49 protein-coding genes, 1 rRNA gene and 1 pseudogene (1 of these 51 only partly in view) are annotated in these 56961 nt (G+C 74.4%); 35 read left to right on the forward strand and 16 right to left on the reverse strand.

The features are described 5' to 3' along the window. Positions 1 to 150 precede the first annotated feature (150 nt). Positions 151 to 267 (forward strand): 5S ribosomal RNA (gene rrf / locus ACA511_RS27440). Positions 268 to 362: 95 nt separating this feature from the next. Here the strand turns inward: rrf and ACA511_RS27445 are convergent. Next, positions 363 to 1865 carry a hypothetical protein gene (locus tag ACA511_RS27445; RefSeq protein WP_375027505.1) on the reverse strand — a complete coding sequence of 501 codons (1503 nt, stop codon included), beginning with the start codon at positions 1863 to 1865 and terminating at the stop codon, positions 363 to 365. Positions 1866 to 1871: 6 nt separating this feature from the next. Here ACA511_RS27445 and ACA511_RS27450 point away from each other — a divergent pair, with 6 nt between their 5' ends. Both ACA511_RS27450 and ACA511_RS27455 read left to right on the forward strand, forming a co-directional pair. Continuing rightward, positions 1872 to 2882: a hypothetical protein gene (locus ACA511_RS27450; protein ID WP_375027506.1), complete on the forward strand. Its 1011-nt coding sequence runs from the start codon at positions 1872 to 1874 to the stop codon at positions 2880 to 2882. A gap of 106 nt (positions 2883 to 2988) precedes the next feature. Continuing rightward, a complete protein-coding gene (locus tag ACA511_RS27455; RefSeq protein ID WP_375027507.1) occupies positions 2989 to 4155 on the forward strand; it encodes an alkaline phosphatase PhoX in 1167 nt (388 codons plus the stop codon). Positions 4156 to 4177: 22 nt separating this feature from the next. Here the strand turns inward: ACA511_RS27455 and ACA511_RS27460 are convergent, their stop codons facing one another. Then, positions 4178 to 5116 carry an MBL fold metallo-hydrolase gene (locus ACA511_RS27460; RefSeq protein ID WP_375027508.1) on the reverse strand — a complete coding sequence of 313 codons (939 nt, stop codon included), beginning with the start codon at positions 5114 to 5116 and terminating at the stop codon, positions 4178 to 4180. 7 nt (positions 5117 to 5123) lie between these two features. Further along, positions 5124 to 6473, reverse strand: coding sequence for a DUF1015 family protein (locus ACA511_RS27465; protein ID WP_375027509.1), 1350 nt, complete (start codon positions 6471 to 6473; stop codon positions 5124 to 5126). A 66-nt stretch (positions 6474 to 6539) separates the two neighbouring features. Here ACA511_RS27465 and ACA511_RS27470 point away from each other — a divergent pair, with 66 nt between their 5' ends. Continuing rightward, positions 6540 to 6983: a tetratricopeptide repeat protein gene (locus ACA511_RS27470; protein ID WP_375027510.1), complete on the forward strand. Its 444-nt coding sequence runs from the start codon at positions 6540 to 6542 to the stop codon at positions 6981 to 6983. Positions 6984 to 7040: 57 nt separating this feature from the next. Then, positions 7041 to 8042, forward strand: a complete 1002-nt coding sequence (locus ACA511_RS27475) for an HAD-IIA family hydrolase (RefSeq protein ID WP_375028072.1) — start codon at positions 7041 to 7043, stop codon at positions 8040 to 8042. On the opposite strand, the gene ACA511_RS27480 is transcribed toward ACA511_RS27475, so the two are convergent. Further along, entirely contained in the window at positions 8039 to 8380 is a 342-nt protein-coding gene (locus ACA511_RS27480) for an SCP2 sterol-binding domain-containing protein (protein WP_375027511.1), read from the reverse strand. The genes ACA511_RS27475 and ACA511_RS27480 overlap by 4 nt on opposite strands. Before the next feature lie 114 nt (positions 8381 to 8494). Here ACA511_RS27480 and ACA511_RS27485 point away from each other — a divergent pair, with 114 nt between their 5' ends. The 11 genes and pseudogenes from ACA511_RS27485 (at position 8495) to ACA511_RS27535 (ending at position 22298) form a co-directional block, all read left to right on the forward strand. Then, positions 8495 to 8833, forward strand: a complete 339-nt coding sequence (locus ACA511_RS27485) for a hypothetical protein (protein ID WP_375027512.1) — start codon at positions 8495 to 8497, stop codon at positions 8831 to 8833. Further along, on the forward strand, positions 8830 to 9633 hold the full coding sequence (locus ACA511_RS27490; protein WP_375027513.1) for a TlyA family RNA methyltransferase: 804 nt from the start codon (positions 8830 to 8832) through the stop codon (positions 9631 to 9633). The genes ACA511_RS27485 and ACA511_RS27490 overlap by 4 nt, the downstream gene beginning before the upstream one ends. Positions 9634 to 9760: 127 nt before the next feature. Continuing rightward, positions 9761 to 10651, forward strand: a pseudogene (locus tag ACA511_RS27495) (NAD kinase); the annotation flags it as partial. Between the two features lie 208 nt (positions 10652 to 10859). Then, complete coding sequence (gene recN / locus ACA511_RS27500; RefSeq protein WP_375027514.1) at positions 10860 to 12566, forward strand: DNA repair protein RecN; 1707 nt, start codon at positions 10860 to 10862, stop codon at positions 12564 to 12566. A 94-nt stretch (positions 12567 to 12660) separates the two neighbouring features. Continuing rightward, on the forward strand, positions 12661 to 13911 hold the full coding sequence (gene steA, locus ACA511_RS27505) for a putative cytokinetic ring protein SteA (RefSeq protein WP_375027515.1): 1251 nt from the start codon (positions 12661 to 12663) through the stop codon (positions 13909 to 13911). Next, on the forward strand, positions 13908 to 14864 hold the full coding sequence (locus tag ACA511_RS27510) for a copper transporter (RefSeq protein ID WP_375027516.1): 957 nt from the start codon (positions 13908 to 13910) through the stop codon (positions 14862 to 14864). The genes steA and ACA511_RS27510 overlap by 4 nt, the downstream gene beginning before the upstream one ends. Before the next feature lie 4 nt (positions 14865 to 14868). After that, the gene (locus ACA511_RS27515) at positions 14869 to 15888 is read left to right on the forward strand and encodes a hypothetical protein (RefSeq protein ID WP_375027517.1); all 1020 of its coding nucleotides are present in this window, start codon (positions 14869 to 14871) and stop codon (positions 15886 to 15888) included. Positions 15889 to 15923: 35 nt separating this feature from the next. Continuing rightward, the gene (murJ, locus tag ACA511_RS27520; RefSeq protein WP_375027518.1) at positions 15924 to 17585 is read left to right on the forward strand and encodes a murein biosynthesis integral membrane protein MurJ; all 1662 of its coding nucleotides are present in this window, start codon (positions 15924 to 15926) and stop codon (positions 17583 to 17585) included. Further along, a complete protein-coding gene (locus ACA511_RS27525; RefSeq protein ID WP_375027519.1) occupies positions 17578 to 18777 on the forward strand; it encodes a glycosyltransferase family 4 protein in 1200 nt (399 codons plus the stop codon). The genes murJ and ACA511_RS27525 overlap by 8 nt, the downstream gene beginning before the upstream one ends. A 244-nt stretch (positions 18778 to 19021) precedes the next feature. Continuing rightward, positions 19022 to 20035: a TerC family protein gene (locus ACA511_RS27530; protein ID WP_375027520.1), complete on the forward strand. Its 1014-nt coding sequence runs from the start codon at positions 19022 to 19024 to the stop codon at positions 20033 to 20035. A gap of 76 nt (positions 20036 to 20111) precedes the next feature. Beyond that, positions 20112 to 22298 (forward strand): acyl-CoA dehydrogenase, encoded by a 2187-nt coding sequence (locus ACA511_RS27535; protein ID WP_375027521.1) that lies wholly within the window; start codon positions 20112 to 20114, stop codon positions 22296 to 22298. A gap of 3 nt (positions 22299 to 22301) precedes the next feature. Here the strand turns inward: ACA511_RS27535 and ACA511_RS27540 are convergent, their stop codons facing one another. Then, the gene (locus tag ACA511_RS27540) at positions 22302 to 22661 is read right to left on the reverse strand and encodes a hypothetical protein (protein ID WP_375027522.1); all 360 of its coding nucleotides are present in this window, start codon (positions 22659 to 22661) and stop codon (positions 22302 to 22304) included. Between the two features lie 122 nt (positions 22662 to 22783). On the opposite strand from ACA511_RS27540, the gene ACA511_RS27545 reads away from it, so the two are divergent. From ACA511_RS27545 to ACA511_RS27555, 3 genes are read left to right on the forward strand one after another with little or no spacing between them, the layout of a single operon-like run. Then, a complete protein-coding gene (locus ACA511_RS27545; RefSeq protein WP_375027523.1) occupies positions 22784 to 23218 on the forward strand; it encodes a hypothetical protein in 435 nt (144 codons plus the stop codon). Next, the gene (locus ACA511_RS27550; RefSeq protein WP_375027524.1) at positions 23215 to 24084 is read left to right on the forward strand and encodes an AAA family ATPase; all 870 of its coding nucleotides are present in this window, start codon (positions 23215 to 23217) and stop codon (positions 24082 to 24084) included. The genes ACA511_RS27545 and ACA511_RS27550 overlap by 4 nt, the downstream gene beginning before the upstream one ends. 1 nt (position 24085) lies before the next feature. Next, entirely contained in the window at positions 24086 to 25477 is a 1392-nt protein-coding gene (locus ACA511_RS27555; RefSeq protein ID WP_375027525.1) for a VWA domain-containing protein, read from the forward strand. A 40-nt stretch (positions 25478 to 25517) separates the two neighbouring features. Here ACA511_RS27555 and ACA511_RS27560 read toward each other — a convergent pair whose 3' ends face one another. Further along, the gene (locus tag ACA511_RS27560; protein ID WP_375027526.1) at positions 25518 to 26903 is read right to left on the reverse strand and encodes an MFS transporter; all 1386 of its coding nucleotides are present in this window, start codon (positions 26901 to 26903) and stop codon (positions 25518 to 25520) included. A gap of 95 nt (positions 26904 to 26998) precedes the next feature. On the opposite strand from ACA511_RS27560, the gene ACA511_RS27565 reads away from it, so the two are divergent. Then, positions 26999 to 27493, forward strand: a complete 495-nt coding sequence (locus ACA511_RS27565; protein ID WP_375027527.1) for a winged helix-turn-helix transcriptional regulator — start codon at positions 26999 to 27001, stop codon at positions 27491 to 27493. Between the two features lie 74 nt (positions 27494 to 27567). Beyond that, positions 27568 to 29160, forward strand: a complete 1593-nt coding sequence (locus ACA511_RS27570) for an adenylate/guanylate cyclase domain-containing protein (protein ID WP_375027528.1) — start codon at positions 27568 to 27570, stop codon at positions 29158 to 29160. Here ACA511_RS27570 and ACA511_RS27575 read toward each other — a convergent pair. From ACA511_RS27575 to ACA511_RS27585, 3 genes are read right to left on the reverse strand one after another with little or no spacing between them, the layout of a single operon-like run. Continuing rightward, entirely contained in the window at positions 29157 to 29903 is a 747-nt protein-coding gene (locus tag ACA511_RS27575) for a hypothetical protein (protein ID WP_375027529.1), read from the reverse strand. The two genes, ACA511_RS27570 and ACA511_RS27575, sit on opposite strands and share 4 nt — an antisense overlap. A 51-nt stretch (positions 29904 to 29954) precedes the next feature. Next, on the reverse strand, positions 29955 to 30599 hold the full coding sequence (locus tag ACA511_RS27580; RefSeq protein WP_375027530.1) for an MBL fold metallo-hydrolase: 645 nt from the start codon (positions 30597 to 30599) through the stop codon (positions 29955 to 29957). After that, a complete protein-coding gene (locus ACA511_RS27585) occupies positions 30599 to 31684 on the reverse strand; it encodes an S-(hydroxymethyl)mycothiol dehydrogenase (protein WP_375027531.1) in 1086 nt (361 codons plus the stop codon). Before ACA511_RS27585 ends, ACA511_RS27580 begins: the two co-directional genes overlap by 1 nt. Positions 31685 to 31845: 161 nt before the next feature. Between ACA511_RS27585 and ACA511_RS27590 the strand changes: the two genes are divergently transcribed. Beyond that, positions 31846 to 33096, forward strand: a complete 1251-nt coding sequence (locus ACA511_RS27590; protein ID WP_375027532.1) for a hypothetical protein — start codon at positions 31846 to 31848, stop codon at positions 33094 to 33096. On the opposite strand, the gene ACA511_RS27595 is transcribed toward ACA511_RS27590, so the two are convergent. After that, entirely contained in the window at positions 33089 to 33721 is a 633-nt protein-coding gene (locus ACA511_RS27595) for an ATP-binding protein (protein WP_375027533.1), read from the reverse strand. The two genes, ACA511_RS27590 and ACA511_RS27595, sit on opposite strands and share 8 nt — an antisense overlap. Before the next feature lie 64 nt (positions 33722 to 33785). After that, positions 33786 to 34451 (reverse strand): MBL fold metallo-hydrolase, encoded by a 666-nt coding sequence (locus tag ACA511_RS27600; RefSeq protein ID WP_375027534.1) that lies wholly within the window; start codon positions 34449 to 34451, stop codon positions 33786 to 33788. Positions 34452 to 34642: 191 nt separating this feature from the next. On the opposite strand from ACA511_RS27600, the gene ACA511_RS27605 reads away from it, so the two are divergent. The 3 genes from ACA511_RS27605 (at position 34643) to ACA511_RS27615 (ending at position 39770) form a co-directional block, all read left to right on the forward strand. Beyond that, positions 34643 to 35134, forward strand: coding sequence for a hypothetical protein (locus ACA511_RS27605; protein ID WP_375027535.1), 492 nt, complete (start codon positions 34643 to 34645; stop codon positions 35132 to 35134). Next, a complete protein-coding gene (locus tag ACA511_RS27610) occupies positions 35131 to 39009 on the forward strand; it encodes a tetratricopeptide repeat protein (protein WP_375027536.1) in 3879 nt (1292 codons plus the stop codon). The genes ACA511_RS27605 and ACA511_RS27610 overlap by 4 nt, the downstream gene beginning before the upstream one ends. A gap of 68 nt (positions 39010 to 39077) precedes the next feature. Beyond that, positions 39078 to 39770 (forward strand): Crp/Fnr family transcriptional regulator, encoded by a 693-nt coding sequence (locus ACA511_RS27615; protein WP_375027537.1) that lies wholly within the window; start codon positions 39078 to 39080, stop codon positions 39768 to 39770. Here the strand turns inward: ACA511_RS27615 and ACA511_RS27620 are convergent. Further along, a complete protein-coding gene (locus ACA511_RS27620; RefSeq protein ID WP_375027538.1) occupies positions 39767 to 40537 on the reverse strand; it encodes a maleylpyruvate isomerase family mycothiol-dependent enzyme in 771 nt (256 codons plus the stop codon). The genes ACA511_RS27615 and ACA511_RS27620 overlap by 4 nt on opposite strands. A 71-nt stretch (positions 40538 to 40608) precedes the next feature. On the opposite strand from ACA511_RS27620, the gene ACA511_RS27625 reads away from it, so the two are divergent. The 4 genes from ACA511_RS27625 (at position 40609) to ACA511_RS27640 (ending at position 45666) form a co-directional block, all read left to right on the forward strand. Beyond that, positions 40609 to 41400, forward strand: coding sequence for an MBL fold metallo-hydrolase (locus tag ACA511_RS27625; RefSeq protein ID WP_375027539.1), 792 nt, complete (start codon positions 40609 to 40611; stop codon positions 41398 to 41400). Positions 41401 to 41711: 311 nt separating this feature from the next. Then, a complete protein-coding gene (uvrA, locus tag ACA511_RS27630; RefSeq protein WP_375027540.1) occupies positions 41712 to 44546 on the forward strand; it encodes an excinuclease ABC subunit UvrA in 2835 nt (944 codons plus the stop codon). 83 nt (positions 44547 to 44629) lie between these two features. Beyond that, entirely contained in the window at positions 44630 to 45064 is a 435-nt protein-coding gene (locus tag ACA511_RS27635; protein ID WP_375027541.1) for a Rieske (2Fe-2S) protein, read from the forward strand. Positions 45065 to 45165: 101 nt separating this feature from the next. Next, positions 45166 to 45666 carry a Rieske (2Fe-2S) protein gene (locus tag ACA511_RS27640; RefSeq protein ID WP_375027542.1) on the forward strand — a complete coding sequence of 167 codons (501 nt, stop codon included), beginning with the start codon at positions 45166 to 45168 and terminating at the stop codon, positions 45664 to 45666. On the opposite strand, the gene ACA511_RS27645 is transcribed toward ACA511_RS27640, so the two are convergent. Next, positions 45653 to 46876 carry a mechanosensitive ion channel family protein gene (locus ACA511_RS27645; protein WP_375027543.1) on the reverse strand — a complete coding sequence of 408 codons (1224 nt, stop codon included), beginning with the start codon at positions 46874 to 46876 and terminating at the stop codon, positions 45653 to 45655. The two genes, ACA511_RS27640 and ACA511_RS27645, sit on opposite strands and share 14 nt — an antisense overlap. 173 nt (positions 46877 to 47049) lie before the next feature. On the opposite strand from ACA511_RS27645, the gene uvrC reads away from it, so the two are divergent. From uvrC to whiA, 4 genes are all read left to right on the forward strand, one after another. Further along, positions 47050 to 49080 (forward strand): excinuclease ABC subunit UvrC, encoded by a 2031-nt coding sequence (uvrC, locus tag ACA511_RS27650; RefSeq protein WP_375027544.1) that lies wholly within the window; start codon positions 47050 to 47052, stop codon positions 49078 to 49080. After that, on the forward strand, positions 49077 to 49955 hold the full coding sequence (rapZ, locus tag ACA511_RS27655) for an RNase adapter RapZ (RefSeq protein ID WP_375027545.1): 879 nt from the start codon (positions 49077 to 49079) through the stop codon (positions 49953 to 49955). Before uvrC ends, rapZ begins: the two co-directional genes overlap by 4 nt. 37 nt (positions 49956 to 49992) lie before the next feature. After that, on the forward strand, positions 49993 to 50970 hold the full coding sequence (gene yvcK, locus ACA511_RS27660) for a uridine diphosphate-N-acetylglucosamine-binding protein YvcK (RefSeq protein WP_375027546.1): 978 nt from the start codon (positions 49993 to 49995) through the stop codon (positions 50968 to 50970). A 61-nt stretch (positions 50971 to 51031) separates the two neighbouring features. Then, positions 51032 to 52009 (forward strand): DNA-binding protein WhiA, encoded by a 978-nt coding sequence (whiA, locus tag ACA511_RS27665; RefSeq protein ID WP_375027547.1) that lies wholly within the window; start codon positions 51032 to 51034, stop codon positions 52007 to 52009. A gap of 88 nt (positions 52010 to 52097) precedes the next feature. Here whiA and ACA511_RS27670 read toward each other — a convergent pair whose 3' ends face one another. From ACA511_RS27670 to ACA511_RS27680, 3 genes are read right to left on the reverse strand one after another with little or no spacing between them, the layout of a single operon-like run. Further along, on the reverse strand, positions 52098 to 53297 hold the full coding sequence (locus ACA511_RS27670) for a hypothetical protein (protein WP_375027548.1): 1200 nt from the start codon (positions 53295 to 53297) through the stop codon (positions 52098 to 52100). Beyond that, positions 53287 to 54570, reverse strand: coding sequence for a hypothetical protein (locus ACA511_RS27675; protein WP_375027549.1), 1284 nt, complete (start codon positions 54568 to 54570; stop codon positions 53287 to 53289). The genes ACA511_RS27670 and ACA511_RS27675 overlap by 11 nt, the downstream gene beginning before the upstream one ends. Then, positions 54567 to 55295: a hypothetical protein gene (locus tag ACA511_RS27680; protein WP_375027550.1), complete on the reverse strand. Its 729-nt coding sequence runs from the start codon at positions 55293 to 55295 to the stop codon at positions 54567 to 54569. Before ACA511_RS27680 ends, ACA511_RS27675 begins: the two co-directional genes overlap by 4 nt. Positions 55296 to 55542: 247 nt before the next feature. On the opposite strand from ACA511_RS27680, the gene gap reads away from it, so the two are divergent. Together gap and ACA511_RS27690 are read left to right on the forward strand one after the other, a co-directional pair. Next, complete coding sequence (gene gap, locus ACA511_RS27685; protein ID WP_375027551.1) at positions 55543 to 56547, forward strand: type I glyceraldehyde-3-phosphate dehydrogenase; 1005 nt, start codon at positions 55543 to 55545, stop codon at positions 56545 to 56547. 97 nt (positions 56548 to 56644) lie between these two features. Further along, positions 56645 to 56961, forward strand: partial view of a phosphoglycerate kinase gene (locus tag ACA511_RS27690; protein ID WP_375027552.1) — the 5' portion only. Its footprint extends 871 nt past the window's final position; the window shows 317 of its 1188 coding nt (coding positions 1-317); the start codon lies at positions 56645 to 56647; the stop codon falls past the right edge of the window.

The following is a 56961-nucleotide window of genomic DNA, read 5'->3' on the forward strand; positions in this document are numbered from 1 at the left end:
AATCCGAATCGCTGTGAGTTGTTCGCGTCCCTGTGTGGTTCTCAGGAAACAATCCTGGGAACCCGTAGTACATATAACTGTATTTGGTTGCCGAGCCTGGTTGCTCGGACGTCGACTTGCCCACCCCCGTGGGGGTGGTGCGTTGAGACGTTCGGTGGTTTTGGCGAGGGGGAAACACCCGGTCCCATCCCGAACCCGGAAGTTAAGCCCTTCAGCGCCGATGGTACTGCATGGGAGACTGTGTGGGAGAGTAGGACACCGCCGGACTCATATTGGTCGAGGGTCGCCCCAATTTTTCGGGGCGGCCCTCGACGCATGTCGTGGCCCAGCCAAAGTAGGCTGCAAGTGTCCACGAACCACCATCAAGAACAGTGACGGACGTGATGAGCGCGGAAGAGGACAGCCGCAGCGACGACAGCCGCGAGCGGCGGGGCGATAACGGGCGACGGAACACGCCGCCGCGCCGCGGGGGCAACGCCCGTGGCGGCCCGGCGGGTTCCGGGGACCGCAAGGGCGGTGGGCCCCGCGGCGGAGCGCCTCGTAGTGGAGCGCCTCGCGGTGGTGGTCCGCAGGCGGGACGAGGCCGTCCCGCCGGCGGTGGCTGGAAGGACCGGGACTCGCGCGCTCAGCGCGATGACCGGAAGCCCGGCCGTCCCTTCAAGCGTTCCGATGATCCGCGTACCGAATCCCGTGAGGGACGTTCTGACGACCGTCGCGAGGGACGCTTCGGCGGCCCGCGTGATGACCGCGGAGCAGGCCGGTCCGAGGGACCGCGCAGTGGTCAGGGCAGGCCGGGCGAGCGCAGTTTCGGCGGCCAGCGTGGAGGCCAGGGCAAGCCCGGTGAGCGCCGTTTCGACGGCCCCCGCGGCAGCCAGGGCAAGCCCGCTGAGCGGCGGTTCGATGGACCGCGCGGCGGTCACGGTAAGTCTGGCGAGCGGCGGTTCGATGGACCGCGCGGCGGTCACGGTAAGTCTGGCGAGCGGCGGTTCGATGGACCGCGCGGCGGCCAGGGCAAGCCTGGCGAGCGCAGGTTCGAGGGTTCGCGCGGTGGGTCGGGCGAGGCTGGGGAGCGGCGGTTCGACAAGCCGCGTGGCGGTCAGGGCAAGCCGGGCGAGCGGCGATTCGACAAGCCCCGTGACGGACATGGCAAGCCGGGCGAACGCCGTTTCGACGGGCCGCGCGGCGGTCAGGGCAAGCCTGGTGAGCGCAGGTTCGACAAGCCGCGTGGTGGTGACGGCAAACCGGCCGAGCGGCGGTTCGACAAGCCCCGTGGCGGTCAGGGCAAGCCTGGCGAGCGGCGATTCGATGGGCCGCGCGGTGGCCAGGGCAAGCCTGGTGAGCGGCGGTTCGATGGACCGCGCGGTGGGTCGGGCGAGGCCGGGGAGCGGCGGTTCGACAAGCCCCGCGGCGGCCACGGTAAGCCAGGTGAGCGGCGGTTCGAGGGGCAGGGCGGAGAGCGTCGCGAAGGGCGCTTCGGCGGGCCCCGCCAAGGCCAGGGGGCAGGTCCGCGGCGTGACGGGCGTCCAAGCGGTCCGCGGCCCGCTGGGGGCCAGGGCGAGCGCCGGTTCAAGGACCGGGACGACCGGCCGGGCGGACGCAGGTTCGAGGGCAAGCGCGAAGGGCGTCCGGGAGACCGTGACAGGCCGTTCAAGGGACGCGGGCCGAAGGGTCCGCAGGACGGCGGCCGGTCGTACGGCCCGCCGCGCGACCGGCAGGACAGGCGGCCGCGATCCGATGAGCCGGACCGCCCCGGGCACGACGACCCGTTCCTGCCGGACGACGTCACCGGCGAGGAACTCGACGCCGACGCGCGCGTCGAGCTGCGCACGCTGCCGAAGGAACTGGCGACCAAGGTCGCGCGCCATCTCGTGATGGCTGGCCGGCTGGCCGAGGACGAGCCCGAGCAGGCCTACAGGCACGCGAAGGCGGCGCGGCGGCTCGCGTCCCGGGTCGGGATCGTCCGGGAGGCGGCCGGGATCGCGGCGTACCACACGGGCGAATGGGCGGACGCGCTCGCCGAGCTGCGCGCCGCGCGGCGGCTCGGCGCGGGCGACGACTCCTATCTGCCGGTGATGGTCGACTGCGAGCGCGGCCTCGGCCGTCCCGAACGCGCCCTCGACCTGATCAAGTCGCCGGAGGCGGCGAAGCTCGACCCGATGGGACGCGTCGAGCTCCGCATCGTCGAGTCGGGCGTGCGCCGCGACATGGGCCAGTACGACGCGGCCGTGGTCACCCTGCAGATCCCGGAACTGCGCGACCGGCGGCTCCGGCCGTGGTCGATGCGGCTGTTCTACGCCTACGCGGACGCGCTCGCCGAGACCGGCAGGACGGACGAGGCGGCCGACTGGTTCGCCCGGGCCGCCGCCGCCGACCGCGATGGCGACACCGACGCCGCCGAACGCTACGCGGAGCTGGAAGGTCTGCACATCCTCGACACCGAGGAAGACGAGATAGAGGCGACCGATGTCGAGGCAGCCGAGGTAGAGGTGACCGAGGTAGAGGCAGCCGCTGGCGAGGCGGTCGACACCTCCGGCGACACGGCTACCGGCGTCGTCGTGCCTGAAGAGGGTGGCAGCGCCGAGACCGAGGACGCGATCACTGAAGACGCGGTCAGCGAAGACGCGGTCGACGAGGACGAGGGCAAGGACGTCGACGAGGGCGAGGACGTCGCCGAGGCGGAAGGCGTCGCGGAGGCGGAAGGCGTCGCGGAGGCGGAAGGCGTCGCGGAGGCGGAAGGCGTCGCCGGGGCGGCCACGGACATCGCGTTCCAGCCTGCCGAGCCCGAGGTGCTGGAGGCGTCCGACGAGGACGCTCCGCAGGCCCCGGCGGTGTTCCTGGAGCCGAAGCCGGCGGACGAGGAGCGGCCGCCGCGCGGGGATTGACCACCGGTACTTGACTGGCGAGTAGGTTTCCCGGATATTCACGGGACCGCGCCGTTCGGGGGGCCGCCGGACACGTCCGGCGGTGATCGACTCCTTGAGGAGAGTCATGCCCCTGAACCGACGTACGTTCCTGCGCGCCACCGCCGTCGCCGGCGGGACGACCGCGTTCTCCGGCGCCCTGTGGCAGCGGGCCTTCGCCGCGGGGCCCGCGCAGCCCGGCCCGAGCCCGTACGGGCCGCTGCAAGCCGTGGACGGCAACGGAGTGCAGCTGCCGAACGGGTTCACGAGCCGGGTCGTCGCGCGGTCGATGCAGCGCGTCGAAGGGACGCGGTACACCTGGCACGCGGCGCCCGACGGCGGCGCCTGCTTCGCCGACGGGGACGGCTGGATCTACGTCAGCAACTCGGAGGTCCCCGTGGTCGGCGGCGTGTCCGCCGTGCGGTTCGACGCGTCCGGGAAGGTGACGTCCGCGTACCGGATCCTGAACGGCACCACGCTCAACTGCTCCGGCGGGGCGACGCCGTGGAACACGTGGCTGTCGTGCGAGGAGCACGACTTCGGCCTCGTCTACGAGACGGACCCGCGCGGGCAGAAGTCGGCGGTGGCGCGCCCGGCGCTGGGCAGGTTCAAGCATGAGGCCGCGGCATCCGACCCTGAGCGCAAGGTCGTCTACCTGACCGAGGACCAGGGGGACGGCTGCTTCTACCGGTTCCGTCCGAAGACGTGGGGCGACCTGTCGTCGGGGACGCTCGAAGTCCTGGTCGGCTCTGGGACGGGCCCCGTCAGCTGGGCGAAGGTCCCGAACCCGCAGATCTGGCTTACGCCGACCCGTGAGCAGGTCGCCGAAGCCATGCGTTTCGACGGCGGCGAGGGGTGCTACTACACGCACGGCGTCTGCTACTTCACCACCAAGGGCGACAACCGTGTGTGGGCTTACGACGCGGCCAACGGGCGCCTGGACATCGCCTACGACGACGACCTCGTCACCACTGGCGAAGCGCCCCTGCACGGCGTCGACGCGGTGACCGCCACAGCGTCCGGTGACCTCTACGTCGCCGAGGACGGCGACAACATGGAGATCAACCTCATCACCACGGACGGCGTCGTGACTCCGTTCCTGCGCGTCCTCGGCCACGACGAGTCGGAGATCACCGGCTGCGCCTTCAGCCCGGACGGTTCACGCCTCTACTTCTCGTCCCAGCGCGGCAAGAGCGGCTTCATCGCCGGGACGGACGGCTGCACCTTCGAGGTCACGGGCCCGTTCCGCCGCTGAGGGGCCGGGCCGTGCGGCGACCTCAGGCGTGCCTGCCGAGCGCGTGCAGGATGCCGAGGACGTTGCTCTCGGCGCTGTTCAGCACCTCGTACCTGGCGACCAGGCCGGGGTCGACGTCGTCGGCCATGATGGCGTAGCGGCTCCTGGTCCGGTCCACGACCATGGCGACGGCGTGGTCGAGGTCGAGGTCCTGGTCCTTGGCGTCCTGGACGGCGTCCACCCAGACGCGGAGCTCCTCCGCCGACCGTTCGAGCGTGTCGTCCACCTCGGTGACGGGCCCGTAGTGCGCGAACAGCAGCCGCTGCGGGCCCAGCGACCGGAACCTGCCGAGGGACGCCAGCGCGGTGGCGAGGTCGAAGTCCGGCGGCGGGGTCGCCGGCTTCACGTCCGCCGTCTCCGGGATGTAGATGCCGGCGGCGTCGCCCACGTACAGGTCGCCGGTCTGGGAGTCCATGAGCCCGACGTGGTGCTTGGCGTGGCCGGGGGAGTAGTGCGACTCCAGCCGCCGCCCGCCGCCGAGGTCGATGACGCCGGTGTCCTCGACGGCCCGGATCCGTGCCGCGTCCGTCGGCTTCAGCTCCCCGAACAGGGCGTCGAGGCTGTCCCCGTACACCATGCGCGCGCTGCGCATGAGGCGCGCCGGGTCGGCCAGGTGGCGCGCGCCCTTCTCGTGGACGACGACCTCGGCCCCCGGGTACATCTCCGCGATGTCGCCGACACCGCCCGCGTGGTCGAGGTGGATGTGCGTCACGACCACGGTCGCCAGGTCGTCCGGCCCGACGCCCAGCTCCCGGAGCGCCGCCTGGACCACGGGCGCGGAACCGGACGTGCCGGGCTCCACCAGGCATGGCCGGTCGGACAGGATCAGGTATCCGGCGGTGATCCCGGTGTATCCGGCCATCCGGGTGTCGATCTCGTAGACGTCCCCGCCGAGCGGAGTGATCGTGGTCGCGGTGTCCATTCCCCGATCATGGCCTCTCGGGCGTGCCGGGGTCGAGGAGCCGCAGGACGAGACCGGTGCGGGGCTTCGGCCCGAACGACGTCGACTTGCGCGGCACCCGCTCGCCTCCGCCCGCGACGGCGAGCACGTCCTCGACCTTCAGCGGGTTCAGGACGACCGCCGTGCCGCCGGTGCGCCGCGCGCGGGCGATGGCGGCGGACGGGTCGTCGTGCACGACCTCGATGGCGTTCTCGTTCTCGGGGACGTGCCACAAGGCGCCGATGAGGAGATGGTCCAGGACGGCGGTGTCGAGCCCGCACCAGCGCGGGGAGTGGTCGGACGGCATGCAGCGGGCGAGCGCGCCCTCATCGGGGTCGGTGAGGAGGTGGAGGGTGCCGCCCCCGCCGAGAAGGAACGCGGAGCCGTCCGCGTCGGCGAGCGCCTCGATGGCGGACTCCTCGTCTGAGAAGTCCGTCACGCGGAACGCCTTGCGCGCCTTCTCCGCCGCGTCCTCCGGACGGAGGCCGGGCAGGACGCGGTGGATCGCGCCCAGATGCGGCGGGTACCGCGTGGAGTCGACCAGGAGGGCCAGTCCCTCGTCCCAGGGCCCGGGGCCGTCACCGGCGGCGTGGTGGCGCGCCTGCAGGGCGCGGTAGGTCGCGTAGCGGTGGTGGCCGTCGGCGATGAGGGCCTGCTTGTCGCGGAGGTCGGCGGCGACGCGCGCGTGCGAGCCGGGGTCGGTGATGCGCCACAGCCGGTGCGTCAGCCCGTCGTCCGCGTCGAACTCGGTCAGCGGAGGCCGGGAGGCGGCGTCGTCGACGATCCCGGCCGCGTCGCCGCCGCCCTCGTACACCAGGAAGATCGGCTCCAGGTTGGCGTTCGCGGCCGCCATCAGCGCGAGCCGGTCGCGGACCGGGCCGGGGAACACGTTCTCGTGCGGCAGCACGACCCCGTCGGCCTCCGCGCGCAGGCCCAGGCCGCCGATCAGGCCGCGCTGCAGGACGGTCCCGCCGCGGGCGGCCTCGTAGACGTAGAGGGCGGGGTCGGGGTCGACGGCGAGCGCGCCCTCGTCCAGCCAGCGGCGGAGCCGGTCGCCCGCCGCGCCGTAGTCCTCCCCGGCGGCGCGCGGCAGGTTGAGCCGGACGATGTTGTGCCCGCCGCCCGCCAGCAGCCGCAGCGCGGCCGCCTCGTCGATCAGGTCGTACGGCGGCATGGTCACCGACGCCGGGTCGCCGGCCACCTCGGGGACGAACCGGACGCCGCGGAACGGGGCGAGCTCCAGGCCCGCGCCCGTGCGCGGTCCGGCCGTCCCGAAGATCCGGGCGCTGAACTCCTCCGGCGCGAGGCCGGAGGGGAGGTCGTCGTCCACGGTGGGCATGCTATTCAGCGCGGGGCGGCCCGCGCCCCGCCGGGTACGGTCGGAGTGATCCGAGGGGAGGTCCATATGAAGGCTCAAGGGCCTGGACGGCCGGAGGATTCCCCGGGGGACGCCCCCGGGGAGAACCCCGCCCCGCCGGGGGGCGGGGTCTACGAGTGGTACACGCGGGGCCTGGAGCTGCTGCGTTCCGGCAGCGCCGCCGCCGCGCTCCAGCTGCTGGCCAGGGCGGCGGAGGCCGAGCCGGGGTCGCACAGCATCCGGGAGGCGCTCGGCCGCGCCCAGTTCGGCGCCCGGCAGTTCGGCGCGGCGGCCGAGAGCTTCCGCGGGATCGTCGAGGAGGAGCCCGCCGAGGACTACGCGCGGTTCGCGCTCGGGCTGGCGCTGAGCCGCCTGGGCGACGTCGAGGGCGCCGTCGAGCAGTTCGCGCTCGCCGCCGCCATGCGCCCCGAGAACCAGGACTACCTGAAGGCGTTGCGGCAGGCCAGGGCCACCCTCGCCGCCCGGCGCTGACCCGCCCATTACCCATGGGTAACAACCCCCCGTACGATCGCACGCATGAGGAGCGCGATGAAAGGCAGCGACCGTCCCCTGAGCGAGGCGTACGACGTCGCCCTGCTCGACCTCGACGGGGTCGTCTACGTCGGCCGCAGGCCCGTCCCGGCGGCGGCCGAGTCGCTCGCCAAGGCGCGCGCGGCCGGGCAGCGGCTCGCGTTCGTGACCAACAACGCGTCCCGGACCCCGTCGGCCGTCGCGGCGCTGCTCACCGAGGTCGGCGTCCCGGCCGACGCGGGCGACGTGGTCACGTCCGCGCAGGCCGCCGCGCGGCTGCTCGCCGAGCGGCTGCCGGCCGGGTCGGAGGTGCTCGTGGTGGGCGGCATGGGCTTGCGCCACGCCCTGTACGCGCAGGGCCTGCGGCCGGTGTCGACCGCGGCCGGACGGCCCGCCGCCGTCGTGCAGGGCTACCACCCGGACCTCGCCTACGGGGCGCTGTCGGAGGGCGCGCAGGCCGTCAGCATGGGCGCCCTGTTCGTCGGCTCCAACGGCGACCTGACCATCCCCGGCGGCGAGGGGCCGCCGCACCCCGGCAACGGGTCCCTGCTGCGCGTGATCAGCGCGGCGACCGGCGTCGAGCCGGTCATCACCGGCAAGCCCGAGCGGCCGCTGCACCAGGAGTCGATCCTGCGCACCGGCGCCCGGCGGCCCCTGGTGGTCGGGGACCGCCTCGACACCGACATCGAAGGCGCCTGGAACGGCGGCGCCGACAGCCTGCTCGTCTTCACCGGCGTCACCGGCCACATGCAGGCCCTCACGGCGCCGCCGAACCGCCGCCCCGGCTACCTGGCCCCCGACCTGACCGGGCTGCTCGTCCCGCACCCGGAGGTCGTCCGGGCGGACGGCGGGCACGGCTGCGGCGGCTGGACGGCCCGGCGCGCGGGCGGAGCCTTCACCGTCACCGGCTCCGGCGACCCCTACGACGGGCTGCGCGCCCTCGCGTCCGCCGCCTGGGAGACCGACGTGCCGCCGCCCCCCGAAGCCCTCGCCGGAGCGCTGGAGAGCCTCCCGCTCTAGAGGAGCCTGCGCAGCCTGAGCAGGTCGAAGATGCTCGCCTCGATCTTGACGCGGCCGGTGGCCCACGCCTTGGCCGGGTTCAGCTCGTCGTGCGCCATGGCGACGAGGTCGTCGCTGTCGACGGTGAGGCGCACCTGCGCGGTCCCGGGGTCGCCGTCGGGCTCGAACGGGTCGAGGCCGCCCTCGTGCAGCCGGCTTCGGTAGGCCAGTCCGAGGTCCGGGATGCGGCAGCTGATCGTCCGCTCGACGACGTGCTCGGCGAGCCGGTCGCCGTCCACCTCCGCCAGGCGCGCCGCGACGCGCTCCAGTGCCGCACGGCAGTCCTCCTCGTTCGCCATGGTCAGGCCGTTCCCCGTTCGTCCGGCAACGATGTCGTTCAGGGACGGTAGCGTTCGGGATGAGCCGGAGGCGACTCGTCGCGGGCGCTCCGGACCGTTGGGAGGTAAAACGTGATGTCCGACGAGGCCGCGGAGACGCCGGGGCTCCCGGCCGCGCAGCCGGTGCCGGCCGCCGTCCCGGAGGTGCCGGGAGCGCCGGAGGCGTCCGGGGCGCCGGAGCCGGACTTCCCGGCCGCGCCGCTGCCCGGCCCCACCGGCGATCCGCGCGTGGACGCCGCCGTGGCGCCGCTCGGCGAACTGGGCGGGCGGTCCGTCTCCGAGCACGTGGAGATCTACGAGGACGTCCACCGGCGGCTCCAGGAGCTGCTCGCGTCCGCCGGCCAGGACGAGCCGTCGCAGCCGTCTCAGCCGCCGCGCCCCGCCTTCCCCGCCGCCCTGCGGCCCCGCCCGTGAGCGCCAGGCGCAGGCTCGACGCCGAGCTCGTCCGGAGGAAGCTCGCGCGGTCCCGCGAGCACGCCGGGCAGCTCATCGGCGACGGCCGGGTGCGGGTCGGCGGGCAGCGGGCGGCGAAGGCCGCGACGCAGGTCGAGGCCGGGGCCGCGATCCTCGTCGAGGAGGCAGGCGGCGGGCCGGAGTACGTGTCGCGCGGCGGGCACAAGCTCGCGGGCGCGCTCGAGGCGTTCGCGGGCCTGGCGGTGCGGGGGCGCGCCTGCCTGGACGCCGGCGCCTCCACCGGCGGGTTCACCGACGTCCTGCTGCGCGCGGGCGCCGCGCACGTGTACGCGGTCGACGTCGGCTACGGGCAGATCGCCTGGCCGCTGCGCACCGACGACCGCGTCACCGTCATGGAGCGGGTCAACATCCGCGACCTGCGGCCCGGGACGCTCGGCGACCCGCCCCCCGACCTGGTCGTCGGCGACCTGTCGTTCATCTCGCTGAGGCTCGTCCTCGGGCCGGTCCAGAAGTGCGTGGCGCCCGGCGCCGACTACGCGGTCATGGTGAAGCCGCAGTTCGAGGTCGGCAAGGACCGGGTCGGCGCGGGCGGCGTGGTCCGCGACCCGGAGCTGCGCGCCGACGCCGTCCGGGGGGTCGCCGGGCACGCCGCGACGCTCGGCCTCGGCGTCCTCGGGGTGACGGCGAGCCCGCTGCCGGGCCCGTCCGGGAACGTCGAGTACTTCCTGTGGCTGCGCGCGGGCGCCCCGCCGCTGGACGAGGCGGCGCTGGCGACGGCGATCGAGGAGGGTCCGCGATGACCGGCCGGCCCGCGAACGGGCACGCTCCCCGGAACGTACAGAGGGCGTCCGAAACGGGAACGTCCGCGCGGGGGACGTTCGTCCAGACGTCTGTACGCGGAAACGCGTCGGGGAGTGGGGCGTGAGCATGAGCAGAAGGTCGGTGCTGGTGGTGACGCACACCGGGCGGCCGGAGGCCGTCCGCAGCGCGCAGCTGGTCATCGAGCGGCTCAGCGAGGCCGGGATCCGCGTGCGGGTCCTGGACGACGAGGCCGCGACGATCGGCCGCACGGGCGTGGAGGTCATGCCCAGCACCGCGGCCGCGGCCGACGAGGCCGAGGTCGTCATGGTCCTCGGCGGCGACGGGACGCTGCTGCGCGCCGCCGACCTGACCCGCGCGTCCGGGACGCCGCTGCTCGGCGTCAACCTCGGCCACGTCGGGTTCCTCGCCGAGGCCGAGCGGGAGGACCTCGCCGCCACCGTCGACCGGGTCGTCACCCGCCGCTACGACGTCGAGGAGCGCATGACCGTCGACGTCGTCGCGCGCCGCAACGGCGGCGTGCTGGGCACGACCTGGGCGCTGAACGAGGCGAGCATCGAGAAGGCCGAGCGGGAGCGGATGCTGGAGGTCGTCGCCGAGATCGACGGCCGCCCGCTGTCGAACTGGGGCTGCGACGGTGTGGTGTGCGCCACGCCGACCGGCTCCACCGCCTACGCGTTCTCCGCCGGCGGCCCGGTCGTGTGGCCGGAGGTCGAGGCGATGCTCGTCGTGCCGATCAGCGCGCACTCGCTGTTCGCCCGCCCGCTGGTGGTGTCGCCGCGTTCGTCGGTCGCCGTCGAGGTGCTGCCGGGCACGCCCCGCGCCGTCCTGTGGTGCGACGGCCGCCGCACCCTCGACCTGCCGCCCGGCGCGCGGGTGGAGGTCCGCCGCGGCGCGGTGCCGGTGCGGCTCGCCCGGCTGCACCTCACCCCGTTCACCGACCGGCTGGTCACCAAGTTCGGGCTGCCCGTGACGGGGTGGCGGGGGCGGGTCAGGCAGCCGTCCCGGCCGTCCCCGCCGCTCGGCGACTCGCAGGTCGGGGACGCCCCGGCGGCCGGCGGGGTGGCCGGCCCCCCGGGGCCGGGATTCGCGCCGGGCGGCCTGCCCGGCGAATCGGACGGGGAGGCGTCCGGCGGGCAGAGGAGATAATCTCCACAGGCGCTGATCGGGGATCTGTTTTCGGAGGGTTGTGACGCCGGTGCGTCCGATGGTCGATGAGGTGCGGATCCAGGGCCTCGGTGTGATCGACGAGGCCGTGCTCGATCTGTCGCCGGGCTTCAACGTGGTGACCGGGGAGACCGGGGCGGGCAAGACCATGGTGGTCACCGGCCTCGGGCTGCTGTTCGGCGGCCGCGCCGACCCGCAGCGCGTCCGGCCGGGCGCGGGCCGCGCCACGGTCGAGGGCCGGATCGTCGTCGATCCGGGCGGCCGCGTCGTGGAGCGGGTCGAGGAGTCCGGCGGCGAGCTGGACGACGGCGCGCTGATCGTCACCCGGTCGGTGTCGGCGGAGGGCCGCTCCCGCGCGTTCCTCGGCGGCCGGTCCGTCCCGGTGAACGTGCTGATCAACCTCGCGGACGACCTGGTCGCCGTGCACGGCCAGTCCGACCAGCAGCGGCTGCTGCAGGCCGGGCGGCAGCGCGCCGCGCTCGACCGGTACGCGGGCGCCGCGCTGACCAAGCCGATGCGCGCCTACACCAAGGCGTACCAGCGGCACCGCCAGGTCGGCGCGCTGCTGGAGGAGCTGACGACGCGGGCGCGCGAGCGGTCCCAGGAGGCCGACGTGCTCCGCTTCGGCCTGGAGGAGATCGAGAAGGTCGACCCGAAGGACGGCGAGGACGCCGATCTCGCCGCCGAGGAGGAGCGCCTCGGCCACGCCGACGCGCTGCGCGGCGCCGCCGACACCGCGCACGAGGCGCTGCTCGGCGACCCCGCCGCCGCGTTCGAGGCCGCCAACGTGGCGAACCTGCTCGGCCAGGCCCGCAACGCCCTGGACGCCGTCCGCGACCACGACCGGGAGCTGGCGGCGCTCGCCGACCGGCTCGCCGAGGCCGGCTACCTGGTCTCGGACGTCGGCACCGACCTCGCGTCCTACGCCGAGTCGGTGGACGCCGACCCCGCGCGGCTCGCCGCCGTCCAGGAGCGGCGCGCCGAGGTGACCGCGCTGACCCGCAAGTACGGCGGGGCGGAGGGGACGGCCGCGGCGGCCCTCGAATGGGCGCGCGCGGCGGCGGCCCGGCTCACCGAGCTGGAGGGCGACGACGACCGCATCGAGGAGCTGCGCGGCGAGCACGCCGAGCTGGCCGAGCGGCTCGCCGCCGAGGCGGGGGAGCTGACCGCGGTCCGCACCCGCGCCGCCGAGCGGTTCTCCGCCGCCGTCACCGAGGAGCTGACGGCCCTGGCGATGCCGCACGCCCGCGTCTCCGTCACGGTGAACCCGGCCGGCGACTACGGGCCGCACGGCGTCGACGAGGTCGAGGTGCGGCTCGCGCCGCATCCGGGGTCGCCGCCGCTGCCGCTGCACAAGGGCGCCTCGGGCGGCGAGCTGTCCCGGGTGATGCTGGCGATCGAGGTCGTGTTCGCGGGCGCCGACCCGGTCCCGACGTTCGTGTTCGACGAGGTCGACGCGGGCGTCGGCGGCAAGGCCGCGGTGGAGATCGGGCGGCGGCTGGCGCGGCTGGCCCGCAACGCCCAGGTGATCGTCGTCACGCACCTGCCGCAGGTCGCGGCGTTCGCCGACCAGCACCTGGTGGTGGAGAAGTCCGACGACGGGACCGTGACCAGCAGCGGCGTCACCGCCCTGGACCGGGAGGGGCGCGTCCGCGAGCTGTCGCGGATGCTCGCCGGCCTGGAGGACTCCGAGCTCGGCCGCGCGCACGCCGAGGAACTGCTCGCCATGGCCGCCGAGGAGCGGTGACCGGCCGGACGGTCACGGAGCGTGCCCGAGCGGACGCGCCTGGACGGTCGTGCTTTCCGGCGACGGCCGCCGCGCTCTGGCAGGATGGTCGGTGATGAACGACCCGTCACCCACCACCGAGCCCGGCGCCGAGCGGGGCGTCCGGCTGTCGCGGAAGCTGCCCCGCCGGGTGCTCACGCTCGGCCGCGGCCGCGACGACGGCCGGTCCGGGGTCAGCTCCACGGTCCGGCTCGACCGACGCACCAAGGATCTGACCAAGCGGCTGCAGCCCGGCGAGGTCGCGGTGATCGACCATGTCGACCTCGACCGCGTCAGCGCCGAGGCGCTGGTCTCGTGCGAGGTCGGCGCCGTCGTGAACGTCGCGCCGAGCATCTCCGGCCGCTACCCGAACCTCGGCCCGCAGATCCTGATCGAGGCCGGCATCCCGCTGCTGGACGACGTCGGCCCGGAGATCTTCGGCAAGCTGCAGGAGGGCGACCAGGTCCGCGTCGAGGGGCCCGCCGTGCACCGCGGCGAGGACGTCGTCGCCAAGGGCACCGAGCAGACGGCCGAGTCCGTCGAGACGGCGCTGACCGAGGCCAAGGCGGGGCTCGCGTCCCAGCTGGAGGCGTTCGTCGCCAACACGATGGAGTACGTCAAGCGCGAGCGCGACCTCCTCATCGACGGCGTCGGCGTCCCCGACGTCACCACCAGGATCAACGGCAGGCACGCGCTGATCGTCGTCCGCGGCTACCACTACCGCGAGGACATCGCCACCCTGCGGCCCTACATCCGCGAGTACCGCCCGGTGCTGATCGGGGTGGACGGCGGCGCCGACGCGCTGCTGGAGGCCGGCTACCGCCCCGACATGATCGTCGGCGACATGGACTCGGTGTCCGACGACGCGCTCACCTGCGGCGCCGAGATCGTCGTGCACGCCTACCGGGACGGGCGGGCGCCCGGCCTGAAGCGCGTCCACGAGCTGGGGCAGGAGGCCGTGGTGTTCCCGGCCACCGCCACCAGCGAGGACATCGCGATGCTGCTCGCCGACGACAAGGGCGCGACCCTGATCGTCGCGGTCGGCACGCACGCCAACATGGTGGAGTTCCTCGACAAGGGCCGCGCCGGCATGGCCAGCACGTTCCTGACCAGGCTCCGGGTGGGCAGCAAGCTCGTCGACGCCAAGGGCGTCAGCAGGCTCTACCGCAGCCGGATCTCCACCTGGTCGCTGCTGTTCCTCGTCCTCGGCGCGTTCATCGCCATCGTCACCGCCGTCGCCATGTCCCCGGCGGGGGACGTCATCAGTCCCCTGCTCGCCGACCGCTGGCACGCCTTCGTCTTCTGGCTGACCGGACTCTTCACGTGATCGATTTCCGCTACCATCTCGTCTCCATCGTCGCGATCTTCCTCGCGCTGGCGCTCGGCATCGTGCTGGGCTCCACGACGCTGTCGAACTCGGTGAGCGACACCCTGCGCCAGCAGGCCAACTCGGCGGCCAAGACCGCCCAGCAGGCCCGGGTGGCGCAGCGCGACCTGCAGCACCGGGTGAACGGGCAGGAGCAGTTCACCAAGGCGCTGGCGCCGCAGATCGTCGAGAACCGGCTGAAGGGCCAGTCGGTCGTGCTCGTCGAGACGCCCGGCGCCGGCAACGACAGCATCGAGCAGGTCAGCGAGCTGGCGAAGAACGCCGGCGCCGCCGTCACCGGGCGCGTCACGATCCAGAAGAAGCTCCTGGACGCCGACCAGCGGACGACCGTCGACGAGCTGTCCACCCAGCTGAAGGCCGGCGGCGTCGAGTTCCCCGCCGACGCGAGCGCCTACGACAAGGCGGGCGCCGTCCTGGCGAACGCCCTCGTCACCAAGGACCCCGCCAGGTCCGGCCGCGAGGACGCCGCCGGCGGCGCCGTCCTCAACGGCTTCAAGGAGGCCGGGTACGTCACCACCAGCGGCAAGCCGGGCCAGCACGGGACCCTCGCCGTCATGGTCGCGCCCGCGGCGCCGTACGCCTACGAGGGCGGCGACGAGGCCAACAAGGCGCTGATCTCGCTGGCCGCCGCCCTCGACGGCGCCGGGCGCGGTACCGTCGTCGGTGGCCCGCCGACCTCCGCGCAGGAGGGCGGGCTGATCGCGGCGCTGCGCGACTCCGACGCCGGCGACTCGGTCTCCACCGTGGACGCGGTGGACACCGCGTCCGGGCAGGTCGTGGTGATCCTGGCGCTGCAGAAGGAGATCGGCGGCAAGTCCGGGCAGTACGGGACGGGCGCCGGCGTGAGCGGCTACCTGCCCTCGCCCGCGCCCACGGCGGGGAAGAACGGGTGACCTGATGACACGAGGCATCGGCGGGGGCGCGCGGCTCGCGGCCGGCATGGGGCTCGGCGCCGTGGCGGCGCGCGCCGCCTACGCCGCGCTGACCCGGCGGCCGCCCGGGCTGAACGGCCTGCGGGGCGAGGACGTCTGGGGCCGCACCAACCACCGCGGCGAGCCGGTGACGCTGCTGGAGGGCCCCGCGTTCGTCGCGGGCGCCGCCGCGGCCGGGCTGCTCGCCCCCGGCGCCGCCGGCCGGATGCGCGCCGCCGCGCTGCTCGCCGGCGCCGGGTCCGGCGTCCTCGGCGGATACGACGACCTCGCGGGCTCCGGCGCGTCCCGCGGCTTCAAGGGCCACCTGACCGCGCTGGCCCGCGGCGAGGTCACCAGCGGCGCGGTGAAGATCCTCGGCATCGGCGCGACCGGGCTGGCCGCCGCCGCGGTCGCCGGGTCGCCCGCCCCGTCCCGGGCCGGGCGCGCCTTCGACGCCCTCGTCAACGGCGCGATCATCGCCGGGTCGGCGAACCTCATGAACCTGTTCGACCTGCGCCCCGGCCGGGCGATCAAGGTCGGCCTCATCACCGGCGCGCCGCTGGCGCTGACGCGGCCGGGCGCCGCCGTCGTCGCGGCGCCGCTCGGCGCCGCCGCCGCGCTCCTCCCCGAGGACCTCGGCGAGCGCGCGATGCTCGGCGACACCGGCGCCAACGCGCTCGGCGCGCTGCTCGGCCTCGCCGCGACCCGGCTCGGGCGGGGGCCGCGGCTCGCCGTGCTGGCCGGGCTCGCCGGGCTGAACGCCGCCAGCGAGGTCGTCAGCTTCACCAAGGTCATCGCGGGCAACCCGGTGCTGAACCGCGTCGACATGCTGGGCCGCCGCCCGGCCGCCGCGCCCGCGCCCGCGCCCGCGCCGGCCGGCGAGCCGGCGACCGCCCCGGCCGGCGAGCCGGCGGCCGAGGACGCGTTCCGCCCGTCCGTCCCGCCGCAGGCCGGGTCGGCGGGAACGGGCGCGGCAGGCAACGGCGTCGCCGCGGGTCCCGCCTAGGTGCGACCGGCGGCCCCCGCGGAACGTCCACGAGCGTGACCCCTCCCGAAACGTCCTCCCCGGCCCGGCGCTCCCCGGTGGTGCGCCGGCTGACCGGCGGCCTCGCGGGCGCCGCCGTCGTCATCGCGGTCCTCACCGTCCTGGCGCGGCTCGCCGGGTTCGGGCGCACCTACGCCTTCTCGCAGACGGTCACCACGTCGTGCCTGAGCCAGGCGTACTTCACCTCGACGCAGTTCCCCAGCATCGTCTACGAGATCGTCGCGGGCGGCGCGCTCGCCAGCATGGTCGTGCCGGTGCTCGCCGGGCCCGCCGAGCGCGGCGACCGCGAGCAGGTCCGCCGGATCGGGTCGGCGCTGCTCACCTGGATCGTCGTGCTGATGGTGCCGCTGTCGGCGCTGATGGCGCTCGGCGCCCGCCCGATCATGGAGCTGCTGGTCGGCGGCGACCTGAAGGGCTGCTCGCGCGGCGACATCGTGGACGTCGGCTCCACCATGCTCGCGATCATGTCGGCGCAGATGGTCATGTACGGGATGGCGGTCGTCCTGTACGGGCTGCTGCAGTCGCACCGCCGGTTCGCCGCGCCCGCGCTGGCGCCGCTGATGTCGAGCCTGGTGGTGATCGGCGCCTACGTCGCGTACGCGCCGCTCGGCCGCGGCTTCGAGAACGACCTCGCGGGCCTGCCGCTGGACGCGGAGCTGACGCTGGCGATCGGGACGACGCTCGGCGGCGTCGCGATGGCCGCGACCGCCGGGATCGCGGCGTGGCGGCTGAAGCTCGGCCTGCGCCCGACGCTGCGCTTCCCGGACGGCGTGGCGCGGCGGGTGCGGCGGCTCGCGGTCGCCGGGCTCGCCACGGTCGCGGCGCAGCAGCTGTCGGCGCTGCTGGTCGTCCGGCTCAGCTACGAGGGCACCGGCGGCGCGCTCGCCAACTACCAGTACGCGTGGGCGATCTACCTGCTGCCGTGGGCGATCCTGGCGGTGCCGATCGCGACGAGCGCGTTCCCGCTGCTGTCGGCGCGGATCAGCGCCGGGGAGCAGGACCGGTTCGACCAGGTCACCGCGTCCACGACCCGCGCGGTGATCCTGGTGTCGTGCGCGGGGGCCGCGGCGCTGGCGGCCGTCGCCGTGCCGGTCGCGGCGGTGTTCAACCCGGGGCACCCCGACCAGCAGGAGGTGCTGTCGCGCGCGGTGCTCGCGTTCGCGCCGGGCCTGCTCGGCTACGGGCTCGTCGCGCACCTCGGGCGCGTCCTGTTCGCCTGCCACCGGGGGCGGATGGGCGCCGCGGCGGTCGTGGCCGGGTGGGCGGTCGTGATGGTCGCCGACGTCGCGCTGGTGCTGTCGGTCGACCGGCAGTGGGTCGTCGCGGCGCTCGGCATCGGCAACGCGGCCGGGATGACCGTCGCGGGCGCGCTGCTGCTGGGCACGCTCGTCCGGGCCCGGGGAGCGGCGTCCGCGCGGGGGCTGCCGCGCGCGCTGGCGGCCGGGCTGCTGGGCGGGGCGGCGGGCGGCGGCGCCGGCTACGCGGTCGCGGCGCTGCTCGGCCCGGGCGGCACCGGCCCGGCCGGCGAGCTGCGCAACGTCGGGAGCGGGGCGCTGGCCGCGCTGGCCGCCGCCGCGGTGTTCCTGATCCTCGCATTCCTGATCGACGGCCGTGACCTGCGCGCCGTCCTCACCCGGAAGGTGACACGCAATGGCTGACGACCGGGACCTGGACGGGCTGCGCGTCGCGATCGTCCTCGGCACCAGCGCGGGCGGCGTCGGACGGCACGTGCGGTCCGTCGCGGCGGGCCTCGCCGGGCGCGGCGCCCGCGTGCTCGTGTGCGGGCCCGCCGCGACCGAGGAGCAGTTCGGCTTCGGCGCCGCCGGCGCCCGGTTCGCCGAGGTCGACCTGGCCGACCGGCCCCGCCCGGTGCACGACGCGAAGGCCGTGGCGCGGCTGCGCTCGCTGGTCCGCGGCGCCGACGTGGTGCACGCCCACGGACTGCGGGCGGGCGCGCTCGCCGCGGCGGCGGGGGCGCGGCTCGCGCCGGGGCCGCTGCGGTTCTCGCGGGGCGGCCCGCCGCTGGTCGTCACCCTGCACAACGCCGTCATCGCGGGCGGGCGGACGGCCGCCGTGTACGGGGCGCTGGAACGCGTGGTGGCGCGCGGCGCCGCCCGCGTCCTCGGCGTCTCGCCCGACCTTGAGGAGCGGATGCGCTCCCTCGGCGCCCGGTCGGTGGGCCACGCGATCGTCCCCGCCCCGGCGCCGCGGGCGCAGCCGGGCCCGGCCGTCCGCGCCGACCTGCGGAACGAGCTGGGCGTGGGGGAGCGGCCGCTGATCCTCACGGTGGGGCGGCTCGCCGAGCAGAAGGGCCTGCCGACGCTGCTGGACGCCGCCGCGGTGTGGGCGGCGCGCACCCCGCCGCCGCTCGTCGCGATCGCCGGCGACGGTCCCCTGGAGGCCGACCTCGGCGGCCGGATCGAGGCCGAGGACCTGCCCGTCCGGCTGCTCGGCCGCCGCTCCGACGTGCCGGCCCTGCTGGCGGCCTGCGACGTGGCGGTCGTGCCGAGCGTGTGGGAGGGGCAGCCGCTGATCGTCCAGGAGATCCTGCGGGCGGGGCGGCCGCTGGTCGCCACCCGCGTCGGCGGGATCCCGGGCATGGTCGGCGCGGCGGAGCGGCCCGCGGAGGGGTCGCTGCTGCAGGGCCCGGAGAGCGACGCGGCGCTGCTGGTGCCGCCGGGCGACGCGGAGGCGCTGGAACGCGCGGTGAGCCGCGTCCTGGACGACCCGTCGCTCGCGGCGCGCCTCGGCCAGGCCGCGGCCGAGCGGTCGGCGCTGCTGCCGGGCGAGGAGGACGCCGTCGACCAGCTCGCGGGCGTCTACCGGGAGCTGACCGGCACCCGCCGCTGAACCCGCCGCCGCGCCTTAGACGCGCTAACCGGGGACGGGGTTCGGAACGGGTTCGAGAAAGCTCGCCGGACGGGGAACGCCGCGGACGCGGCCCGCGTTCAACTAGGCAAGTGGAGGGGAGTATCCCCGCGCGCGGTTCTCGTCAATACGGTCGGTCCATACCGGCCCGGGTTCCGCGGCCCGCACGTCCTTTCAGGGCGGGAGAGACCTCCAGCGCTCGTTCGTGTCCGCTGGAGGTGTTCACGTGTCCGTCTCACCCATGGTGTGGGGCCTCACCATCGCAGGGATCCTCGCCGTCATCGCCGCCGACCTGTTCCTGATCCACAGGAACGACACGCGGGAGTTCACGACCCGCAGGGCCGCGTTCTGGTCGGCGATCTACATCGGCCTCGCCGCGCTGTTCGGCATCGGCGTCTGGCTCGTCGCCGGCGGCCGGTACGCCGGCGAGTACTTCGGCGGGTTCGTCACCGAGAAGAGCCTGAGCGTCGACAACCTCTTCGTGTTCATGGTGATCCTCACGCGGTTCGCGGTGCCGAAGCAGGCGCAGCACACCGTGCTGATGGCGGGCATCGTGATCGCGCTGCTGCTGCGCGGCATCTTCATCGCGGTCGGCGCCGCGGCGATCTCGACCTTCACGTGGGTCTTCTTCATCTTCGGCGCGTTCCTCATCTGGACCGCCATCGGGCTGGTGCGCGGCGACGACGAGGACGAGTTCAAGGAGAACCGCCTGCTGCGGTGGGCCAAGCGCGTCATCCCGACCTCGGACGAGTACGAGGGCAGCCGGTTCCTCACCCGGGTGAACGGCCGCCGGCTGGTGACGCCGATGGCCATCGTGATGATCGCGATCGGCTCGACCGACGTGCTGTTCGCGCTGGACTCCATCCCGGCGATCTTCGGCCTGACCACCGAGCCGTACCTGGTGTTCACGGCAAACGCGTTCGCGCTGATGGGCCTCGTCCAGCTGTACTTCCTGATCGGCGGCCTCACCGACCGGCTGGTCTACCTGGCGCACGGGCTGGCGCTCATCCTCGGCTTCATCGGGGTCAAGCTGATCTTCCACGCGCTGCACGAGTACGGTGTCGGCTGGGCGCCCGAGATCCCGATCTGGGTGTCCCTCGCGGTCATCGCCGGGACCCTCGCGGCCACCACCGTGGCGAGCCTCGCCGCCGGCCGCAAGGCGTCCGGCAAGGGGCTGAGCGAGCCGCTGCGCGAGGTCGGGGCGGACGAGCCGGACGCCACCGCGACACGCGAGGGCTGAGAAGCCGGGTCGCTCCTCCCACTGATCCGAATCCTGTTCTAGAATCTCGGTCAAAAGGTCTGAGAGAGGGTTACGCATGGCCATCGGGCTGACCGAGGAGCACGAGGCGCTCGCCGAATCGGTGCGCGGCTTCGCCGAGCGCAACATCCCGGCGACGGCCGTCCGGGCCGTGCTGGACGCGGACGAGGAGACCAGGCCCGGGTTCTGGCCCGCCCTGGCGGAGCAGGGCCTGCTGGGCCTGCACCTGGACGAGGAGCACGGCGGGCAGGGCTACGGCCTGCTGGAGCTGTCGGTCGTGGTGGAGGAGCTGGGCCGCGCCGCCGCGCCCGGCCCGTTCCTGCCGACCGTCCTCGCCGGCGCGGTCGTCGACGCGTCCAGCAACGCCAAGCTGCGCGCGGAGCTGCTGCCCGCGCTCGCCGACGGGTCGAAGACGGCCGCCGTCGCGCTGGACGGCGCGCTGACCGGCCGCCGCGACGGGGACTCCCTGGTCGTGTCCGGCACGTCGGGGACGGTGCTCGGCGCCGCGCTCGCCGACGTGATCGTCCTGCCGGTCGCCGCGGACGACGGCGAGCAGTGGGTCGTGGTCGACGCCGCCGACCTCGCCGTCACCCCGGTCGCGAGCCTGGACCGGGTCCGCCGCGTCGCCGCCGTCGAGGCGTCCGGCGTGGCCGTCGCCGCCGACCGCGTCGTGGACGGCCTCACGACCGGCCGGGTCAGGGACATCGCCGCCGCGCTGTTCGGCGCCGAGGCCGCCGGGCTCGCCGGCTGGCTGGTCGGCACCGCGGCCGAGTACGCGAAGGTCCGCGAGCAGTTCGGCCGCCCGATCGGGCAGTTCCAGGGCGTCAAGCACAAGGCCGCCCGCAGCCTGATCGCGCTGGAGCAGGCCCGCGCCGCCGCGTGGGACGCCGCCCGCGCCATGGACGAGGGCACCGGGGAAGCCGGGTTCGCCGCCGCGGTGTCCGCCGTCATCGCGGTCGACGCCGGCGTGCAGACCGCCCGCGACGCCATCCAGATCCTCGGCGGCATCGGCTTCACCTGGGAGCACGACGCGCACGTCTACCTGCGCCGCGCCCTCACCCTGCGGTCGCTGCTCGGCCCGTCCAAGGACTGGGCCGCCAAGGTCGCCGGGCTCGCGCTGGACGGCGGGCGCCGCGAGGTCGTCCTCGAACTCGACGAGCACGCCCAGCCGCTGCGCGAGCGGATCCGCGCCGAGATCGCCGAGCTGGCCGCCGCCGAGGACAGGGCCGCCCGGCTGGGCGACGAGGGCTGGACCGTCCCGCACTTCCCGAAGCCGTGGGGCCGCGAGGCCGGGCCGGTCGAGCAGATCCTCATCCAGCAGGAGCTGCGGGCCGCCAAGGTCAAGGCCCCGAACCTCGGGATCGGCGCGTGGCTGGTGCCCTCCCTCGTCCGCTACGGCTCGGACGAGCAGAAGGAGCGCTTCCTGCGCCCGACGCTGCGCGGCGAGATCGTCTGGTGCCAGCTGTTCTCCGAGCCGGGCGCCGGCTCCGACCTCGCGTCCCTGTCGATGAAGGCCGAGCGGGTCGAGGGTGGCTGGAAGCTCACCGGCCAGAAGATCTGGACGTCGCTCGCCCAGCACGCCCAGTGGGGCTTCTGCATCGCCCGCACCGACCCCGACGCGGCCAAGCACGACGGCATCACCTACTTCCTCGTCGACATGAAGGCCGCGGGCGTGGACGTCCGCCCGCTGCGCGAGCTGACCGGCGAGGCGCTGTTCAACGAGGTGTTCCTGGACGGCGTCTTCGTCCCGGACGAGCAGGTCGTCGGCGAGGTGGACCGGGGCTGGCAGGTCGCGCGGAACACGCTGTCCAACGAGCGGGTGTCGCTGTCGACCGGCGGCGGCCTCGGCATGGGCGTCCCCGAGCTGCTGAAGTTCTTCGGCGGCCGCGAGCTGGACGCCGTCGCCGCCGCGGAGGTCGGCAGGCTCGTCGCGCAGGGGCAGTCCATCGACCTGCTCGGCCTGCGCACGACGCTGAAGCAGCTGAACGGCGTGGAGCCGGGCGCGGAGGCCAGCGTCCGCAAGCTCCTCGGCGTCCAGTTCAACCAGGACGTCGCCGACTACTGCTGGGCCGCGCAGGGCACCGCCGCCGCGACCGAGGTCCCGATGGCCGAGAGCGGCATCGTCGCCCGCGCCATGCTGTTCAGCCGCGCGATGACCATCTACGGCGGCACGACGGAGGTCCAGCTGAACATCATCGGCGAACGCCTCCTCGGCCTTCCCCGCGACCCGGAGCCCGGCAAGTAGCCGTCAGCGGGGCCGGAAGCTGTAGGTGAAGTTCACCAGGACGACGCCGGCGACGGCGATCAGGAGCCCGGGGAGGCCCGCGTTGACCACGGCGATCGCGCTCAGCGGGATCGCGGCGAGCAGCGAGAGCACCGCCATGGCCAGGCTGTGATCGCGTGCCGCGGCGATGTGCTCGCCGCCGCGGCGCGGTTCCGGCGCAGGACGGCGCCGGGACCGCGCCGCGCCGGCGGTGCGCGCGTGCAGGGCCTCATCGAGGCGGTCCACGACCGCCTCGATGAAGGCGTCGTCGTAGTCGGGGCCGAGCTCGCGCCGGGCCGCCATCGCCGCCGTCAGGTCCTCGCGCGGCAGTCGTGGGGTGGTCATGCCTCCGTTATAGGCGGGCCGCTTCTCCGGCGGCGTCACCCGGAGGGGCGAACCACCGTGTACGCCGCAGGTAGCAGCCGGAATACACTGCCGCTTTCGCCCCAGAACATCCGGAGGTCTCCGTGACCCGTTCGCTGGTCCTCGGCGCCTGTGCCGTCGCCGTGCTCGCGCTCGCCGGGTGCGGCGGGGGCGGGAAGAAGGACGCCGCGGACGCGGCGCCGTCCGCGCCGGCCACGACGCTGGCGCCGCTCCCGGCGGTGAAGCCCGCCGACGTCAAGCCGCTCGTCGGACGCTGGGTCGGCACGGCCAAGGACTACTTCCAGTTCACGGCCGGCGGCGACGGCGTGTGGGTGCGCGGCGGGCAGAAGCTGTGGAGCGGCGCGGTCATCCCCGAGGGCGGCGGCAAGTTCCGCTTCTCCTGGAAGGGCGGCGACCCGCAGACGGCGTCCTACTGGGGCGTGTCCCTGGAGGACGCGACCACGCTCGTCTTCGCCGGCACGAACCAGCAGTACAAGAAGGTCGTTGCGAAACGGGCCGCGAAGAAGGGCAACGGATGACCGACGGAATGTTCGCCTCGCCGGCCGATGTCGCCGCCAGGCTGGCGGGGGTCAGCTACCTCGCGGACGAGGCGATCGCCACGACCGTGTACCTCGCGCAGGCGCTCGGGAAGCCGCTGCTCGTCGAGGGCCCGGCCGGGGTCGGCAAGACCGAGCTGGCGAAGGCCGTCGCGGCGTCGACGGGCGCGGAGCTGATCCGGCTCCAGTGCTACGAGGGGCTGGACGAGGCCCGCGCCCTCTACGAGTTCAACTACAAGAAGCAGCTCCTCGCCATCCAGGCGGCCCCGGCCGACCGGGCCTGGCAGGAGACCCACGACGACATCTTCTCCGAGGAGTTCCTGCTGGAGCGGCCGCTGCTGGCGGCGATCCGGCGGGCCGACCCGACCGTCCTGCTGATCGACGAGGCGGACAAGGCCGACGTCGAGGTGGAGGGCATGCTGCTGGAGGTCCTGTCGGACTTCCAGGTCACGATCCCCGAGCTCGGGACGGTGGGCGCGGTGCGGCGCCCGTTCGTGGTCATCACCTCGAACGCGGCGCGGGAGCTGTCGGAGGCGCTCAAGCGCCGCTGCCTCTACCTGCACCTGAACTACCCGGCGCCCGAGCGGGAGCGCGACATCGTGCTCGCGCAGGTGCCGGGGATCGAGGCGGAGCTGGCCGAGCAGCTCGTCCGCACGGTCGGGACGCTGCGCGACCTGGAGATCAAGAAGGCGCCGTCCATCGCCGAGACCGTCGACTGGGCGCGCACCCTGCTCGCCCTCGGCCTGGACGACCTGGACGAGGCCGCCGTCGCGCGGACCCTCGGCGTCGTCCTCAAGCACGTCTCCGACCAGGAGCGCGCCGTCCGGGAACTCGGACTGCGGGGCTGAGATGGCGTCCCTGGTCGACCGGCACACCGGGTTCGTCGCGGAGCTGCGCAGGGCGGGGCTGCCGGTGTCGGTCGCCGAGGGCCTGGACGCGGTCCGCGCCGTGCGGGTGATCGACCTGCTCGACCGCGAGTCGCTGCGCGCCGCCTACGCCGCGACGGTCGTCAAGCGCCCCCAGCACCGCCCGACCTTCGACACGCTCTTCGACCTGTGGTTCCCGGCCGCGGTCGGGGACGGCGCGGGCGCGCCGCCGGAGCGCCGCGCGCGGACGCTGGGCGACGACGGGCGCCCGGTCCCGCCCGCGCTGGACCCGCGGGTGCAGGCCCGCCGCGACGAACTGGCCGAACTGCTGCTCTCCGGGGACGACGCGGGCCTGCGGCAGTTCGCCCGGACGGCCGTCGCCGAGTTCGGGCAGACGCCCGGGCAGGAGTCCTGGTTCTCGTCCGGCGTCCTGACGGCGCTGTCGCCGGACACGCTCATGGCGCGGCTGCTCGGCGCCGTCCTGGACGGGCGGCAGCGCGGCGGGATGGCCGAGCGGGTCGCGCGCCGCACGTTCCGCGATCGCATCGCCCGCTTCCAGGACCTCGTCGCGGGCGAGGTGCGGCGCCGCATCGCCGAGGACACCGGCGTCGAGCGGACGGCCCGCATCGCCGTCCGCCCGCCGCTGGAGCGGCTCGACTTCGCGAGCGCGAACCGGGCCGAGATGGAGGCGCTGCGCCGCGAGGTGTACCCGCTGGCGCGCAAGCTCGCGGCCCGGCTCGTGCAGCGGCAGCGGCACGGCAGGCGCGGGCGGCTGGACTTCCGCCGGACGGTCCGCGCGTCCCTCGCCAGCGGGGGAGTGCCGCTCACCACCCACCACCGGCCGCGCCGCCCGCACAAGCCGGAGCTGGTCGTGCTGTGCGACGCCAGCGACTCGGTGTCGGCGTTCGCGCACTTCACGCTGCTGCTGACGTTCGCGCTGCGGGAGCAGTTCAGCAAGGTCCGCGCGTTCGCGTTCATCGACGCCACCGACGAGATCACCAAGTACTTCGCGCCCGGCACCGACGTCGTGGACGCGATGGCGCGCCTCGCCGCCGAGGCCGACCTCGTGTGGATCACCGGCCGCTCCAACTACGGGCACGCCATCAAGGTGTTCGACGAGAAGTACCGCGACGCCGTCACGTCCAAGACGTCCCTGCTGATCCTCGGCGACGCGCGCTCCAACTACGGGGAGCTCTCCCTGCCGATCCTGCGGTCGATGGCGGACCGGGCCCGGCACGCGTACTGGCTCAACCCCGAGCCGCGCAGCCGCTGGGACACCGGCGACTCCGCCGCGTCCCGCTACGGCGAGCTGCTCCCCATGTTCGAGTGCCGCAACCTGACCCAGCTCGCCGCCTTCATCGAGGAACTCGCCTGAGCGGAGCGATCCGGGGGGCGCCCACCCGCGGGGCGCTGGTCTAGGCGCGGTCGCGGATGACCAGGGCGAGGGCGGCGTAGGCCAGGGCGGCGACGGCGGAGACGATCATGGCGGTGTTCGTGCCGTGCGCCAGCGCGGACGGGTCCTGCCCGGAGCCGGTCGCGATGGCTCCGACGATCGCCACGCCCAGCGACGCCCCGATGTAGCGGGCGGTGTTGTTGGCGCCGGCGCCCATGCTCGCGCGGTCGGCCGGGACGCTCTCCACCGCCAGCCGGGCGAGCATCGCGTTGGTCAGGCCGCTCGCGACGCCGGCGACGGCCAGGCCGGGGGCGAGGCGCCACCAGTGCGCGCCCGGCGCGAGGTTCGCCATCGCGAACTCGCTGACGGCGGCGAGCGCGAACCCGGCGGCGAGCAGCCGGCGGACGGGCAGCCGCGCCGGGAGGCGGTGCGCCTGCAGCGCGACGGCGAACGAGAGCGCGGACCAGATCGCCAGCACGAGCGCGGCCTCGACCGGCGACAGGCCCATGACCAGGCTCATCATCGTCGCCAGATAGGTCATGACGCCGATCACGGCGAGCCCGGTGACGAGCGCGCCCGTCACCGACAGCAGGAACGCCGGCCGCCGGAACAGCGCGAGGTCGACCATGGGCTCCGGCCGCCGCGCCTCGACCAGGACGAACGCGGCGAGCAGGACGGTCGCGACCGCGAACAGCGCGAGGACGCCCGGGGACGTCCAGCCGGTGCGGCCCCAGGTGATCGCCGCGACCAGCGCCGCCACGCCGAGGCTCATGGTGGCCAGGCCGGGCACGTCCACGCCGCGGGGGCGCTCGGCCCGGGACTCGCCCAGCGCGCGGGCCGCCGCCAGGGCGAGCAGCGCGGATGCGGCGACCGTCGCCCAGTACCAGAGCCGCCAGCCGGCGAGGACGGTCAGCCCGGCCGCGGCGATCGGGCCGAGCGCGATGCCGAGGCCGACCATCGCGCCCCACAGGCCGGTGGCCCGCGCCCGGCGCCGGCCGGACTCGAACGAGGCGCCGACGATGCCGAGCCCGGTCACCAGCAGTGCCGCGCTCGCGGCGCCCTGCGCGACGCGTCCCGCGATGAAGACGGGCGCGTTGGGCGCGAGCGCGCACGCCACGCTGGACACGGCGAGCGCCGCCGCGCCCAGCACGAACACGCGCTTGCGCCCGTGGTCGTCGGCGAGGCTGCCGGCCGCGAGCAGCGCCGCCGCGAGGCCGAGGCTGATGGAGCTCATCAGCCAGATCTGCGCGGTCGCCCCGGCGCGCAGGCCCCGGGCGGTGTCGGCGAGCGTCGCCGCCGGGGCGCAGTAGTTCATGAGGGTCAGCAGGGTCGCGGCGGCGGGCAGCGCCAGCGCGGCACGCGGGCCGGACGCGCGGTGGGCGCCGCGGGGTGCGGCCAGGGTCGTCATGCGGGCTCCCGGGGGGTTCAGTGAACGAACCGAATGGGGCGACGGTAGCACGACTAAGTTCAATGAATGAACTCCCGGGCGGGTAGTCTGGGCGCATGGCACTCGGCAAGGACTACGCGGCCCAGGACTGCTCGCTGGCCCGCGCGCTGGAGGTCGTGGGGGAGCGCTGGACGCTGCTGATCATCCGGGACGCCTTCTACGGCGTGCGCCGGTTCAGCGACTTCCTCGTCCATCTGGACATCCCGCGGGCGGTGCTGTCGGCGCGCCTCCAGTCGCTCGTCGAGACGGGCGTCCTCGTCAAGGACGGCCACGACTACGTCCTCACGGACATGGGCAAGGAGCTGTGGCCCGTCGTCCACACGCTCGCCCGCTGGGCCGAGGACCACCTGTCGGCCGAGTCGTGCCGCGTCTTCGTCCACGACGCCTGCGGCGCCCGCGTCGGCCCGGACGGGACGTGCCCCGCCTGCGGGCGCCACGTCCGGCCGGAGGAGCTGGAGATCCACGCGGGGCCCGGTGCGCGCCGCCGCACCGATCCGGTCAGCCTCTTCCTGCGGTCGCCGCACCGGCTGCTGGATCCGATACGCACCTGAGTGAGCAATCCCTCCCCGAGGTCGCGCGAAGAGGGTGGGGATTAGAGGGATTTAACCGGCTAATCTGCACGCTCATGGAGACCGAAAAGGCGAAGCCTGCGCCCCGGCCCAGGCGGAACCGGCTCGGTTTCCTATGGCGGCTCATCGACGGCGCCCCCGGCGACTCGCGCGCGCGGATCGCCCGCCGGGCGAGGATCCTCGTCACGATCGCCACCGGCCTCGCCAACCTCGGCGGCGCGCTCGTGGTCCTCGCGTTCACCGTCGTCGTCCCCGACCCGGCCGGGCACGTCTCCGCGCGGCTCCAGTCCGTCAACCTGATCGTCTTCACGGCCTACGTGTCCGCGGCCGTCCCCGTGGGGCTGCTGCTCGGCGAGCGGTTCTTCCGCCGCGTCCGCCGCCTCGTCGAGCGGCACGACGAGCCCGACCGGCACGAGCGCGCCCTGCTGCTGTACGGGCCGCTGCGGCTGATGGCCCTGCACCTGACGCTGTGGGGCATCGGGACGATCGGCTGGGTCGTCATCAACGCCCCGTTCTCCACGCTGCTCGCCGTGAAGCTCGGCCTGACCAGCCTGCTCGGCGGCCTCACCACCTGCACCATCGTCTACCTGCTGACCGAGCGGATGCTCCGCCGCGCGGTGACCACCGCGCTGCGCAGCGAGCTGCCGAGCCGCACCGGCCTGCCCGGCGTCGTCGCCCGCTCCGTGCTCGCCTGGGGCCTCGGCACCGCCGTCCCGATCCTCGGCCTCATCACCCTCGCCGTCGGCTCCTTCGTCATCGCCGAGACCACCGTGCGGGACTTCGCGGTCGCGGTTCTCGCGCTCGGCGGCATCGCGCTGCTCGTCGGGCTCGGCGTCACCTACACCGCCGCCCGCGCCATCGCCGACCCGGTCGAGTCGGTGCGGCTCGGCCTCGCCCGCGTGCAGCGCGGCGACCTGGACGTCGAGGTCCCCGTCTACGACGCGAGCGAGGTCGGGCTGCTGCAGGCCGGGTTCAACCACATGGCCGCCGGGCTGCGCGAGCACGAGCGGCTGCGCGACCTGTTCGGCCGGCAGGTCGGCGCGGACGTCGCGCGCGTCGCCGTGGAGCGCGGCATCGACCTCGGCGGCGAGCTGCGCGAGGTCGCGGTGATCTTCGTGGACATCATCGGCTCCACCCGGCTCGCCGCCGACCGGCCGCCCGCCGAGGTCGTCCGGCTGCTGAACGACTTCTTCGCGGTGGTCGTCGAGGTCGTCGGCGCGCACGGCGGCTGGATCAACAAGTTCGAGGGCGACGCCGCGCTCGCGATCTTCGGGGCGCCGCTCGCGCTGGACGGCGCGCCCGGCCGCGCGCTCGCCGCGTCCCGCGAACTCGCCGTCCGGCTGCGCGGCGAGGTCCCCGGGCTGCGGGCGGCGGTCGGCGTCTCGGCGGGCGAGGCCGTCGCCGGGCACATCGGCGCCGAGGAGCGCTTCGAGTACACGGTGATCGGCGATCCGGTGAACGAGGCCGCCCGCCTCACCGACCTGGCCAAGACCACCGAGGAGGGCGTCCTCGCGGCGGGCTCCCTCGTCGCGCGGGCCGAGCCGGAGGAGGCCGCGCGGTGGTCGCTCGGCGAGGAGATCACGCTCCGCGGCCGGACGCAGGCCACTCGGCTCGCCTCGCCCCGGCCCGCCGAGCGCGTGCCCTCCTAGGACGAGCCGAGGGTGGCGCCGTTCAGCGTCGTGTAGAAGGGCGACTCCGAGAGCCGGGAGTCCTTCTCTTCGCCGATGTAGACGTCGGCGTGGTTCTCGCCCCCGTATCCGGGACGGAACAGGTCGGTGACCGTCCAGCGGGCCTTCCGGAACGCCGCGCACACCTCGCCCCCGATCGGGCGGTCGTTCCCGTCCCTGCCGCACCCGACGATCGCGAAGCGCTGCCCCCGGGCCAGGACCGACTTGTCGGCCGCCGCCGACGCCCACGGCACCAGCGGGCGCCCCCGCGAGTCGCGCGTGGTGTCGTCCAGCCAGAAGCCGACGCTGTGCGACCAGTTCAGGAAGCGGCCCCGCTGCGGCCCCCCGGTGATGCGCCCGCTGCCCTCCATCTGGACGACCTTCAGGAAGTCCGCCGGGTACGACCCGAGCGGCGCCCTCCCGTGCGAGCAGTGGAACCGGGCGCAGCCCCGCACGGGCTTCCGCTCACCGTCGTAGAGGCTTTCGAGCGCCGTGTAGTAGGTGGTGACGCGCCACCCGCCGGCGCGTCCGAGCTGCCGGGGCCGCGTCGGCGGCGGCAGCGTCGCGAAGGGCGTCGGCTCGGCAGTGGGCGTGGGTGTGGACGCGGGTGCGGGTGCGGCCGGCGGCGGGACGTGTCCCGCCGCCCCCTCGGTGCTCTGGCCGCACCCCGCCGTGGCCGCGCCCAGCATCGCCAGTGCGAGGGCGAGCGGTGCCCCGCGTCGCATCGCACCCTCCCGGATCGGGACGCCTGTCCGCCACCGGGGACACTACCGGGGTCAGTGCCCGCGGGCGATCCATTCGTCCAGGTGCGGGGCCTCCGCGCCGATCGAGGTCGAGTCGCCGTGCCCGGTGCGGACGGTCGTCTCCGCCGGCAGCGTCAGCAGCCGCTCCCGGATCGACGTGATGATCGTCGGGAAGTCGGAGAACGACCGGCCGGTGGCGCCCGGCCCGCCGCTGAACAGGGTGTCGCCGGAGAACACCGTGCCCAGCGCGGGCGCGTGCAGGCAGACCGCGCCGGGGCTGTGGCCCGGCGTGTGCAGGACGGTCAGCTCGGTGCCCGCCACCGTGATGACCTGCCCGTCGGCGAGTTCGCCGTCGGGCCCGGCGTCGGGGTGCCTCTGCCTCCACAGCATCAGGTCGTCCGGGTGCAGCAGGATCGGCGCGCCCGTGCGGGCCTTCAGCGCGGGCGCCGCGTCGATGTGGTCGTCGTGCCCGTGCGTGGACACGATGGCCACGAGGCGCCGGCCGCCGACCGCCGCCGCGATCGCGTCCGCGTCGTGCGCGGCGTCGATGACGATCGCCTCGCTGTCGTCGCCCACGATCCAGACGTTGTTGTCGACCTCCCAGGTGCCGCCGTCCAGCGAGAACGTCCCGGACGTGACGACGTGGTCGACGCGCGCCCGCGGCGCCTCCGCGGCCATCAGAGCACCACCACCGAGCGCAGCACGTCGCCGTGGTGCATCTTCGCGAACGCCGCCTCCACGTCGCCCAGCCCGATCGTCTCGGACACGAAGGCGTCCAGGTCCAGGCGTCCCTGCAGGTAGAGGTCGATGAGCATCGGGAAGTCGCGCGAGGGCAGGCAGTCGCCGTACCAGGACGACTTCAGCGACCCGCCGCGGCCGAACACGTCCAGCAGCGGCAGCTCCAGCCTCATCTCCGGCGTCGGCACGCCGACGAGCACGACCGTCCCGGCGAGGTCGCGCGCGTAGAACGCCTGCTCGTAGGTCTCCGGGCGGCCGACCGCGTCGACGACGACGTCCGCGCCGAACCCGCCGGTCAGCTCGCGGACCGTCTCGACGACGTCCGCGTTCCCGCCGTCGACGGTGTGCGTGGCGCCGAGCGCGGCCGCGGTGGTCAGCTTCCGCTCGTCCAGGTCCACCGCGATGATCTTCGCGGCGCCGGCCAGCCGGGCGCCGAGCACGGCCGCCGCGCCGACCCCGCCGCAGCCGATGACCGCGACCGAGTCGCCCCGCCCGACCTGCCCGGTGTTGATCGCCGCGCCGAGCCCGGCCATCACCCCGCAGCCGAGCAGCCCCGCCACCTCGGGCTTGGCCGCCGGGTCGACCTTCGTGCACTGCCCCGCGTGGACCAGCGTCTTGTCGGCGAAGGCCCCGATCCCGAGGGCGGGCGACAGTTCGGTGCCGTCCTCCAGCGTCATCTTCTGCGCGGCGTTGTGCGTGTCGAAGCAGTACCAGGGGCGTCCGCGCAGGCACGCCCGGCACTGCCCGCACACCGCGCGCCAGTTCAGGACGACGAAGTCGCCCGGCGCGACCTCGGTGACCCCCTCGCCGACCGACTCGACCACCCCGGCGGCCTCGTGCCCGAGCAGGAACGGGAACTCGTCGTTGATCCCGCCTTCGCGGTAGTGCAGGTCGGTGTGGCAGACCCCGCACGCCTGGACCTGGACGACCGCCTCACCGGGACCGGGGTCCGGGACGACGATCGTCTCGATCCGCACCGGCTGTCCCTTGCCCGGTGCGACGACCCCGCGTACCTGCTGCGCCATACTGCCGCCTCTCGTCGTCTCGATCTTCCCCCGACCCTATATATCTCCGTGCTGACCTGCCCGCATCCTCCTGTTCCGCGGAACACCCCTCGCAGGTACGAGACGCAAGATCACCCGTGCGCGCGACGCGGGTTCGGACCGCCGGGAAGAAGTCTGGCCCCATGACACGAACCGCAGCACGCCTGACCGCGGCCATGCTGGCCGCCGCGGCGCTCACCGTCCCCGTCGCGGCCGCGGTCCCCGCCGCCGCCCTGGACCGCCCGGCCCTCGGGCAAGAGCAGGACGCGCGGGGGCGCCTCGTCTCCGCGACGCACCTGGGCGCCATGTCCGCCGCGGAGGTCCGCGCATGGCTGGCGGGCGAGAAGTTCGACGCCTCGTCCGTCCGCCACGGCGTGGACGCCTACCGCCTCGTCTACCGGACGGTCGACACCCGCGGCCGGGCGACGACGGCCAGCGGCCTCCTCGTCCTGCCCCGCAGCCGCGACCACCGCCTCGCGACCGTCTCGTACACGCACGGCACCACCAGCTACAAGCCCGACGCCCCCTCGGTGGCGGACGGCGTCTGGGACCGGGGCCCCGCGGTCACCTACGCCGCCGCCGGATTCGCGGCGGCCGTTCCCGACTACCTGGGCCTCGGCGAGGGCCCCGGCGCGCACCCGTGGAAGGACGTCCCGTCCGAGACGACCGCGTCCCTCGACATGCTCCGCGCCGTCCGCCACTTCGTGCCGCGGACGGGCCGGGTCCTGGACCGCGACGTCTTCGTCACCGGCTTCTCGCAGGGCGCGTCGTCGGCGCTCGGCCTGGCCCGCGCGCTCCAGGACGGGGCCGACCCGCGCTTCCGGCTCCGCGCGGCGGCCCCGATCAGCGGCGCCTACGACTTCCGCGGCGCCGAGCTCCCGGCCCTGCTGAACGGCGACCTCGACCCGAAGATGTCGGTCGCCTACAGCGCCTACCTGCTCACGTCGTGGAACCGGATCCACGGCGGCGTCTACCGGACGCCGTCGGAGGTGTTCCAGGACGAGTACGCGGGCCGCGTCGAGAAGTACTTCGACGGGACGACGCCCGGACCCGTCATGCTCCAGGGCCTGCCGGACACACTGGACGAACTCCTCACGGAGCGCGGCTTCGAGATCCTGCGCCGTCCGTCCGGCGCCTTCGCCGAGGCCCTGCGCGCGGACGCCGAGGTCTGCACCGCATGGACGCCGCGCGTCCCCGTCCGCCTCTACAAGATGGCCGGCGACGAGCAGGCCGCGACCGCCAACACCGACAACTGCGCCGCCTCGTTCGGGCGGCGCGGTGCGGACGTCCCGGTCATCGACGTGGGCGACACGCTCTACGGCGGCTCCCGCCACCTCGGCTCCAACCTCGCGGGAACCGCCCGGATCGTCCGCTGGTTCTCGACCCTCAGGTGAAGTGGATGGCCTGGAGCTTGTCGGCGGCGTCGCGGTCGAGGACGGTGACGCCGGCGGCGGGCGGCACGGGGCCGCCGCCGCGGGCGCGGTCGACGATGGGCCCCCAGCGGCGGCAGTGCCGGTTGAACGTGCCGGACGTGACGACGCGGCCGCGGGCGACCTGCCCGGCGCGGGCGGTCTCGGGGGCGACGTCGATGAGGATCAGGTGCAGCCGGCCGCCGCGCCGCCGCGCCAGCCAGGCGAACAGGTGCAGGATGTGCGGCCAGGTGCCGCGGGTGTGCGCGACGACGCCGTGCCCGGCGAGGATCGCGCGCCCGATCCGCCACACGTGGGTGGCGTGGACGAGCGGGGTGCGCAGCCGCACCGGCAGGGGGCGCAGGAACCGCGCCCACCAGTTGCGGGACTGCCGCGAGTCGATCACCCGGACGTCGCCCGCGGGCACCGGCGCCGTCTCGTCGCCCCGCAGCCCGTAGAGACGGTTGAGCAGGGTGCTCTTGCCCGCCCCCGGCAGCCCGGCGACGAGGACCAGCGAGCCCGCCGGATAGCGCAGCGCGGGGCCCGGATCCACCTCGTGGCGTTCGTGGATGGTCGTCTCCTGGTCTCGGCCCGGTGGTGAAGGGGCCAACGAACACCCCGCACCGCTTGTTCCGGGCCGCGCGCCACAGACCCGTGCGCGTCGGGCCCGTGCGTCACCAGCCCCGCGCGCGCCACTCCGGGAGCGACGGGCGCTCGCGGCCGAGCGTCGAGTCCTTGCCGTGGCCGGGGTAGAACCAGGTGGCGTCGGGGAGGCGGCCGAAGACGCGCTCCTCGACGTCCGAGAGCAGCTGCTCGAAGCGGGCCGGGTCGCCCCAGGTGTTGCCGACGCCGCCCGGGAAGAGGCTGTCGCCGGTGAACAGGTGCGGGCGGTCGGCCAGCTCGCCGCCGGCGTCGTACAGCAGCGCGATCGAGCCGGGCGTGTGGCCGCGCAGGTGGACGACGTCGAGGGACACCCGCCCGAAGGTGACGGCGTCGCCGTGCTCGACGGGCTCGGCGACCGGCTCCGGCAGCGCCTCGGCGTCGCGCGGGTGCGCGGCCACCGGCGCGCCCGTGGCCCGCACCACCTCGCTCAGCGCGCCCCAGTGGTCCTCGTGGCGGTGGGTGGTGACGATCCGCGCGAGCGGGCCGTCGCCGACCAGCTCCAGCAGCCGGGACGCCTCGTTCGCCGCGTCGATCAGCAGCCGCTCGCCGGTCGCGGCGCAGCGCAGCAGGTAGGCGTTGTTGTCGTACGGGCCGACCGCCACCTTCGTGACCGTCAGCCCGGGCAGCTCCCGGACGTCGGGGCGTCCGCCGACTTCGACGTTCCCGGTGTAGGTCATGGGTCCTCCCCGTCGGTAGTGCGGAGACTAGACCATCCTCCGTCATCCGGCGGCACCGGGCGCCCGGTGCCCGCCGAGCGGATGAGTCACCAGACGCAGCTCAACCGTGCGCTTACGGACGGACAATCCCGTCTTGCCACCGCACCATGGGAACTGGAAGATCAGGTTCGACCCGTGAGGACGGTGAAGCGATGGTTACCGCATTCCGTCCCGGACCGGACAGGGAGCAGCCGGAGGACCTCCTCGGGCACGCCTGCACACTGGTCCGGCTCTGCGGCCGGGACTCCGCCGTCGCCGCGGTGTTCCTCGCCCTCGTGCTGGCCGGGACCGTGTCCCGGCTCGCGGCCGGCGTGCCCGGCCTCCCCGCGCTGGCGCTGCTGCCGGTGCTCGCCGGGTCGTTCGCCGTGTCGGCCGGCTACGCCGCCCGGTCGCGCCGCACGCTGGTGGCGGTGCTCGGCGGCGTGCGCGGCCGCACCGGCTCGCCCGTCGACCCGGCCGTGCCGTGGACGCCGTTCGCGTCCGCGGTCGCGCTGGACGACCGGGTCCGCGACGCGGAGCTGCGCCGGCTGCTGGCGGCGGCGCACCGCTGCGGCGAGCTGTCCTGGCAGGCCGTCGCCTGGGCGGCCGCGACCTCGGTGCTGTTCCTCTTCTGGACGCTGGCGGCGGCGATGACGGGAGGATGACCGGATTGATCGACCCCGTACCGACCGATCCCGCACTGACCGACCACGTGCCCGACGTCCGGCCGGGCAGCTTCTGGGACCGGCTCGCCCCCACCGACCGGCAGGCCCTGCGCGCCATGGGCCGGCGCACCGACATCCCGCCCGGCGGGATGCTGTGCCACCAGGGGTCGGTCGCCCCCGCCGTGTACGTGGTGTTCAAGGCGTCGCCGCGCGCGGCCAGCAACGCGGTCGCCAAGGAGTTCGTCGACTCCAGCGACGGGGACGAGTCGATCATCGATCTGTTCGGGGCCGGGGACCTGGTCGGCTTCCTCGGCCCGTGGGGCCATCCGCAGCGCGGCACCGTCGCCGCGCTCGACCACGTCGCGGCGCTGCGCGTGGACCGCGCCAAGTTCCGCAGCCTGCTCGCCGCGAGCCCGCGGATCGCCGAGGCGATGATGCACGCGATCTCCGAGAGCGTCACCTTCGGCGGACGCCGGCACGCGGTGCGGGCGGCCGACCATCCGCAGCGGCTCGCCTACCACCTGCTGGAGCTGGCGCACCGGTTCGGCGAGCCCGGCGCCGCCGGGAGCGGCGTCCGGATCCCGCTGAAGCTAAGCCAGGCCGAGCTGGCGAACTGGGCGGGGATCTCCCGCGAGACGCTGGTGCGGTGGTTCCGGTCGTGGCGGGCCAAGGGCATCCTGCACCAGCGGCCCCGCCCGCTGACCGTGCTGGACGTCGAGCGGCTGCGGCGCGCCGCGAGCCCCTGGGGGGACGAGTGGCCGGCTGCCGACGCCGAGCCCGCCCGCCCGGCCGCCCCCGCCGGTTCCGCGGGGGACGCCGGGATCGCGGGGGACGCCGGGATCGCGGCCCGCGAACCGGTGCGCCTGGAGCCGCCGGGCGGCGGCCCGCCCGCGGCGCGGCTCCCCGCCGACAACCCGTTCTTCGCCGGGCGCGCCGTGAGCCTCAGCAAGCTGGACCTGCTGGTCGGCCAGTCCGTGTGGCCGCGCGCCGTGATCGTCCAGGGCATGGCGGGAGTCGGCAAGACGACGCTGGCGCTGCACTGGGCGCACCGCGTCGCCGACCGGTTCCCGGACGGCGCGCTGTTCGCCGACCTGCGCGGCACGACCCGCAGCCCGGTCACCCCGGCGGAGGCGATGGGGCAGGTGCTGCGCGCGGCCGGCGTGCCCGGCGACCAGCTGCCCCGCACCGAGGACGAGCTGGCGGCGCAGTGCCGGTCGCTGCTCGGCGACCGCCGGATGCTGCTGATCCTCGACAACGCCGTCCAGCCCGAGCAGGTCAGGCCGCTGCTGGCGGCGGTGGCGTCCGGGCTCGTGGTGGTGACGAGCCGGCGGCGGCTGCCCGCGCTGCTCGAAGGCGCCGACGTCCGGACGCTGGAGCTGCGGGAGATGGCGACGCAGGAGGCCGTCGACCTCATCGCGGGCGTCCTCGGGCCGGGCGACGCCCGCGTCCGCGACGAGCACAAGGCCGTCGTGCGGCTCGCCCGCGAGTGCGGCCACCTGCCGCTGGCGCTCGGCGTCATCGCCGGCCGGCTGGCCGAGAACCCGGGCGAGTCGATCGCCGGGACCGTCCGCGAACTGGCCGCGCGGGACGCGCCCGGCGCCGCGCCGTACGGGACGGGCCTCGGCGGCTCCGCGGGGCACGGGGCGTCCGGGGCCGGGCTCAGCGCCGTCGTCGACCCGACGTTCGACGTCGCCTACCGCAGCCTGCGCCGCGACCAGCGGGAGGCGTTCCGCAGGCTGGGGCTCCTCGCGGGCCCCGACTTCACGCCCGCCGCTCTCGCCGCCCTCCAGAACCGGACGCTGGACGAGGCCCGCGACTGCCTGGAGGGGCTCCGGCAGGCGTACCTCGTCCACGACGTCGGCCCCGGCCGCTACCGGATGCACGACCTGCTGCGCGAGTTCGCCCGCGAGCGCGGCCTCGGCGAGGACTCCGACGGCGAGCTGCAGGCCGCGCAGCGGCGGCTGCTGGCCGGATACCTCGCCGAGGCCCGCGCGGCGGGCGCGGCCCTGCCGGGGCGCCCCCGCCCCACCGCGCACCTGGGCGCGGCGTACCGGGGCGAGGCGCGCGGACGCCCCTCGCCGGCCGCGCGCGCGGCCGGGCTCGCCTGGTTCGAGGCCGAGCGGCGCAACCTGGTCGCCGCCGTCCACCAGGCCGCCCGGCTCGGCCTGCACCGCACCTGCTGGGAACTCGCCGACGCGCTGTTCGACTTCCAGGAGTTCCGCCGCTACAGCGAGGACAACATCGCCGTCCAGCAGGCCGGCCTGCACGCGGCCCGCGCCGAGGAGGATTGGGCCGCGGCCGCGGTCATGCTGCACAACCTCGCGGTGGCGCACTTCGAGCTGGGCGACTCCGTCCAGGCCATCGGGTACGGGGAGGACGCGCGGCGCGGGTTCCGCGCCGTCGACCCGCCCGACCGCTACGGGGAGGCCGTCACCCTCGCCACGCTCGCGGACGTCCACGTCGTCCTGGGCCGCTACCTGACGGCGATCGACCACGCGCGGCGGTCCCTGGACATCCACGAGGAGCTGGGGGACGACGGGGGAGTGGCCAAGAGCCGCAGCACGCTCGCCCGCGCCCACCTTGGCCTCGGCGACTACGAGACGGCGCTGGAGCACGCGGCGAAGGCGCTGACCGTCCGGCGCCGCATCGACGACCAGGCGGGCGTGGCCGAGACCCTGATCACCGTGGCCGGCGTGCACCGGCGCCTGGGCGACGTCCACGAGGCGGTGACGCACGCGCTGGAGGCGCTGTCCATCCGGCAGGAGCTCGCCGACATGCACGGCGCCGCCCTGGCGCTGACGGAGCTCGCCCGGATGCACGCCGCGCTCGGCCTGCGCGACATGGCGCGGCAGGACGCCGAGCAGGCGCTGCGCGCCTACCGCGCCCTGGGCGGACGCCACGGCGAGGCGCGCGCGCTGACCACCCTCGGGATGCTGGCGTGCGAGGCGACGAGGTTCGCCGAGGCGTTCACCTACTGCGGGGAGGCCCTGCGGCTGCACCGCGACATCAGCGACCGGCACGGCGAGGCCGAGGCGCTCGCGCAGACCGGGGTCGTCCACTGGCGGCTCGGCCGGTACCGGGAGGCGCGCGAGCACCTGCTGCGGGCGGTGGAGATCCGCCGCGAGATCGGCGACCAGCACGGCGAGGCCAACGACCTGGAGCAGCTGTCGGTCGTGATGCGCCGCCTCGGCCGCCCGCAGGAGGCGTTCGTCCTCGGCCTGGAGGCCCTCGACCTGTGGTCCCGGCTCGGCGCGCGGAGCGGGATGGCCGGGACGCTCGGCAGCCTCGCCCGCACCTACTCCTGGCTCGGGCTGCCCGCGGAGGCCGAGCGCGCGGCCCGGCAGGCGCTGCACCTGCGCAGGTCGGGCGGCGACTGGTACGGGCTCGGCGTCGGGCTGGACACCCTCGCCGCCGTGCTGCGCCGCGCCGGGCGGCCCGAGGAGGCGCTGTCGGAGGAGCTGGAGGCGCTGCGCTTCCTCGGCGAGGTCGGCGACCGGCACAGCGAGGCCACCGGCCTGGTCCACCTCGCCGCCATCCACCTCGACCTCGGCCGCGCCGACGACGCCCTGGAGACCGGCCGGCGCGCCCTCGACCTCGCCGCCGAGCTGGGCGCCGCCCGCGAGCAGGCGCACGCGCTGCACTCGATGGCCCGCGCGTCCCAGCTGCTCGGCAAGCACGCCCGCGCGGTGGAGCACGTCACCGCCGAGATCGTCATCCGCCGCGACACCGACGACCGGCGGGGGCTGCGGCGGGCGCTGGAGCTGCTCGGCGACTCCCACCTCGCGCTCGGCGACCGGGCCGCGGCGGCCGACTGCGGGCGGCGCGTCCGCGCCCTCGACAACCTGCTTGAATCGGAGAATTCGCTCGACATGTGACGCGCCGGTCCGCCCGGTACATGATCATGAGGGTCGCGGACCCGGCCGGGTCCGGGTGAGGAGGCGAGATGGCGGCCGCCCGGTTCTGGGACGCGCTGGGCCCCCGCGCCCGGGAGGCGCTGCGCGCCGCCGGCGCCCCGGTGGTGATCCGGCCGGGCGCGTTCCTGATGCGCGAGCACACCCGCGCGTCCCAGGTCTTCGTACTGCGCTCCGGCGCCGTGAAGGTCTGGGTGGACCGGGGCGGCGAGATCGCCATCCTCGACGTCCTCGGGCCGGGCGACCTGGTCGGCGAGGTGGAGGCGGCGGACGGCGGGATCCGGCACGCCAACGCCGAGGCGATGACCCGGGTGGAGGCGCTGGTGCTGCCCGCCGCCCGGTTCCGCGGCGTCCTGGACGCCCATCCCGGGTCGGTCTGGGCCGTCGCCGCCGTCCTCGCCGAGCGGCTGCGCGACTCCGACGAACTGCGCGTCGCGCATTTCCCCGACGACCCCGAGCGCCGCCTCGCGGGCCGGATCCTGCGCCTGGCCGCGCGGTTCGGCGCCCCGGTCAAGGAGGAGCGGCCGGACGGCGTGCCGGAGGAGAGCGTCCACGTCCAGGTCCCGATCTCGCAGCAGGACCTCGGCCGCTGGGCCGGGATGGGGCGTCGCAAGGTCGCGCAGATCCTCGCCGCCGAGCCGCTCCGCGACGGGCTGGCGGTGGCCCGCAACGCGATCGTCGTCCGCTCCGCCGACGCGCTGCGCCGGCTCGCCGGCGACGACTAGGGCCGCGGCGCGAAAGCGGACGGCTCGTGCGGCCACGGCGGCGGCGCCGGGAGCGGGCCGTCCGGGCGGACGTGCACGCCCGAGCCGTCGGTGCGGCCGCTCAGCCAGCCGAGCAGCGCCCGCGCCGAGCCGGACGCCTCCGGGCCGCCCGCCGTCCAGCCGAGATCGGCGGACTCGCCGGAGTCGGTCGCGGTGATCCGGTACCCGGCCAGCCCGCCGCGGCGCCCGGCCGGGAGCGCCGCCATGTCCGCGAGCGTCGCGGCCGACGACCACCGCACGTAGGGCTCGGGCCAGTCGGCGGGCCCGTACCCGGCGGCGAGGTCGGCATGGTGGGCCTCCACCTCGTTCCAGCGGCGGAACACCGTGTACCAGGCGGGATGCGGCCAGCCCTGCATCGCCTTCACCGGCGCGTCCCAGGCGTCCTCGGGCAGCGTGCGGGCCTGCTCGGCGAACCGCGCGGCGGTGGCGCGGACGTCCGCGACCAGCTCGTCCGCGCTCCGCCCGGCGCCCGCGTCGAGGTCGGCGTTGCGCCTGTCCAGGCTGGGGTACTGCGGGATCTCCACGCCGGTCCGCGCCCATTCGAGCAGGTTCCAGAGGGAGTCGGCGTTACGGGCGATGTGCGTGGCGACATGCCCGCGGGTCCACCCCGGCAGCGCCGAGGGGCCGCGCAGGTCGGGTTCGGCGAGCCCGCCCAGCGTCGCGACGACGCGCTCGGTGCCCGCGTCGAGCTGCTCGATCACGTCCCGCCAGTCGGTGACTCCGTCCATGACCCCTCCTCGACCGGAAAAGAGCCTCCATCCTGTCGCACCCGGCAGGCCGGTGCCAGACAATGGTGATCATGGATCTTCCGATCTGCACGACGTGCGGCGTCCAGTACGGCGGGCCGCGTCCCGACTGCCCCATCTGCGAGGACGAGCGCCAGTACGTCGGCTGGGACGGCCAGCGGTGGACCACCCTGGAGGAGCTGCGCGCCGGTCACCGGGGCCGCGTCGCGGAGGAGGGCCCGGACGTCGTCGGGATCGGCACCGAGCCGTCCACCGCCATCGGCCAGCGCGCCCTGCTGCTGCGCGCCCCGTCCGGCAACGTCCTCTGGGACATGGTCACGCACATCGACGACGACCTGGTCCGCGAGGTGAACGACCTCGGCGGCGTCTCCGCGATCGCGATCAGCCACCCGCACTTCTACGGCTCGATGATCGAGTGGGCGCACGCGTTCGACGCGCCCGTCTACATCCACGAGGCCGACCGGCGCTGGGTGGCCCGCCCGGACGACGCGGTCGTCTTCTGGGAGGGCGACACCCGCGAGCTGGCGGACGGCCTCACCCTGGTCAACGCCGGCGTCCACTTCGACGGCGGCCAGGTCCTGCACTGGCGCGACGCCCGCGCCCTGTTCTCCGGCGACATCCTGCAAGTCGTGCAGGACCGGGACTGGGTGAGCTTCATGTACAGCTACCCCAACTTCATCCCGGAGCGCCCCCGGACGGTCCGCCGCGCGCTGCGCCTGCTGGAGCCGTACGACTTCGACCGCGTGTACGGCGCCTGGTGGAGGAAGATCGTCTACACCGGCGGGAAGGACGCCGTCCGCCGCTCCGCCGACCGCTACCTCGATCACGCCCTGGACGACGGCTGACTCAGGCGAGCACCCCGGCGGAGCCATGGGGCGTGACGATGGGCAATGATGCGACCCCGGAGGGGCATGGCCGCAGCGTAGGGCGGTGGGGCGGGCGGGCTTCGGTGTTGCGGTGGCGGGGAATGTTCGAACACGTGTACGGTGCGGGAGGGCCGTCCGGACCTGTGGGGAAGGCCGGGTAGCTTCATGAAATGCGGCGGCGGCAGCCGCCGTTAAGGAGTCGGGGGATTCTGTCGTACCCCGTGGCTAGCCTTGAGACCGATCTGTCTCTCCCCATCGCCGCGCCCAGAAGAGGAACCGGAAGTAACGCCGTGCATGACCGACTCATCGTGCGTGGAGCACGCGAGCACAACCTGAAGGACGTCTCGCTCGACCTCCCGCGGGACTCCATGATCGTGTTCACCGGTCTGTCGGGTTCCGGGAAGTCCAGCCTGGCGTTCGACACCATCTTTGCGGAGGGCCAGCGCCGGTACGTGGAGTCGCTGTCGGCGTACGCCCGGCAGTTCCTCGGCCAGATGGACAAGCCCGACGTCGACTTCATCGAGGGGCTGTCCCCGGCGGTGTCGATCGACCAGAAGTCGACCAGCAAGAACCCGCGGTCGACGGTCGGGACGATCACCGAGGTGTACGACTACCTGCGGCTCCTCTACGCGCGGATCGGGCACCCGCACTGCCCCGAGTGCGGCCGGCCGATCAGCCGGCAGGCGCCGCAGCAGATCGTCGACCGGGTGCTGGAGCTGGGGGAGGGCACCCGGTTCCAGGTGCTCGCGCCGGTGATCCGCGGCCGCAAGGGCGAGTACCTGGAGCTGTTCCGCGAGCTCCAGTCCAAGGGCTACTCGCGCGCGCTCGTCGACGGGCGGACGGTCCGCCTGGACGAGCCGCCCAAGCTGAAGAAGCAGGAGAAGCACGACATCTCCGTCGTGGTCGACCGGCTCGCGGTGAAGGACACCGCGCGGCAGCGCCTCGCCGACTCGGTCGAGACGGCGCTGGGGCTCGCGGGCGGCACGATCGTCCTCGACTTCGTCGACCTCCCCGAAGACGACGAGAACCGCACCCGGATGTACTCCGAGCACCTCTACTGCCCCTACGACGACCTGTCGTTCGAGGAGCTGGAGCCGCGGTCGTTCTCGTTCAACTCGCCCTACGGCGCCTGCCCCGACTGCACCGGCCTGGGCACGCGCATGGAGGTCGACCCCGAGCTGGTCGTCCCCGACGAGGAGCTGACGCTCGGCGAGGGCGCGATCCAGCCCTGGTCGAACGGGCACGTGAGCGACTACTTCCTGCGCCTGCTGTCCGCTCTCGGCGACGCCATGGGGTTCGACCTCAACACCCCGTGGCACAAGCTGCCGGCCAAGGCGCGCAAGGCCGTCCTGAACGGGCACGAGACCCAGGTCCACGTGCGGTACAAGAACCGCTACGGCCGGACGAGGTCGTACTACACGGCCTACGAGGGCGTGATCCCCTACATCCAGCGGCGGCACGCCGAGTCCGAGAGCGACTCCAGCCGCGAGCGGTTCGAGGGCTACATGCGGGAGATCCCGTGCCCGACGTGCGAGGGCGCCCGGCTCAAGCCGGTCGTGCTGGCCGTCACCATGGGCGGGATGTCGATCGCCGAGGTCGCCGGGATGCCGATCGGCGAGGCCGCGAAGTTCCTGCTGGCGATGCAGCTGAGCGGGCGCGAGACGCAGATCGCCGAGCGCGTCCTCAAGGAGATCAACGCCCGCCTCGGCTTCCTGCTGGACGTCGGCCTCGACTACCTCACCCTCGACCGGGCGTCGGCGACGCTCGCCGGCGGAGAGGCGCAGCGCATCCGGCTGGCGACGCAGATCGGCTCCGGCCTGGTCGGCGTCCTCTACGTGCTGGACGAGCCGTCCATCGGCCTGCACCAGCGCGACAACCACCGGCTGCTGGAGACGCTGATCCGGCTCCGCGACATGGGCAACACGCTGATCGTCGTCGAGCACGACGAGGACACCATCGCCGCCGCCGACTGGATCGTCGACATCGGCCCCCGCGCGGGCGAGCACGGCGGCGAGATCGTCGTGTCCGGCACCGTCGAGGACCTGAAGAAGTCCGACCGCTCGCTGACCGGCGCCTACCTGGACGGACGCCGCGAGATCGCCGTCCCGCAGATCCGCCGGCCCCGCACCAGGGGCCGCGAGATCACCGTCAAGGGCGCCCAGCAGAACAACCTCCGCGACGTCGACGCGGCGTTCCCGCTCGGCGTCCTCACCGCCGTGACCGGCGTGTCGGGCTCGGGCAAGTCGACGCTGGTCAACGACATCCTCTACAACTCCCTCGCCAAGAAGCTGAACGGGGCGAAGACCGTCCCGGGCAAGCACAAGCGCGTCAACGGCGTCGACCAGCTCGACAAGGTCGTGCACGTCGACCAGTCGCCGATCGGGCGCACGCCGCGCTCCAACCCGGCGACCTACACGGGCGTCTTCGACCACATCCGCAAGCTGTTCGCGCAGACCACCGAGGCGAAGGTGCGCGGCTACCAGCCGGGCCGGTTCTCCTTCAACGTCAAGGGCGGCCGCTGCGAGAACTGCTCCGGCGACGGCACCATCAAGATCGAGATGAACTTCCTGCCGGACGTCTACGTCCCGTGCGAGGTCTGCCACGGCGCCCGCTACAACCGGGAGACCCTGGAGGTCCACTACAAGGGCAAGACGATCTCCGAGGTGCTCGACATGCCGATCGAGCAGGCCACCGAGTTCTTCGAGCCGATCAAGGCGATCCACCGGCACCTGAAGACGCTCAACGACGTCGGGCTCGGCTACGTCCGCCTCGGGCAGCCGGCCCCCACGCTGTCCGGCGGCGAGGCGCAGCGCGTCAAGCTGGCGTCCGAACTGCAGAAGCGCTCGACCGGCCGCACCGTCTACGTGCTGGACGAGCCGACCACCGGCCTCCACTTCGAGGACATCCGCAAGCTCCTCGGCGTCCTGAACGGCCTGGTCGACAAGGGCAACACGGTCATCGTCATCGAGCACAACCTCGACGTCGTCAAGACCGCCGACTGGATCATCGACATGGGCCCCGAGGGCGGTTCGCGGGGCGGCACCATCGTCGCGACCGGCACCCCCGAGGACGTCGCCGCCGTCGAGGCCAGCCACACCGGCCAGTTCCTCAAGAAGATGCTCTGACGACCCGTCCCCGGGGTGGGCGGGCGCGCACGCGCCGCGGGGGGTGTTCCGGCACGCCGCGGGACGTGCACCAAGATGGACGCATGGGAGACAACATGACGGGTGGGGCCGCCGAGGCCGGGTCGATCGGGCGCCGCGCGGTGCTGTACGGCGGAGCCGGGGTCGCCGGGGCGGCGGCGCTCGCCGGGTGCGCGTCCGGCGGCGACGAGAAGTCCGCCGAGGACCTCAAGGGCAAGCAGATCGCGAAGGCCGCGGACGTCCCGGTCGGCGGCGGGAAGATCTACGGGGACGAGAAGGTCGTGGTCACCCAGCCGGTCCAGGGCTCCTTCAAGGCGTTCACGGCGGTGTGCACCCACCAGGGCTGCACGGTCGGCAGCGTCCGGAACGGGGTGATCCACTGCGCCTGCCACGGCAGCGAGTTCAAGATCGCGGACGGGTCGGTGGCCAAGGGCCCGGCGGACAAGCCGCTCCGGGAGTACCCGGTCACGGTCCAGAACGGCGGCGTCGTCGTCACCTGACCGCCGCGCCCCGCGGATTTGGTTCGGGTTTGAACCACTTCGCCCGCTCGTCCGTGCTTCTGGTGATGGAGGAATCGGGAGAGGTCACCGGAGGGGCGAGCATGGCACAGGGGTCCGAGACGCGGGCGGACGAGACGGAGCGGGAACCGGCGAAGGCGAGCAGCCGCAGAGCGCTGCTCATCGGCGCGGGCCTCGCGGGCGCGGCCGGTCTGGCGGCCGCGTGCGGCGGGTCCGGCGACGGCGAGGAGTCCGGCGGCTCCGGCGGTGGTTCCGAATCCGGCGGCGGGGGCGGGGGCGGGGACGCGGGCGGCTCCGGCGGGGCCATCGCGTCGGCCGCCGAGATCCCGGTCGGCGGCGGCAAGGTCTTCGAGGACGCCGAGGTCGTCGTCTGCCAGCCGCAGCAGGGCCGGTTCACGGCGTTCTCCGCCGCGTGCACGCACCGCGGCTGCAGCGTCGGCTCGGTGTCCGGCGGGACGATCAACTGCCCCTGCCACGGCAGCAAGTTCAAGATCACCGACGGTTCGGTGGCGAACCCGCCCGCGGACAAGCCGCTGGAGGCGAAGAAGGTCACCGTCCAGGGGGACAAGATCATGCTCGCCTGAGCGACTCCGGCCGGGCCGGGCCGTCCGCCGCGCGGACGGCCCGGTCGCCGCCGGGATCGGCGGGCGCGCCGTCGGGGTCGTCGGGGGCGTTCACCCCGGACGAGGCGCCGCCCGCCGTCTGCGGGCCGAGGTCCGCGGCCGGCGGCGCACCGCCCGGGGACGGCGTCGCGGCGCCGCCGGCGACGGGCTCGCCGCCCACGCGGAACCGGGGGATCGCCTCCGGGTGACGCTCGCGGACGTAGCCGACGAGGTGCTCCCGCACGTCGCAGCGCAGGTCCCAGGTGCCGGCCGAGTCGGCGGCGCTCATCAGCGCGCGCAGCGTGACCAGCCCGTTCGGCTGGATCTCCACGACCTGCAGCACCCATTCGCGCCGGTCCCACAGCGGGTTGTCCTGGAGCGCCGAGTACAGCTGGGCCCGCAGGTCCTCGACCGGGACCGTCCAGTCCACGTGCAGCTCCACCGAGCCGAGCAGGCGGCTGGAGTGCCGGGTCCAGTTCTCGAACGGCTGCTCGGTGAAGTGCGACACCGGGAAGATCATCCGCCGGTCGTCCCAGAGCCGCAGCACCACGTAGGACAGCGTCAGCTCCTCGACCCGCCCCCAGATGTCCTGGGTGACGACGATGTCGTCCAGCCGCAGCGCGTCGCTGAACGCCAGCTGGAGCCCGGCGAGCAGGTTGCCGAGCGTGGGACGGGCCGCGATGCCGACGACCAGCCCCGCGACGCCCGCCGAGGCCAGCACCCCGGCGCCGACCGCCCGCACGCCGGGGAAGGTGAACAGCGCGGCGCCGACCGCGAGGACCACGATCAGCACGGCCGCGATCCGGCGCAGCAGCAGCATCTGGGTGCGGGCGCGCCTGGCCCGCCGGTTGCGCTCGCCCTCGATCCTCATCAGCCGGGCCAGCGGCGGGTCGCTCAGCGCGTAGGCGATCCGCAGCACGAGCCAGGTGGTGGCGCCGATGGCGGCGATCCGCAGCGCGTGCCGGACGGCGCCGTCCACCTGGCCGTGCAGCAGGTGGTACGGCATCGCGGTGGTGGCGCTGACCACCACCGCGAACGTGAACGCGGGCGCGGCGCAGCGGCGGGCGACCCGGCCCGCGCCCGGCCAGCGGTGCGACAGCCGGCCGGCGAGCAGCCGCCGGCCGCCCTCCACGACGATCACGGACGTGGCGACGACGACCGCCAGGACGGCCCATGCCCAGAGTGCGGACATGTGCGCAACGACCCCCTCGGTTGCTCGGAGATATCCGGTCGACCATCCCTTTCCTGTCACTTTGCAGTCATCCGGCCCTGAAAGGGAGATCTATGTCACCCGCGCGCCCTGCCCGCACCGGACGGACGCGCGCGGCGACCGGCGTGTCGGTGCCGCCCACTAGGCTTCTGAGCGTGGCAGATCCGGCGACCTACCGACCCGCACCGGGCTCCGTTCCGGAGTCCCCCGGTGTGTACCGATTCCGTGACGAGCACGGCCGGGTCATCTACGTGGGCAAGGCGAAGAGCCTGCGCTCGCGGCTGAACTCCTACTTCGCCGACTTCTCCTCGCTGCACCCCCGCACGCAGACGATGGTGCAGACCGCCGCCCGGGTCGACTGGACGGTCGTCGGCACCGAGGTCGAGGCCCTCCAGCTCGAATACTCCTGGATCAAGGAGTTCGACCCCCGGTTCAACGTCCGCTACCGCGACGACAAGTCGTATCCGTACCTCGCCGTCACCCTCAACGAGGACTTCCCCAGGGTGATGGTGATGCGGGGCGCGAAACGCAAGGGCGTGCGCTACTTCGGGCCGTACTCGCACGCGTGGGCGATCCGCGAGACGGTCGACCAGCTGCTGCGCGTGTTCCCCGTCCGGACGTGCAGCGCCGGGGTGTTCAAGCGGCAGCACCAGCTCGACCGCCCCTGCCTGCTCGGCTACATCGGCAAGTGCTCCGCGCCGTGCGTCGGCCGCGTCTCCCCGGACGAGCACCGCCTCCTCGCCGAGGACTTCTGCGACTTCATGGCGGGCAACACGACCCGGTTCATCAAGCGCCTCGAACGCGACATGCGCGAGGCCGCCGCGTCCCAGGAGTACGAGCGCGCCGCACGGCTCCGCGACGACATCCGCGCGCTGGAGCGCGCCCTGGAGAAGCAGGCCGTCGTCCTGCCCGACAGCACCGACTGCGACATGATCGCCTTCGCCGAGGACGAGCTGGAGGCGGCCGTCCAGGTGTTCTACGTGCGCGGCGGCCGCATCCGCGGGCAGCGCGGCTGGGTCGTCGACAAGGTCGAGGAGGTCACCACCAGTGACCTCGTCGAGGACTTCCTCATCCAGACCTACAGCGAGAGCGAGTCGGTGCCCCGCGAGGTCCTCGTCCCGGCGCTGCCGCCCGACGAGGACGCGATGGCCGAGCTGCTGTCCGAGCAGCGCGACGGGCCGGTCCGGCTGCGCGTCCCGCAGCGCGGCGACAAGAAGGCCCTGCTGGAGACGGTCGCGCGCAACGCGCACGAGGCGCTGAAGCAGCACAAGACGCGCCGCGCGTCCGACCTGACCACCCGCAGCCGGGCGCTCCAGGAGATCCAGGACGCCCTCGACCTCGACGAGGCGCCGCTGCGCATCGAGTGCTACGACGTCTCCAACCTGCAGGGCACCGACGTGGTCGCGTCCATGGTCGTGTTCGAGGACGGCCTGGCCCGCAAGGGCGAGTACCGCCGGTTCACGATCAAGGCCGTCGAGGGGCAGGACGACGTCCGCTCCATCCACGAGGTGATCTCCCGCCGGTTCCGCCGGTACCTCGCCGAGAGCGAGAAGCGGGGGGAGCTCGACCACCTGGGCGATCCCGGCGAGGGGGCCGAGGGGGCCGGGGGGCCGTCCCCCGAGAGCGGGACGGGGGAGGGCGCGCACCAGCCGGTCGACCCGGAGACCGGGCGGCCGCGCAAGTTCGCCTACCCGCCCAACCTGGTGCTCGTCGACGGCGGCCCGCCGCAGGTCGCCGCCGCGCAGCGCGCCCTCGACGAACTGGGCGTCGACGACATCGCGGTCTGCGGGATCGCCAAGCGGCTGGAGGAGCTGTGGCTCCCCGCCGAGGCCGATCCCGTCATCCTGCCGCGCAACAGCGAGGGCATGTTCCTCGTCCAGCGGGTACGCGACGAGGCGCACCGGTTCGCCATCACCTTCCACCGGCAGCGGCGTTCCAAGACCATGACGGCCAGCGAACTCGATAACGTTCCGGGTCTGGGCCCGGCGCGGCGCGCGGCGCTGCTGAAACACTTCGGCTCGCTGAAGCGGCTGAAGGACGCGACGCCCGAGCAGGTCGCCGAGGTCCCGGGAATCGGCATGCGCAGCGCGCAGGGCATCGTCGCGGCGCTGCACGGCGGCGCCGTCCCCGCGGGGGGCGCGGGGCAGGGCACGGGCGACGGGGAGCACAGGGGGAGACGGGCATGACCAGCGAGACCAAGATCCCGGACATCGTGATCGTCACCGGCATGTCGGGGGCGGGCCGCAGCACCGCGGCCAAGTCCCTGGAGGACCTCGACTGGTTCGTGGTCGACAACCTGCCGCCGGGGCTGCTCGCCACGATGGCCGACCTCGGCGGCCGGGTGAAGAACGCGGTGCCCCGCATCGCGGTCGTCGTCGACGTGCGCAGCCGCGCGTTCACCGAGGACCTGCACTCCTCGATCGCCGAGCTGGAGGCGCGCGGCGTCCACCCGCGGGTGGTGTTCCTGGAGGCGAGCGACGCCGACCTGGTGCGCCGCTTCGAGAGCGTCCGGCGCCCGCACCCGCTGCAGGGCGACGGCCGCCTCGTCGACGGCATCGCCCGCGAGCGGGAGCTGGTCCGCGAGGTGCGCGCCGAGGCCGACCTGGTGATCGACACCAGCGGCCTCAACGTGCACGAGCTGCGCAACAAGATCATCGGGTTCTTCGGCAACGACACCGGCGAGTCCAGCCTGCGCGCGACCGTCGTGTCGTTCGGCTACAAGTACGGCCTGCCGGTCGACGCCGACCTCGTCGTCGACTGCCGGTTCCTGCCGAACCCGCACTGGGTGCCGGAGCTGCGGCCGATGACGGGCCGCGACACCGCCGTCCGCGACTACGTCCTCGGGCAGCGCGGCGCCAAGGAGTTCCTGGACGCCTACTCCGAGGTCCTGCGGCTGCTCTCCGACGGCTACGAGCGCGAGGGCAAGCACTACGTGACCCTCGCCGTGGGATGCACCGGCGGAAAACACCGTAGTGTGGCCATGGCGGAACAGATCGCCGCCCGGCTGCGGGACGAGGGCATCGAGGTGCAGGTCGCCCACCGTGACCTCGGCCGCGAATGACCACCCGCGGCTCCCGGACGAGGAGAGTAACGGCACGGTGAAGTCCCCTGGCCCGGACGCGGGCCCGAACGTCGTCGCGCTCGGCGGGGGCCACGGCCTCTACGCCTCGCTGTCGGCGCTGCGCCGCGTCACCGACCGGCTGACCGCGATCGTCACCGTCGCCGACGACGGCGGCTCCAGCGGACGGCTCCGCCGCGAGCTCGGCGTGCTGCCGCCCGGCGACCTGCGGATGGCGCTCGCCGCGCTGTGCGGCGACGACGAATGGGGCCAGACCTGGCGGGACGTCGTCCAGCACCGGTTCCGCAGCGAGGGCGACCTCCAGGGCCACGCCGTCGGCAACCTGCTGATCGTCGCGCTGTGGGAGCTGCTCGGCGGCGCCGACGCCTCCGGCTCGACCGTCGCGGGCCTCGACTGGGTCGGCCGGCTGCTCGGCGCGCACGGGCGCGTGCTGCCGATGGCGGCCGTCCCGATGGACATCGTCGCCGAGGTGCGCGGCGCCGACCCGTCCCGTCCGGACGAGATCACCCACGTCAAAGGGCAGGCGGCGTGCGCGAAGACGCCCGGCAGCGTGCTCGGCGTCTCGCTCGTCCCCGGCGACCCGCCCGCCTGCCGGGAGGCCCTCGACGCCGTCGACGGCGCCGACTGGATCGTGTTCGGCCCCGGCTCCTGGTTCACCAGCGTCCTGCCGCACCTCAAGGTGCCCGCGCTGGCCCGCGCGCTCACCGCCGCCCGCGCCCGCCGCGTCGTCGCGCTGAACCTCGCGCCGCAGCCCGGCGAGACCGACGACTTCTCGCCGCAGACCCACCTGGAGGTCCTGCAGGCGCACGCCCCCGACCTGCGGGTCGACGTCGTCCTCGCCGACCGGGGCGTGGTGGACGACCCGGCGGCGCTCGACAAGGCCGTCCAGGCCCTCGGCGGGCGGCTGGTCCTCGCCGACGTCGCCGCCGACGACGGCTCGCCGCGTCATGAACCCGCCCGGCTGGCCCAAGCCTTGGTACAGATTTTCAGCGAGTGACATCCCGCGTGGTCGGCATCGGCCACACTGCTGGGAGTCCGATAGGGGGAGGGTTCATCAGATGGCGATGACCGGTGTGGTCAAGGACGAGCTGAGCAGGCTCACGGTCATGAAGCCGTGCTGCCGCAAGGCCGAGGTCTCGACGCTGCTGCGGTTCGCGGGGGGCCTGCACCTGGTCAGCGGGCGCATCGTGATCGAGGCCGAGATCGACACCGGGGTCGCGGCCCGGCGCCTGATCAAGGACATCGCGGAGGTGTTCGGGCACACCTCCGAGGTCGTCGTGCTCGCGCCGAGCGGCCTGCGCAAGGGCAACCGCTACGTCGTCCGCGTCATCCGGGACGGCGAGTCGCTCGCCCGGCAGACCGGCCTCATCGACGGCAACGGGCGGCCCGTCCGAGGGCTGCCCCGGCACGTGGTCGCGGGGGCGGCCTGCGACGCCGAGTCGGCCTGGCGCGGCGCGTTCCTCGCGCACGGCTCCCTCACCGAGCCCGGCCGCTCCATGTCGCTCGAAGTGACCTGCCCCGGCCCGGAGGCCGCGCTCGCCCTCGTCGGCGCCGCCCGCCGCCTCAAGATCCACGCCAAGGCCCGCGAGGTCCGCGGCGTCGACCGCGTCGTCGTCCGGGACGGCGACGCCATCAGCGCCCTCCTCACCCGGCTCGGCGCGCACGACAGCGTCCTCGCCTGGGAGGAGCGCCGCATGCGCCGCGAGGTCCGCGCCACCGCCAACCGGCTCGCCAACTTCGACGACGCCAACCTGCGCCGCTCCGCCCGCGCCGCCGTCGCCGCCGGCGCCCGCGTCGCCCGCGCCCTGGAGATCCTCGGCGACGACGCGCCCGAGCACCTCGTCAACGCCGGCCGCCTCCGCCTGGAGCACAAGCAGGCGTCCCTGGAGGAACTCGGCCAGCTCGCCGACCCGCCCCTCACCAAGGACGCCATCGCCGGCCGCATCCGCCGCCTCCTCGCCATGGCCGACAAGCGCGCCGGCGACCAGGGCATCCCCGGCACCGACGCCAACCTCACGGCCGACATGCTGCAGTGACTCCCAGGAGGCCACCCCTGGAACCCCGTCACGAACCGGTCGATCCTCACCACGCGCGGGTTCCCGTGACCGCGCGGGTCCGGAATCGCTATTCGGGCTTCAGGTCGCCTCTGAGGATCCTCTGGACCAGGTCGCCGCGTAGCTGGCCGTAGCCGGTTTCGGCCCAGACGCTCTGGGACGGGTCCACCTCGAAGTAGGGGACGTCGCGGCCGTCGCGGCGGTCCATGAGGATGTCGGGGGTCTCCTTCGCGTGGGACGCGCGGGCGCAGTCGCGGCAGGCGTGGACGCGGAGGCGGCGGCGGGAGCCGATGGGCCGCCACTCGATCCTGGTGGCCGCGTCACCGTGCAGCGGGTTGAAGAAGCAGAGCGGGCTCGGCGGGATCTCCGGCCCGCCGGCGGCGACGGCCTGCGCGGACGCGAGCGCGTCGCGGCCCTGGTCGAGGAGGACGAGGACGCCCGCCAGGTCCGGGATGCCGCGCGCCCGGTCCAGCGTCTTGCCGGCCGCCTGGTAGGCGTCCAGCGCCCGGGTCATCAGGTCGCCGGTCCGCTCCCCGGAGACGGGCACGTCCGTGCTGTCGAGGAGTTCGCCGAAGGCGATGACCTCGTGCGACGTCTGCTCGCGGAGCTGGTCCTCGCTGGCGCGCTTCGCCGTGGAGAACACCGTGCGGGGCAGGAGCAGCGCGCTGCCCGCGCGGTCCGCGGACGCCATGCGGCGGCGCCGCCACAGCAGGAGGCCGGCGATCCCGGCGGCCGCGACCCCTGCGGCGCCGAGCGTGAGCGGCAGCGCCGAGGAGCCGCCGGACCGGGAGTCCTCCGCCGACCGGCGCTCCTCGGCGCGCTTCTGGATCAGCGCCGATTGGCGGTCGTACTCCTTCTTGGCGTTGCCCGACAGCATGAGATCGGCGATGCGGTCGAGGCGGGCCGCGAGGGGCGCGTCGTCCATCGAGCGGTCGAAGGACACCGCCCACGCGGCGTAGCGGGCCTGGCGGTCGCCGCCGAACTCCTTCGCCCGCAGGTCGTCCCCGATGTCGCTGAACGTGATGTAGGCGCCGTCCCGGCCGAGCTTCGCGTGCACGACCGTCGCCAGCTGCTCGTCGTCGCTCCAGGTGCCGCCCTTGACCAGCGGGACGAGGACGACGAACACCGGCACGGGCAGCTTGCGGAACTTGGCGATGAGCCGCGTCCGGTCCGCCTCGGGCAGCGCGGAGGCGAGGGACGGGTCGACGTAGATGGGGGAGCGCCGCAGCGCCGCGGCCAGCCGCTCGCCGGGGGATGGTTCACTCGACACCGAGATACTCCTGGATGCGCCGGATCAGATCGCCGTCGGCCCCGAAGGCGGTGTCCTTCCAGACCCCGGCGATGGTGTGGTGGGGGCGCGGCCCGTCCGGGCCGGGGACCTTCAGCTCGCGCGCCGCCAGCTCCGCCGTGCTCCGGCCGGCGCACGCCGCGCAGACGCGCCGTCGCCTGGAGCCCCCCGCGCCCAGCCGCATCTTCCGGTTCTGCGTCGCCTGGCCGTGCAGCGGGTTGACGAAGCACGGCGCCGGCGGCGTCGCGGTCTCCCGCGCGAGGGCCGCCCGGCCCAGCCGGGCCAGGACGATCGCACCGGCGAGGTCCAGCGACCGGGCGGGGTCGTCGCCCGCGTCGTCGTAGAGGATCTGCGCGACGTCGTAGGCGGACACGGCGTACTCGCGGCCCGGGTTCCCGGTGCTCTCGGGCAGCAGGGCGCGCAGCCGGTCCAGCTCCCTGCGGCCCGTGCGGCGCAGCCATTTCACCGACGGCTCGGCGGGAGCGCCCGGATGGGCCCCGGCGGCCTCGGCGGCCTCGGCGGCGATCGCGGGACGGGGCGCGCGGCGCCGCCGCCGGTACGCGGCGGCGCCCGCCCCGGCGCCGTACAGCGTGAGGCCGGCGACCGGTCCGGCGAGCAGCAGGCCGGAGAGGAAGAAGGCCCCGGTCTCGGGCTCGACCGGCCGCCCCGGCCGGTCCTCCTGCCCGAACGGGTCGGGCGTGGTGTAGAGGCGGGGAGTCTGCGGGGTGCTGGACGGCGCGTCCCGGATGATCTGCAGCCGGGCCGATAGCCGGTCGGCCAGGTCGGCGAACCGGTTGTCGGGGTCGGCGGGCCGGTCCGTGCGCTCGTCGTCGATGGAGTACAGCCGGCGTGGGGCGCCGAACGCCTCCTCCTCGAACCAGGCGGACGAGTTGACCAGCACGTAGAGGCCGTCGCGGCGGAGCCGGTCGTGGAGCCCGTGCAGGACCACGTCGTCCCTGCCCTGGCTCTCCGACTCCGGCCGGTTGGGGATCACCACCACGTAGACGGGCGTGCCGAGCGCGCCCGCCGCCGACCGCATCGCCGCCTGGACGCGGGCCCGGCCGGCCTCGTCCAGCGCCGAGGACATGTCGGGGTCGACGAAGAGGGGGTCCTCGGCGAGCGCCGCCGCGACGCGGTCCAGCCTGTGCCGCGCGTAACCGGGGATCGGCTCGCCCGCGGCCGCCGGAGCCACCGCGACCAGCGGCGGGACGACGGTGAGGGCCGCAAGGACCAGGATCCTGGCGATGGCGTTCACCGGCGCTTCCCCCGCTTCTTCGCACGCGCCGCGGAACCGGGCCCGGCGGCCCTGCCCAGCGCCTTCCGGGCCCGGGCCGACCTCCTCCGATACGACACCAGGAGGAGCAGGAGCAGCAGCGCCGCGCCGCTGATCGCGGTCCCGCCGGCGAACGCGCGCCATTCCGCCCGGCTCGCCGCGCGCTCCGAGCGGTCCCGGGCGTCCAGGGCGATGCGCACCTTCGACTTCGGTCTCGGGCCGCCGCGCTCCCGCCGCTCCGCGGCATGGCCGGACAGGGCGATCTCCACGAACCGCTCGACCATCGCGACCGCGCCCGCGTCGGAGGGCAGCTCCGACGCCGTGGCCCACATCGCGTCCTTCACCGGGAGCGTCGCGCCGCCGTACTGGACGGCGGAGAGCGACGGACTCGTCGGGTCGGCCACGATGTAGACGCCGGGGCGGCCGAGGCCGTCGTGCAGCAGCGGGACGAGGTCCTCCGTCCCGTAGCCGTCGGCGAGCCGGGCCGGCGTCACCGCGACGTAGGCGGGGACGCCGAGCCGGGCGACGGCCCTCCTGATCCGCTGGGCCGCGTCCTCCGGCAGCGCGCGCGGCGCGTGATCGGTGACGTAGACGGGGTCGCGCCGCAGCTCGGCGGTGAGGTGGTCGACGCGGTTCACGGGCTTGGCACGCTCCAGCGGGTCCGCCGCGGCGGACCCGGGCGGGCACGCGAGCAGAGCGACGATCACCAGGACAGCCAACCCGCGCCACATGGACGGCGAGTGTAGTGATGATCGACGAATGCCGTGAGCTGGGGTGGAAGCGGGGCAATCCCCCGGCCGGGGGACGGCGGGATCACCCGTGGAAACCCACGCCACCGGTGTCGGGCTACCCGTGAGTCATTGGATAGGGTCGAAGGCGGGGGAGAACCCCGGAATCACCGCAGTTGACAGTCCGGCCCGAGCCGGGCGATACGACGTGAGGGAGAGCCGTTCCGTGACCATCCGAGTAGGCATCAACGGGTTCGGCCGGATCGGCCGCAACTTCTACCGCGCTGTCAAGGCGAGCGGGGCCGACATCGAGATCGTGGCGGTCAACGACCTGACCGACAACGCCACGCTCGCCCAGTTGCTCAAGTACGACAGCATCCTCGGCCGCTTCCCCGAGGAGGTGCGCGCCACCGCCGACGAGATCGTCGTGGGCGGCAGGGCGATCAAGGCGTTCGCCGAGCGCGACCCCGCCAACCTGAAGTGGAGCGACGTCGGTGCCGACATCGTGGTGGAGTCCACCGGTTTCTTCACCGACGCCACCAAGGCCAAGGTGCACGCCGACAACGGCGCCAAGAAGGTGATCATCTCCGCGCCGGCGAAGAACGAGGACGTCACCCTGGTCCTGGGCGTCAACGACGACAAGTACGACCCCGCCCGGCACACGGTGATCTCCAACGCGTCCTGCACCACCAACTGCCTGGCCCCGCTGGCGAAGGTGCTGCACGACAACTTCGTCATCGAGAAGGGCCTGATGACGACGGTGCACGCCTACACGCAGGACCAGAACCTCCAGGACGCGCCGCACAAGGACCTGCGCCGCGCCCGCGCCGCCGCGCTGAACGTCGTGCCGACCTCCACCGGCGCCGCCAAGGCGATCGGCCTCGTGCTGCCCGAGCTGAAGGGCAAGCTGGACGGCTACGCGCTGCGCGTCCCGGTGCCGACCGGCTCCGCCACCGACCTGACCGTCAACGTGTCCCGCGAGGTCACGGTCGAGGAGGTCAACGAGGCGTTCAAGAAGGCCGCCGAGGGCGCGCTGAAGGGCTACCTCGTCTACACCGAGGACCCGATCGTCTCCAGCGACATCGTCACCGACCCGGCGTCCTGCATCTTCGACTCCGGGCTGACCAAGGTCATCGGCGACCAGGTCAAGGTCGTCGGCTGGTACGACAACGAGTGGGGCTACTCCAACCGCCTCGTCGACCTCGTCAAGCTCGTCGGCTCCCAGCTCTGACCGCTGCCGGGCCGGAGCCCGGGAACCGCCGCCGCCGTGGCCGCGCAGGACGCGCGCGGCCGCGGCGCGGCCGTGTACGGAAGGACATCGCATCCCGATGCGCACCATTGACGATCTCGACGTCGCCGGCAGGCGCGTGCTCGTCCGCGCGGACCTGAACGTCCCGCTGCAGGACGGCGCCATCACCGACGACGGGCGGATCCGGGCCAGCCTCCCGACGATCGAGGCGCTGCGGACCAGGGGCGCCAAGGTCATCGTCTGCGCCCACCTCGGCCGTCCCAAGGGCCAGGTGAAGCCGGAGTTCTCGCTGGCGCCGGTCGCCCGCCGCCTGGGCGAGCTGCTCGGCGCGGACGTGACGTTCGCGTCGGACGTCGTGGGCGGCTCCGCCCGCGCCGCCGCCGACGGCCTCGCGGA

The organism is Actinomadura sp. GTD37 (genome assembly GCF_041951365.1).
Lineage (GTDB): Bacteria > Actinomycetota > Actinomycetes > Streptosporangiales > Streptosporangiaceae > Spirillospora.

Coding starts and splice junctions, on each gene's coding strand:
- ACA511_RS27445 (WP_375027505.1), bottom strand. CDS start 1,865: ATGGCGCGCGACCTTGGTCGCCAGTTCCTTCGGCAGCGTGCGCAGCTC.
- ACA511_RS27450 (WP_375027506.1), top strand. CDS start 1,872: ATGGCTGGCCGGCTGGCCGAGGACGAGCCCGAGCAGGCCTACAGGCAC.
- ACA511_RS27455 (WP_375027507.1), top strand. CDS start 2,989: ATGCCCCTGAACCGACGTACGTTCCTGCGCGCCACCGCCGTCGCCGGC.
- ACA511_RS27460 (WP_375027508.1), bottom strand. CDS start 5,116: ATGGACACCGCGACCACGATCACTCCGCTCGGCGGGGACGTCTACGAG.
- ACA511_RS27465 (WP_375027509.1), bottom strand. CDS start 6,473: ATGCCCACCGTGGACGACGACCTCCCCTCCGGCCTCGCGCCGGAGGAG.
- ACA511_RS27470 (WP_375027510.1), top strand. CDS start 6,540: ATGAAGGCTCAAGGGCCTGGACGGCCGGAGGATTCCCCGGGGGACGCC.
- ACA511_RS27475 (WP_375028072.1), top strand. CDS start 7,041: ATGAAAGGCAGCGACCGTCCCCTGAGCGAGGCGTACGACGTCGCCCTG.
- ACA511_RS27480 (WP_375027511.1), bottom strand. CDS start 8,380: ATGGCGAACGAGGAGGACTGCCGTGCGGCACTGGAGCGCGTCGCGGCG.
- ACA511_RS27485 (WP_375027512.1), top strand. CDS start 8,495: ATGTCCGACGAGGCCGCGGAGACGCCGGGGCTCCCGGCCGCGCAGCCG.
- recN (WP_375027514.1), top strand. CDS start 10,860: ATGGTCGATGAGGTGCGGATCCAGGGCCTCGGTGTGATCGACGAGGCC.
- steA (WP_375027515.1), top strand. CDS start 12,661: ATGAACGACCCGTCACCCACCACCGAGCCCGGCGCCGAGCGGGGCGTC.
- ACA511_RS27515 (WP_375027517.1), top strand. CDS start 14,869: ATGACACGAGGCATCGGCGGGGGCGCGCGGCTCGCGGCCGGCATGGGG.
- ACA511_RS27525 (WP_375027519.1), top strand. CDS start 17,578: ATGGCTGACGACCGGGACCTGGACGGGCTGCGCGTCGCGATCGTCCTC.
- ACA511_RS27535 (WP_375027521.1), top strand. CDS start 20,112: ATGGCCATCGGGCTGACCGAGGAGCACGAGGCGCTCGCCGAATCGGTG.
- ACA511_RS27540 (WP_375027522.1), bottom strand. CDS start 22,661: ATGACCACCCCACGACTGCCGCGCGAGGACCTGACGGCGGCGATGGCG.
- ACA511_RS27550 (WP_375027524.1), top strand. CDS start 23,215: ATGACCGACGGAATGTTCGCCTCGCCGGCCGATGTCGCCGCCAGGCTG.
- ACA511_RS27555 (WP_375027525.1), top strand. CDS start 24,086: ATGGCGTCCCTGGTCGACCGGCACACCGGGTTCGTCGCGGAGCTGCGC.
- ACA511_RS27560 (WP_375027526.1), bottom strand. CDS start 26,903: ATGACGACCCTGGCCGCACCCCGCGGCGCCCACCGCGCGTCCGGCCCG.
- ACA511_RS27565 (WP_375027527.1), top strand. CDS start 26,999: ATGGCACTCGGCAAGGACTACGCGGCCCAGGACTGCTCGCTGGCCCGC.
- ACA511_RS27570 (WP_375027528.1), top strand. CDS start 27,568: ATGGAGACCGAAAAGGCGAAGCCTGCGCCCCGGCCCAGGCGGAACCGG.
- ACA511_RS27575 (WP_375027529.1), bottom strand. CDS start 29,903: ATGCGACGCGGGGCACCGCTCGCCCTCGCACTGGCGATGCTGGGCGCG.
- ACA511_RS27580 (WP_375027530.1), bottom strand. CDS start 30,599: ATGGCCGCGGAGGCGCCGCGGGCGCGCGTCGACCACGTCGTCACGTCC.
- ACA511_RS27585 (WP_375027531.1), bottom strand. CDS start 31,684: ATGGCGCAGCAGGTACGCGGGGTCGTCGCACCGGGCAAGGGACAGCCG.
- ACA511_RS27590 (WP_375027532.1), top strand. CDS start 31,846: ATGACACGAACCGCAGCACGCCTGACCGCGGCCATGCTGGCCGCCGCG.
- ACA511_RS27600 (WP_375027534.1), bottom strand. CDS start 34,451: ATGACCTACACCGGGAACGTCGAAGTCGGCGGACGCCCCGACGTCCGG.
- ACA511_RS27605 (WP_375027535.1), top strand. CDS start 34,643: ATGGTTACCGCATTCCGTCCCGGACCGGACAGGGAGCAGCCGGAGGAC.
- ACA511_RS27610 (WP_375027536.1), top strand. CDS start 35,131: ATGACCGGATTGATCGACCCCGTACCGACCGATCCCGCACTGACCGAC.
- ACA511_RS27615 (WP_375027537.1), top strand. CDS start 39,078: ATGGCGGCCGCCCGGTTCTGGGACGCGCTGGGCCCCCGCGCCCGGGAG.
- ACA511_RS27620 (WP_375027538.1), bottom strand. CDS start 40,537: ATGGACGGAGTCACCGACTGGCGGGACGTGATCGAGCAGCTCGACGCG.
- ACA511_RS27625 (WP_375027539.1), top strand. CDS start 40,609: ATGGATCTTCCGATCTGCACGACGTGCGGCGTCCAGTACGGCGGGCCG.
- ACA511_RS27635 (WP_375027541.1), top strand. CDS start 44,630: ATGGGAGACAACATGACGGGTGGGGCCGCCGAGGCCGGGTCGATCGGG.
- ACA511_RS27640 (WP_375027542.1), top strand. CDS start 45,166: ATGGCACAGGGGTCCGAGACGCGGGCGGACGAGACGGAGCGGGAACCG.
- ACA511_RS27645 (WP_375027543.1), bottom strand. CDS start 46,876: ATGTCCGCACTCTGGGCATGGGCCGTCCTGGCGGTCGTCGTCGCCACG.
- rapZ (WP_375027545.1), top strand. CDS start 49,077: ATGACCAGCGAGACCAAGATCCCGGACATCGTGATCGTCACCGGCATG.
- whiA (WP_375027547.1), top strand. CDS start 51,032: ATGGCGATGACCGGTGTGGTCAAGGACGAGCTGAGCAGGCTCACGGTC.